This is a genomic window from Paraburkholderia tagetis, from assembly GCF_022213065.1.
GTDB classification, from domain to species: Bacteria; Pseudomonadota; Gammaproteobacteria; order Burkholderiales; family Burkholderiaceae; genus Paraburkholderia; species Paraburkholderia tagetis.
On record NZ_JAKLJA010000011.1, the window covers coordinates 114,003 to 171,673 of the forward strand.

50 protein-coding genes, 1 tRNA gene and 1 pseudogene (2 of these 52 cut by a window edge) are annotated in these 57,671 nt (G+C 59.4%); 21 read left to right on the forward strand and 31 right to left on the reverse strand.

Going from position 1 to position 57,671, the window contains the following annotated elements; translation table 11 throughout:
* Positions 1-183: the beginning of a tRNA (adenosine(37)-N6)-threonylcarbamoyltransferase complex transferase subunit TsaD gene (gene tsaD / locus L5014_RS15780; protein ID WP_238464666.1), read on the reverse strand. Its footprint begins 846 nt before the window's first position; only the first 183 of its 1,029 coding nucleotides appear in the window; the start codon lies at positions 181-183; its stop codon lies off the left edge, out of view.
* A 241-nt stretch (positions 184-424) separates the two neighbouring features.
* Between tsaD and L5014_RS15785 the strand changes: the two genes are divergently transcribed.
* The 6 genes from L5014_RS15785 to L5014_RS15810 all read left to right on the forward strand — a co-directional run bounded on the left by L5014_RS15785 (position 425) and on the right by L5014_RS15810 (position 7,579).
* Positions 425-1,651: a BaiN/RdsA family NAD(P)/FAD-dependent oxidoreductase gene (locus L5014_RS15785; RefSeq protein WP_238464667.1), complete on the forward strand. Its 1,227-nt coding sequence runs from the start codon at positions 425-427 to the stop codon at positions 1,649-1,651.
* Between the two features lie 146 nt (positions 1,652-1,797).
* Positions 1,798-2,010 carry a 30S ribosomal protein S21 gene (gene rpsU / locus L5014_RS15790; protein WP_013434742.1) on the forward strand — a complete coding sequence of 71 codons (213 nt, stop codon included), beginning with the start codon at positions 1,798-1,800 and terminating at the stop codon, positions 2,008-2,010.
* A 298-nt stretch (positions 2,011-2,308) separates the two neighbouring features.
* A complete protein-coding gene (locus L5014_RS15795; RefSeq protein WP_238464668.1) occupies positions 2,309-2,755 on the forward strand; it encodes a GatB/YqeY domain-containing protein in 447 nt (148 codons plus the stop codon).
* Positions 2,756-2,867: 112 nt separating this feature from the next.
* Complete coding sequence (dnaG, locus tag L5014_RS15800) at positions 2,868-4,763, forward strand: DNA primase (protein ID WP_238464669.1); 1,896 nt, start codon at positions 2,868-2,870, stop codon at positions 4,761-4,763.
* 300 nt (positions 4,764-5,063) lie between these two features.
* Positions 5,064-7,319, forward strand: a complete 2,256-nt coding sequence (gene rpoD, locus L5014_RS15805; RefSeq protein WP_420800076.1) for an RNA polymerase sigma factor RpoD — start codon at positions 5,064-5,066, stop codon at positions 7,317-7,319.
* Between the two features lie 172 nt (positions 7,320-7,491).
* Positions 7,492-7,579 (forward strand) — tRNA-Ile (locus L5014_RS15810).
* 90 nt (positions 7,580-7,669) lie between these two features.
* On the opposite strand, the gene L5014_RS15815 is transcribed toward L5014_RS15810, so the two are convergent.
* Positions 7,670-7,984 (reverse strand): transposase, encoded by a 315-nt coding sequence (locus L5014_RS15815; protein ID WP_274389387.1) that lies wholly within the window; start codon positions 7,982-7,984, stop codon positions 7,670-7,672.
* Between the two features lie 66 nt (positions 7,985-8,050).
* The gene (locus tag L5014_RS15820; protein WP_238464670.1) at positions 8,051-9,022 is read right to left on the reverse strand and encodes a GntR family transcriptional regulator; all 972 of its coding nucleotides are present in this window, start codon (positions 9,020-9,022) and stop codon (positions 8,051-8,053) included.
* Positions 9,023-9,267: 245 nt separating this feature from the next.
* On the opposite strand from L5014_RS15820, the gene L5014_RS15825 reads away from it, so the two are divergent.
* The 5 genes and pseudogenes from L5014_RS15825 to L5014_RS15845 form a co-directional block, all read left to right on the forward strand.
* On the forward strand, positions 9,268-10,128 hold the full coding sequence (locus L5014_RS15825; RefSeq protein ID WP_238464671.1) for a fumarylacetoacetate hydrolase family protein: 861 nt from the start codon (positions 9,268-9,270) through the stop codon (positions 10,126-10,128).
* 1 nt (position 10,129) lies between these two features.
* Entirely contained in the window at positions 10,130-11,380 is a 1,251-nt protein-coding gene (locus L5014_RS15830) for an alpha-hydroxy acid oxidase (protein ID WP_238464672.1), read from the forward strand.
* The gene (locus tag L5014_RS15835; protein ID WP_238464673.1) at positions 11,377-12,144 is read left to right on the forward strand and encodes an acetoacetate decarboxylase family protein; all 768 of its coding nucleotides are present in this window, start codon (positions 11,377-11,379) and stop codon (positions 12,142-12,144) included. The genes L5014_RS15830 and L5014_RS15835 overlap by 4 nt, the downstream gene beginning before the upstream one ends.
* 292 nt (positions 12,145-12,436) lie before the next feature.
* Positions 12,437-13,708 (forward strand): MFS transporter, encoded by a 1,272-nt coding sequence (locus tag L5014_RS15840; protein ID WP_238464674.1) that lies wholly within the window; start codon positions 12,437-12,439, stop codon positions 13,706-13,708.
* A 4-nt stretch (positions 13,709-13,712) separates the two neighbouring features.
* A pseudogene (locus tag L5014_RS15845) lies at positions 13,713-15,480 on the forward strand (chemotaxis protein CheB); the annotation flags it as partial.
* A 502-nt stretch (positions 15,481-15,982) separates the two neighbouring features.
* On the opposite strand, the gene L5014_RS15855 reads toward L5014_RS15845, so the two are convergent.
* The 6 genes from L5014_RS15855 to L5014_RS15880 all read right to left on the reverse strand — a co-directional run bounded on the left by L5014_RS15855 (position 15,983) and on the right by L5014_RS15880 (position 24,249).
* Positions 15,983-17,152: a DUF4268 domain-containing protein gene (locus L5014_RS15855; RefSeq protein ID WP_238464676.1), complete on the reverse strand. Its 1,170-nt coding sequence runs from the start codon at positions 17,150-17,152 to the stop codon at positions 15,983-15,985.
* Between the two features lie 493 nt (positions 17,153-17,645).
* Positions 17,646-18,830 carry a porin gene (locus L5014_RS15860; RefSeq protein ID WP_238464677.1) on the reverse strand — a complete coding sequence of 395 codons (1,185 nt, stop codon included), beginning with the start codon at positions 18,828-18,830 and terminating at the stop codon, positions 17,646-17,648.
* Positions 18,831-19,038: 208 nt separating this feature from the next.
* Complete coding sequence (locus L5014_RS15865; RefSeq protein WP_238464678.1) at positions 19,039-20,154, reverse strand: cupin domain-containing protein; 1,116 nt, start codon at positions 20,152-20,154, stop codon at positions 19,039-19,041.
* Positions 20,155-20,289: 135 nt separating this feature from the next.
* Positions 20,290-21,474 (reverse strand): aminotransferase class V-fold PLP-dependent enzyme, encoded by a 1,185-nt coding sequence (locus L5014_RS15870; protein ID WP_238464679.1) that lies wholly within the window; start codon positions 21,472-21,474, stop codon positions 20,290-20,292.
* Positions 21,475-21,503: 29 nt separating this feature from the next.
* Positions 21,504-22,802, reverse strand: coding sequence for an MFS transporter (locus tag L5014_RS15875; RefSeq protein ID WP_238464680.1), 1,299 nt, complete (start codon positions 22,800-22,802; stop codon positions 21,504-21,506).
* Positions 22,803-22,842: 40 nt separating this feature from the next.
* Positions 22,843-24,249, reverse strand: a complete 1,407-nt coding sequence (locus L5014_RS15880) for a M20 family metallopeptidase (RefSeq protein ID WP_238464681.1) — start codon at positions 24,247-24,249, stop codon at positions 22,843-22,845.
* Between the two features lie 121 nt (positions 24,250-24,370).
* Here L5014_RS15880 and L5014_RS15885 point away from each other — a divergent pair, with 121 nt between their 5' ends.
* Together L5014_RS15885 and L5014_RS15890 are read left to right on the forward strand one after the other, a co-directional pair.
* On the forward strand, positions 24,371-25,288 hold the full coding sequence (locus L5014_RS15885) for a LysR family transcriptional regulator (protein WP_238464682.1): 918 nt from the start codon (positions 24,371-24,373) through the stop codon (positions 25,286-25,288).
* A 249-nt stretch (positions 25,289-25,537) separates the two neighbouring features.
* A complete protein-coding gene (locus L5014_RS15890) occupies positions 25,538-25,810 on the forward strand; it encodes a DUF4148 domain-containing protein (protein ID WP_238464683.1) in 273 nt (90 codons plus the stop codon).
* 44 nt (positions 25,811-25,854) lie between these two features.
* Here L5014_RS15890 and L5014_RS15895 read toward each other — a convergent pair whose 3' ends face one another.
* Positions 25,855-26,913: an ABC transporter substrate-binding protein gene (locus tag L5014_RS15895; RefSeq protein WP_238464684.1), complete on the reverse strand. Its 1,059-nt coding sequence runs from the start codon at positions 26,911-26,913 to the stop codon at positions 25,855-25,857.
* A 286-nt stretch (positions 26,914-27,199) separates the two neighbouring features.
* On the opposite strand from L5014_RS15895, the gene L5014_RS15900 reads away from it, so the two are divergent.
* Positions 27,200-27,391, forward strand: coding sequence for a DUF4148 domain-containing protein (locus L5014_RS15900; RefSeq protein ID WP_238464685.1), 192 nt, complete (start codon positions 27,200-27,202; stop codon positions 27,389-27,391).
* A gap of 51 nt (positions 27,392-27,442) precedes the next feature.
* Here the strand turns inward: L5014_RS15900 and L5014_RS15905 are convergent, their stop codons facing one another.
* From L5014_RS15905 to L5014_RS15945, 9 genes are all read right to left on the reverse strand, one after another.
* Positions 27,443-28,696: an MFS transporter gene (locus L5014_RS15905; RefSeq protein WP_238464686.1), complete on the reverse strand. Its 1,254-nt coding sequence runs from the start codon at positions 28,694-28,696 to the stop codon at positions 27,443-27,445.
* Positions 28,680-29,165, reverse strand: a complete 486-nt coding sequence (locus L5014_RS15910) for a hypothetical protein (protein ID WP_238464687.1) — start codon at positions 29,163-29,165, stop codon at positions 28,680-28,682. The genes L5014_RS15905 and L5014_RS15910 overlap by 17 nt, the downstream gene beginning before the upstream one ends.
* Positions 29,166-29,245: 80 nt before the next feature.
* Positions 29,246-30,397, reverse strand: coding sequence for a porin (locus tag L5014_RS15915; protein WP_238464688.1), 1,152 nt, complete (start codon positions 30,395-30,397; stop codon positions 29,246-29,248).
* Positions 30,398-30,576: 179 nt separating this feature from the next.
* Positions 30,577-31,638 carry an ABC transporter substrate-binding protein gene (locus tag L5014_RS15920; RefSeq protein ID WP_238464689.1) on the reverse strand — a complete coding sequence of 354 codons (1,062 nt, stop codon included), beginning with the start codon at positions 31,636-31,638 and terminating at the stop codon, positions 30,577-30,579.
* A gap of 94 nt (positions 31,639-31,732) precedes the next feature.
* Entirely contained in the window at positions 31,733-32,851 is a 1,119-nt protein-coding gene (locus L5014_RS15925; RefSeq protein WP_238464690.1) for a cupin domain-containing protein, read from the reverse strand.
* 77 nt (positions 32,852-32,928) lie between these two features.
* The gene (locus tag L5014_RS15930; protein WP_238464691.1) at positions 32,929-33,537 is read right to left on the reverse strand and encodes a cupin domain-containing protein; all 609 of its coding nucleotides are present in this window, start codon (positions 33,535-33,537) and stop codon (positions 32,929-32,931) included.
* 2 nt (positions 33,538-33,539) lie between these two features.
* A complete protein-coding gene (locus tag L5014_RS15935; RefSeq protein WP_238464692.1) occupies positions 33,540-34,160 on the reverse strand; it encodes a cupin domain-containing protein in 621 nt (206 codons plus the stop codon).
* Between the two features lie 25 nt (positions 34,161-34,185).
* Complete coding sequence (locus L5014_RS15940) at positions 34,186-35,286, reverse strand: ABC transporter ATP-binding protein (RefSeq protein WP_238464693.1); 1,101 nt, start codon at positions 35,284-35,286, stop codon at positions 34,186-34,188.
* 30 nt (positions 35,287-35,316) lie between these two features.
* Positions 35,317-37,053: an ABC transporter permease gene (locus L5014_RS15945; protein WP_238464694.1), complete on the reverse strand. Its 1,737-nt coding sequence runs from the start codon at positions 37,051-37,053 to the stop codon at positions 35,317-35,319.
* Positions 37,054-37,365: 312 nt separating this feature from the next.
* Between L5014_RS15945 and L5014_RS15950 the strand changes: the two genes are divergently transcribed.
* On the forward strand, positions 37,366-39,111 hold the full coding sequence (locus L5014_RS15950; RefSeq protein ID WP_238464695.1) for an ethanolamine ammonia-lyase reactivating factor EutA: 1,746 nt from the start codon (positions 37,366-37,368) through the stop codon (positions 39,109-39,111).
* A gap of 36 nt (positions 39,112-39,147) precedes the next feature.
* Here the strand turns inward: L5014_RS15950 and nikR are convergent, their stop codons facing one another.
* Positions 39,148-39,582, reverse strand: a complete 435-nt coding sequence (gene nikR / locus L5014_RS15955) for a nickel-responsive transcriptional regulator NikR (RefSeq protein ID WP_238464696.1) — start codon at positions 39,580-39,582, stop codon at positions 39,148-39,150.
* A 198-nt stretch (positions 39,583-39,780) separates the two neighbouring features.
* On the opposite strand from nikR, the gene L5014_RS15960 reads away from it, so the two are divergent.
* Complete coding sequence (locus L5014_RS15960) at positions 39,781-40,830, forward strand: HoxN/HupN/NixA family nickel/cobalt transporter (RefSeq protein WP_238464697.1); 1,050 nt, start codon at positions 39,781-39,783, stop codon at positions 40,828-40,830.
* A 107-nt stretch (positions 40,831-40,937) separates the two neighbouring features.
* Here L5014_RS15960 and L5014_RS15965 read toward each other — a convergent pair whose 3' ends face one another.
* From L5014_RS15965 to L5014_RS15980, 4 genes are all read right to left on the reverse strand, one after another.
* Positions 40,938-41,471, reverse strand: a complete 534-nt coding sequence (locus tag L5014_RS15965; protein ID WP_238464698.1) for a chromate transporter — start codon at positions 41,469-41,471, stop codon at positions 40,938-40,940.
* The gene (locus tag L5014_RS15970; RefSeq protein ID WP_238464699.1) at positions 41,472-42,041 is read right to left on the reverse strand and encodes a chromate transporter; all 570 of its coding nucleotides are present in this window, start codon (positions 42,039-42,041) and stop codon (positions 41,472-41,474) included.
* Between the two features lie 288 nt (positions 42,042-42,329).
* Positions 42,330-43,139 (reverse strand): IclR family transcriptional regulator, encoded by an 810-nt coding sequence (locus L5014_RS15975; RefSeq protein WP_238464700.1) that lies wholly within the window; start codon positions 43,137-43,139, stop codon positions 42,330-42,332.
* Between the two features lie 523 nt (positions 43,140-43,662).
* Positions 43,663-43,989: a non-heme iron oxygenase ferredoxin subunit gene (locus L5014_RS15980; protein WP_238464701.1), complete on the reverse strand. Its 327-nt coding sequence runs from the start codon at positions 43,987-43,989 to the stop codon at positions 43,663-43,665.
* A 150-nt stretch (positions 43,990-44,139) separates the two neighbouring features.
* Between L5014_RS15980 and L5014_RS15985 the strand changes: the two genes are divergently transcribed.
* From L5014_RS15985 to L5014_RS16005, 5 genes are all read left to right on the forward strand, one after another.
* Entirely contained in the window at positions 44,140-45,429 is a 1,290-nt protein-coding gene (locus tag L5014_RS15985; protein WP_238464702.1) for an aromatic ring-hydroxylating dioxygenase subunit alpha, read from the forward strand.
* A gap of 193 nt (positions 45,430-45,622) precedes the next feature.
* A complete protein-coding gene (locus tag L5014_RS15990; RefSeq protein ID WP_238464703.1) occupies positions 45,623-46,663 on the forward strand; it encodes a 2Fe-2S iron-sulfur cluster-binding protein in 1,041 nt (346 codons plus the stop codon).
* A gap of 28 nt (positions 46,664-46,691) precedes the next feature.
* Positions 46,692-47,684 (forward strand): substrate-binding domain-containing protein, encoded by a 993-nt coding sequence (locus L5014_RS15995; protein ID WP_238464744.1) that lies wholly within the window; start codon positions 46,692-46,694, stop codon positions 47,682-47,684.
* A 62-nt stretch (positions 47,685-47,746) separates the two neighbouring features.
* Complete coding sequence (locus L5014_RS16000; protein WP_238464704.1) at positions 47,747-49,129, forward strand: MFS transporter; 1,383 nt, start codon at positions 47,747-47,749, stop codon at positions 49,127-49,129.
* A 75-nt stretch (positions 49,130-49,204) separates the two neighbouring features.
* A complete protein-coding gene (locus tag L5014_RS16005) occupies positions 49,205-49,762 on the forward strand; it encodes a bacteriohemerythrin (protein ID WP_238464705.1) in 558 nt (185 codons plus the stop codon).
* Positions 49,763-49,769: 7 nt separating this feature from the next.
* On the opposite strand, the gene L5014_RS16010 is transcribed toward L5014_RS16005, so the two are convergent.
* The 7 genes from L5014_RS16010 to L5014_RS16040 form a co-directional block, all read right to left on the reverse strand.
* On the reverse strand, positions 49,770-51,104 hold the full coding sequence (locus L5014_RS16010) for an MFS transporter (protein ID WP_238464706.1): 1,335 nt from the start codon (positions 51,102-51,104) through the stop codon (positions 49,770-49,772).
* 83 nt (positions 51,105-51,187) lie between these two features.
* Positions 51,188-52,138 carry an alpha/beta fold hydrolase gene (locus L5014_RS16015; RefSeq protein ID WP_238464707.1) on the reverse strand — a complete coding sequence of 317 codons (951 nt, stop codon included), beginning with the start codon at positions 52,136-52,138 and terminating at the stop codon, positions 51,188-51,190.
* A 10-nt stretch (positions 52,139-52,148) separates the two neighbouring features.
* Positions 52,149-53,690 (reverse strand): ethanolamine ammonia-lyase reactivating factor EutA, encoded by a 1,542-nt coding sequence (locus L5014_RS16020; RefSeq protein ID WP_238464708.1) that lies wholly within the window; start codon positions 53,688-53,690, stop codon positions 52,149-52,151.
* 91 nt (positions 53,691-53,781) lie between these two features.
* The gene (locus tag L5014_RS16025) at positions 53,782-55,002 is read right to left on the reverse strand and encodes a cupin domain-containing protein (RefSeq protein WP_238464709.1); all 1,221 of its coding nucleotides are present in this window, start codon (positions 55,000-55,002) and stop codon (positions 53,782-53,784) included.
* Positions 55,003-55,253: 251 nt separating this feature from the next.
* The gene (locus tag L5014_RS16030) at positions 55,254-55,937 is read right to left on the reverse strand and encodes a 2,3-bisphosphoglycerate-dependent phosphoglycerate mutase (protein WP_238464710.1); all 684 of its coding nucleotides are present in this window, start codon (positions 55,935-55,937) and stop codon (positions 55,254-55,256) included.
* Positions 55,938-55,977: 40 nt separating this feature from the next.
* Positions 55,978-57,060, reverse strand: coding sequence for a CobW family GTP-binding protein (locus L5014_RS16035; RefSeq protein ID WP_238464711.1), 1,083 nt, complete (start codon positions 57,058-57,060; stop codon positions 55,978-55,980).
* A gap of 89 nt (positions 57,061-57,149) precedes the next feature.
* A protein-coding gene (locus L5014_RS16040; protein WP_238464712.1) for a zinc-dependent alcohol dehydrogenase crosses the window boundary here: on the reverse strand, positions 57,150-57,671 show its final stretch. The gene runs 621 nt beyond the window's last position; only the last 522 of its 1,143 coding nucleotides appear in the window; its start codon lies beyond the right edge, outside the window — the gene reads right to left on this strand; its stop codon occupies positions 57,150-57,152.

The window sequence follows — 57,671 nt, forward strand, 5'->3', positions numbered from 1 at the left end:
TTCCTCGAGCAGCGGCAGCGCGCGGCGGATATGGTCGCGCGAGGCGAGCTCGGGCACGACGCCGCCGTACTCGCGGTGCATGGCGATCTGCGAGTGCAGTGCGTGGGCGAGCAGGCCGCGCTCGCTGTCGTAGAGCGCGAGGCCGGTTTCGTCGCAGGAGCTTTCGATGCCGAGAACGAGCATGGTGTGGCGTGCTGCGGCGACCCTGCCGGGACCAAACGGTCGGGGCAAAAATCGCCGCTAAATCAAAGTGAAAGGCGAACTTGAAAGTATAGCAGCGCGGGCGAAACCCGTTTGACGGCGTCTGGGGCGGAGGAGCGCCGCCCGAGGCGCCACGTTGGCACGACCGTGGCACCGTCGCGGCGCCATCGCGGCATCACATCGCGCGCCCACCCCGGCGGTAGGCGCAGGTAGAATGCGCGCCATGGAATCATTCGACATCGCCGTGATCGGCGCAGGCGCGGCCGGCATGATGTGCGCGGCGGTGGCCGGCCAGCAGGGCCGCCGTGTGGCGCTGATCGATCATGCGCCGCGCCTCGCGGAAAAAATCCGCATCTCGGGCGGCGGCCGCTGCAACTTCACGAATTTGCAGGCGAGCCCCGCCAACTATCTCTCGAACAACCCGCATTTCTGCCGCTCGGCGCTCGCGCGCTACACGCCGCGCGACTTCCTCGCGCTGCTGCGTCAGCATCGCGTGACCTGGCACGAGAAGCACAAGGGCCAGCTCTTTTGCGACCAGTCGAGCGAGGCGATCATCGACGTCCTGCGCGCCGAATGCGACGCAGGCGGCGTGGCATGGCGGCGCCCGCTGCCCGTCGAGGCGGTGAATCATGCCGACGGAGCGGGCTTCACGCTCGGCACGCCGCAGGGCGAGATTCGCGCCAAGGCGCTGGTGATCGCCACGGGCGGTCTCTCGATACCGAAGATCGGCGCCACCGATTTCGCCTACCGCGTCGCGAAGCAGTTCGGCCACAAGCTCGTCGACACGCGTCCCGCGCTGGTGCCGCTCACGTTCGCACAGCAGGACTGGGCGCCTTACGTGCCGCTGGCGGGCGTCTCGCTCGAAGTGCACGTTGCGACCGGCGAGCGCAAGACCGGCGGAGCCTTCGACGAGGACCTGCTGTTCACGCATCGCGGCCTCTCCGGGCCCGGAGTACTGCAGATTTCGAGCTACTGGCAGCCGGGTCAGCCAATTCGCGTGAATCTGCTGCCTGAGCGAGCCGTCGGCGATGCGTTGATCGAGGCGAAGGGCGCGACGAAGCGCCAGATCGGCAACCTGTTAGCCGAGTGGGTGCCGACGCGCCTTGCGCACGCCTGGCTCGAGGCGCATCAGGTGCCGCTGGAGGCGCGTCTTGCCGATCTGCCCGACAAGACGCTGCGTCGGATCGGCGAGGGGCTCGCGCAATGGACGCTGACGCCGACTGGCACCGAAGGCTACAAGAAGGCCGAAGTGACGCGTGGCGGCGTGGATACGCGCGAGCTCTCCTCCGCGACGTTGATGAGCCAGCGCGTGCCGGGACTGTATTTCGTGGGCGAGGCGGTGGACGTGACGGGCTGGCTCGGCGGCTACAACTTCCAGTGGGCGTGGGCGTCGGGCGTGGCCGCTGGCGAGGCTGCCGCGCAATTCTCGGCGGCAGCGGGCAACGCCTGACGTTTGCTGGACGGCCAACAAACGAAGCAGTGAATGCGGGCGAACGGGCCGCCAGGGTTCGGGTTTTTCCTCCAGGTGGCCCCACGGTGCCCTGACATGGAACTGCTATACTTGATTTTCTTTACCTCCTGATCCGTTATTGGAAAATGACGACCATCCGCGTAAAAGAAAACGAACCCTTTGAAGTTGCCATGCGCCGCTTCAAGCGCACGATCGAGAAGAATGGTCTCCTGACCGAGCTTCGTGCGCGAGAGTTTTACGAAAAACCCACGGCTGAACGTAAGCGCAAGAAGGCAGCGGCGGTGAAGCGCCACTTCAAGCGCCTGCGCAGCCAGATGCTGCCGAAGAAGCTGTACTGATTGTGACGCCGCCATGGCTTCCGTTGGTTTTGGAAATTCATGGCGACGCAAGCAGCCGGCATTGCCGCTGGCCAGTCCCGGGAAACCCGGGCCGGGCCGGCAACAAGGCCTGCGCTTTTTTCTGGTGTGGCCGCAGCCGTGTCGAATCCGCACCGACCCGCCTGGAAACGCTTCCAGGCGGGTTTTTGCATTCCTGTGATGTTTCGGTGCGCGGGTTTGGCTGGTGGTTTGGCGCGGTGGCCGCGCTGCCCGGGATTCTCCCGGGGATTGTGCAACCCCAACGCATTTCAGGTGAGTGATGAGTCTCAAGGACCAGATCAACGACGACATGAAGGCCGCGATGCGCGCGCGCGAAAGCGAGCGCCTCGCCACGATTCGTCTGCTGCTCGCCGCCATCAAGCAACGTGAAGTCGACGAGCGCGTGACGCTCGACGACGCCGGCATCACGGCGGTCATCGACAAGATGATCAAGCAGCGCAAGGACTCGATCAGCCAGTTCGAAGCGGCGGGCCGCACGGACCTCGTCGAGAAGGAAAACGCCGAGTTGCAAGTCCTGTCCGCCTATATGCCCGAGCAGCTTTCGGAGGCCGAAATCGCCGCCGAAGTGCAGGCAGCAGTCGCCCAGGTGGGTGCGAGCGGCCCGCAGGACATGGGCAAGGTCATGGGCGTGCTCAAGCCCAAGCTGGCAGGCCGCGCCGACATGACGGCGGTCTCCGGGCTCGTCAAGGCCGCGCTCGCGAAGTGAGGGCCGCGTCTCGCGCGGCGCCGGCTTTTCTCGCCGTGCACCGTCGCGAGGCCTGTCAAGGGCCGTGCGAACGTGCGTGCCCAACCCCTGTTACCCGAGCTCCCGTGCCCTGATGATTCCGCATTCGTTCCTGCAGGATCTGCTCAACCGCGTCGATATTGTTGACGTGGTGGGGCGTTACGTGCAGCTCAAGAAGGGCGGCGCGAATTTCATGGGCCTCTGCCCGTTTCACAACGAAAAGAGCCCTTCGTTTACCGTTAGTCCAACGAAGCAGTTTTATCACTGCTTCGGTTGCGGCGCGCATGGCACCGCCATCGGCTTTCTGATGGAGCACGCGGGCCTCACGTTTCCCGAGGCCGTCAACGAGCTCGCGCAATCGGTCGGCCTCACCGTGCCTCAGGAGCCGTCGCCGATGCGTGGCGGCGCCTATGGTGGCGGCAGCGGCGGTGGCGCCGAGTCCGGCGGCTACGCGCCAGGTGTTTCGAAGGCCGTTACCAACGCGCTCTCGGACCTCATGCAGACGTCTTGTGACTACTACCGCAAGCAACTGCGCAGCGCGCCGAATGCCATCCAGTATCTGAAAAAGCGCGGCCTCACGGGCGAAGTCGCAGCCCGTTTCGGCCTGGGTTACGCACCCGATGGATGGCAGAACCTCGAATCCGCGTTTACCGATTATCGCGACGACGCGCTGGTCGAAGCCGGCCTCGTAATCGTCAGCGAAAAGCAGGATGCGCAGGGCCAGTCGCGTCGCTACGACCGCTTCCGCGACCGCGTGATGTTCCCCATCCGCAACGTGAAGGGGCAGGTGATCGGCTTTGGCGGGCGGGTGCTCGACGGCGGCGAGCCCAAATATTTGAATTCCCCGGAAACGCCACTATTTAACAAGGGTAGCGAACTGTACGGGCTGTTCGAGGCGCGACTGGCGATCCGCGAACAGCACTACGTGCTGGTAGTCGAAGGGTATATGGACGTGGTCGCGCTTGCGCAACTCGGATTCCAGAACGCGGTGGCGACACTGGGCACCGCGTGCACGCCCATTCACGTGCAGAAGCTGATGCGTCAGACCGATACGGTGATCTTCAGCTTCGACGGCGATGCGGCGGGCCGCCGCGCGGCGCGGCGTGCGCTAGACGCGTGCCTGCCGCATGCGGCGGATAACCGTACGATCCGCTTTCTGTTCCTGCCCTCGGAGCACGATCCGGACAGCTATGTGCGCGAATTCGGCGCCGAGGCATTCAAGGAGCAGGTCGACCGGGCCATGCCGCTCTCGCAGTTCATGCTGAACGAAGTCCTGGCGGGCAAGGAACTCGATCAGCCCGAAGGGCGTGCCCGCGCGCTGTTCGATGCGAAGCCGCTGTTGCAGGCGCTGCCGGCGAACGCGCTGCGCGCGCAGATCATGCACATGTTCGCGGACCGCCTCGACGTGCCGTTCGAGGAAGTCGCGGCGCTTTGCGAGGTCGATGCCCGCATTGCCCAGGCGGCGCGCCAGGCGCCCGCGCGCAAGGACCGGCACCTCGTGACCGGGATCGAGCGCAAGGCGCTGCGAAACCTGGTGATGCATCCGCGCATCGTGGCGCAGCTCGACGAGGAGGCCGAACAGGCGCTCATCACGCTCACGCGGCACGGCGAACTGTTCGAGGAAGTGACCACGCACGCACGCGCGCTGGGCGACGCGGCCGAGTTTCAGCTCCTCTCGGATCTGTTGCGAAACGGTGCAAACGCCCCCACCTTCGAGGAGATTTTTCGCGAAATTCTGGACTATGATGAAAACGTTCGGGATTTGCTGATGAAAAATCCAGAAGACGGCGCCGTCGTGGAGGAGCGCCGCGAGCAGGAGCGGCTCGTGGGCGAGGAAATGACGGCGGCAATCCTGAAAATGCGCTTCGACGCCTGCAGCGAGCGGCTGGACGTGCTTTCGCGGCAGTCGCGTCATACGCCCGAGGAGCTTGCCGAATATGTGAAACTGAATCAGACGCGAGCTGACATGAAACGCCAGCTCGGGCTGTAGGGGGGAGCGTGCGCAGGCGATTATTACCCTGCGTGCTACAATAAAAGGTTCTCAGCGGTTTGTTTTTGTTGTTTGTTTTTGTTTTTTCCGGGCGGACAGCTCAAGGATCACTCGGAGGTCATTCGCCGGGTGGTACCAAAAGGTGTCCAGTTTCCAGCAAGGGCGGAATGGCAATGGCAAAGACTACAGGCGGAAAAAAGGCGACAGGCAAAGGCTCGACGGAGCCGACCAGCAAGGTCACGAAGGCCCAGGACGCACCATCATCCGCCAGTTCCCGCCGCAAGGCGGCGACCGCCAGTCATGAAGTCCCCGCAGTCCGGAAGAAAGCCATGGCTGCTTCGGCCGCGCGAGCGGCGCCCGGCAACGAAGCGGTCCGGTGGTCCGAGTAGTGCAAGGCAAGTGCCTGCCGTTGCGGACGATGCGGCAGAGCGCGAGGCTCCAGTATCCACGGTTCAAGAGGCTGATGTCCAACAGCCGCGAGTCGAGACTACAGCCGGTACGGCGAACTCCATGACGAAAAAGCTGAATGAAGTGTCCGTCGATGACGACGCAAACCAGAGCGAAGAAAGCACGCCCACCGCGGGCAAGGGTGAGAAAACCACCCGTGCGCGCGACCGGCGAGCGAAGGAAAAGGCGCTGCTGAAAGACGCATTCGCGTCATCGCAGCCCGGGACCGTCGAGGAACTCGAAGAACGCCGCAACAAGCTGCGCGCGCTCATCAAGCTTGGCAAGGAGCGTGGCTACCTCACGTACGCGGAAATCAACGATCACCTTCCGGACAACTTCACCGAGACCGAGGCGATCGAAGGCATCATCAGCACGTTCAACGACATGGGCGTGGCCGTCTACGAACAGGCGCCCGATGCCGAAACGCTGCTCCTGAACGACAACGCGCCCAACGCTTCTTCGGACGACGAAGTAGAAGAGGAAGCGGAAGTCGCACTCTCCACCGTCGACTCCGAATTCGGCCGCACGACCGACCCGGTGCGTATGTACATGCGCGAAATGGGTACGGTCGAGCTGCTCACGCGCGAAGGCGAAATCGAAATCGCCAAGCGTATCGAAGACGGCCTCATGCACATGGTCATGGCAATCTCCGCTTGCCCGACCACCATTGCCGACATCCTCTCGATGGCCGAACGCGTCGCGAACGACGAGAGTCGCGTGGACGAGCTCGTCGACGGCTTGATCGATCCGAACGCCGAAGACACCGACGGCTTCAATGCGAAGGAAGCCGAAGAGATCGAGAACGAGGCAGAAGAAGAGGAAGAGGAAGAGGAAGAAGAGGAGCAAGAAGAGGACGACGGCACGGCCCAGGCGACGGCCAACGCGGCGCAGCTCGAAGCCCTCAAGCGCACTTCGCTCGAAAAATTCGCGCTCATCAGCGAATGGTTCGACAAGATGCGTCGCGCGTTCGAGAAGGAGGGCTACAAGTCGAAGTCCTACCTCAAGGCGCAGGAAACGATCCAGACCGAACTGATGTCGATCCGCTTCACGGCGCGTACCGTCGAGCGTCTGTGCGACACGTTGCGCGCGCAAGTAGATGAAGTGCGCCAGGTCGAACGCCAGATCCTGCACACGGTCGTGGACAAGTGCGGCATGCCGCGCTCGGAGTTCATCGCGCGCTTCCCGGGCAATGAAACCGACCTCGACTGGTCCGACAAGATCGTTGCCGAGAATCACTCGTACAGCGCAATCCTCTCACGCAACATTCCGGCGATCCGCGAGCAGCAGCAGCGCCTGCTGGACTTGCAGGCGCGCGTGGTGCTGCCGCTGAAGGACCTCAAGGAAACCAACCGCCAGATGGCGGCCGGCGAACTGAAGGCGCGCCAGGCCAAGCGCGAGATGACCGAGGCGAACCTGCGTCTCGTGATCTCGATTGCGAAGAAGTACACGAATCGCGGTTTGCAGTTCCTCGACCTCATCCAGGAAGGCAACATCGGCCTGATGAAGGCGGTGGACAAGTTCGAGTATCGTCGTGGTTACAAGTTCTCGACCTACGCGACGTGGTGGATCCGTCAGGCCATCACGCGCTCGATTGCGGACCAGGCGCGCACGATCCGCATTCCGGTTCACATGATCGAGACGATCAACAAGATGAACCGCATCTCGCGGCAGATCCTGCAGGAAACCGGCCTCGAGCCGGATCCGGCAACGCTCGCCGAGAAGATGGAAATGCCGGAGGACAAGATCCGCAAGATCATGAAGATCGCGAAGGAGCCGATCTCCATGGAAACGCCGATCGGCGACGACGACGATTCGCATCTGGGCGACTTCATCGAGGACAACAACACGGTGGCGCCCGCCGACGCCGCGCTGCACGCATCGATGCGCGATGTGGTGAAGGACGTGCTCGACTCGCTTACGCCGCGCGAGGCAAAGGTGCTGCGCATGCGCTTCGGTATCGAGATGAGCACGGACCACACGCTCGAAGAGGTCGGCAAGCAGTTCGATGTCACGCGCGAGCGGATTCGCCAGATCGAAGCAAAGGCACTGCGCAAGCTGCGTCACCCGAGCCGCTCGGACAAGCTCAAATCATTCCTCGAAGGGAACTGATGTTCGTTTGAGATACGACCGAAACACATGTATTGCGCTTATTTTCTGCTCAATCGCGTGCGTCGGATAGGCAGGTTGGAGCGGTTCGTGTAGTATGTCGGCCTGCCGTCGAAAAGCCCGGCCTCCGTGTAGACCGGGCTTTTTTGTTGACTTCCCCTCGTAGTAGCTTCGTGGGCCGGACGCCGTGTTGGTTGCAGGCAGCGGACTCATAATCCGCCGGAGAAATCCCGTCGTCGGTTCGAACCCGACCCGGCCCACCATTCCATAGCGTTCCAGGGTGTTCCTGGACGTTCCGTTTTTCTCACCCCTCAGTCCAGATTGGATAGGGGCGCCGGTCTTCCTGGACGTTGTTAACAGAATGACTTTTGCAGGTGTCGCCAGCATATGATGCAGCAGGCGATTCTGAGGAAAACCTCGTGGATGGAAGCAAGCTGTTCGAAGCGGATGCGCAGTCGGCGGAAGGTGTGAAGCCACGAGATGGTCCGCTCAGCAACCCAGCGTGTTTTGCCTAGCCCACTACCATGAAGCTGACCACGTCGAGCGATTTCGGTTGCAATGCCAGCGTCATGCAGTGGACGTCGATATTTGTCGTGGTCGTAGCCTCTGTCGCAGACATTGGCAGGGTGCTTAAGCGACTGCGATGCGAAAGAGTCGACGGAAATCAGGGCAGTTTTCCTTCACCTGCGGAAAGCTAAATCGATCTGCTGAGTAATGGTCGCGCGCGTCACCCATCACAAGCCAGTCAAATACGGCGGCAATGCCGCGAGCGTCGTGTTCGCGGCGCCTTCGAAGCGTTGCAGCCAGCGCGCGTCCGCCTGCTTCAGATGGTCGTGCAGGGCAGCGGCCGCCTTCGCCGGCTTCTTCGCGAGCAACAGGTCGTAAATGGTCCGGTGTTCCTTCAACGCATTCTCGATCGACGTAAGCGGAATGCGCAGCACAGGATCGAACAGGTAGCGGGTCGGCACGAACAGCATGCGCGTACGCGCCAGCACCTGCAGGATCTCGGCATTGGGACAATGCGACAGCAAGTGGATGTGCAGATCATGCTCGACGACGTCGGTGTCGAACCCTTCGCGCGGAAAGCCGTCTAGCGCCTCGACCACCGTTGCGCGCAATTGCTCGACGTAGTCTCGGCTCACGTGCGCTGCAGCCTGTTGAAGCGCCTCCGGCTCAAGCAGCCAGCGCAGTTCATACAAATTATGGGTCTTGTCTGGCGTGACGCGCGTCGCGATCCAGCGGCCCATCGAATCCTTCGTCACGAGCCCGACGCTATGCATGCGCGCAAGCACATCGCGCGCCACCGTGCGGCTCACACCGAAGTGTTCGGCCAGTCTCTCCTCGATGATTCGCACCGAGACGAACATCACCCGCGCGCACAGTTCGCGCTCGAGTTCGACATAAATGCGCTCCCACTGCTGCACGGAGGCGATCTTGACTTCGTCGAGCACCGCGCGCTCGCCCGCGACGCCTGGCTTCACCTTGCCCGCCACTTCATAACCGCGTCCGCTTGCTTCCTTGACGAGCCGCTCGTTGCAGAGCGTCTGCAAGGCGTAGCGCGCCGGAGAACGGCTGATGCCAAACGACTTCGCGACCTGTGCTTCCAGCAGCTTTTGCCCGGGCGCGAGGCGACCGTCCTCGATCATGGCTTTGAGTAGCGCATAGGCGCGCTCCTGAACGGAATGCTTTTCGACGATTTCTGACATGGTCTTCACCTGGCGGCGGCGCCTCTACGCGGGACAGATGCCGCAGCTTTCGCAACGCTTTGATTCTGCCGCACGCGCTTCAGCGGACGGTTGCGAAATGTTAGCCGATTTGGGGCCGCATTTCCGGCGCCCCGCGAACCGCGGGTGAAAACACTCCTTGACACCGCGGTTTTGCGCCGATAGTCTTAAAACGTACATTGCACACGAAGTACATTATAGGGCGAAAATGGGAGGCAGGGATTCTTATGAAGCTGGTACGGTGGGGACAGCCGGGCGCTGAAAAGCCGGGCGTGCTGGATAGCGAAGGGCAGGTACGCAGCCTCGTCGGCGTCGTCGACGACTGGTACGGCAAGGCGTTGACGGATGGTTCGCTCGGGCGCGTCGCGGCGCTCGATTTGCGTGCGCTGCCGCTCGTGGCTCCTGGCGAGAGGCTTGGGCCATGCGTCGGCGCGGTAGGAAAGCTGGTCTGTGTCGGCCTGAATTACACGGACCATGCGGCGGAAGCCGGGATGGCGCTGCCGAAAGAGCCGATCCTCTTCCTGAAGGCGACAAGCGCGATCAATGGTCCATTCGATCCCGTCCAGATCCCGCGCGGCGCGCAGAAGGTGGACTGGGAAGTCGAGCTCGGGATTGTGATCGGCAAGGCCGCACGCTATTTGTCGGAAGAAAACGCGCTGTCACACGTTGCCGGCTACTGCGTCGTGAACGACGTGTCGGAGCGCGCGTATCAACTCGAGCGCGGTGGGCAGTGGGACAAGGGCAAGGCAGCGGACACGTTCGGTCCGCTGGGACCGTGGCTTGTCACCGCGGATGAGGTGCCGGATCCGCAGGCGTTGTCGCTGTGGCTCGACGTGGACGGCGTGCGGCGTCAGGACGGCAATACGCGTGACATGATCTTTGGCGTCGCGGAACTGGTCTCTTACATCAGCGGCTTCATGAGCCTGCAGCCCGGCGACGTGATCGCAACGGGCACGCCAGCCGGTGTCGGCATGGGCCTGAAACCGCCTGTTTATCTGCAAGCCGGACAAACGGTATGCGCCGGTATCGTCGGCCTCGGCGAGCAACACTCGTCCTTCGTTGCGTTCGACGCTTCATTGCAGGCGTGACATGGCCGATACCGTCACATGTGTCGACGATCTGCAGCGGCTCGCGCGCCGGCGCGTGCCGAAGATCTTCTACGACTACGTGGACAGCGGTTCGTGGACGGAATCCACCTATCGCGCGAACGAGGTCGATCTCGGCCAGCTAAAGTTCCGCCAGCGTGTCGGTTGCAACGTCGATATGATCCGCACCGCTGCCACGCTGCTCGGCCGTCCGTGCAGCCTGCCCGTGGCGCTCGCGCCGACCGGCCTCGCCGGCATGATTCACGCCGACGGCGAGATCCTCGCGGCCCGCGCGGCTGCCAGATTCGGCGTGCCCTTCACGCTATCGACGGTCAGCATCTGCTCGATCGAGGACGTCGCCGAGCATGTCGCAGAGCCGTTCTGGTTCCAGCTGTACATGATGAAGGACCGCGATTTCATCGTCCGGCTGATCGAGCGCGCGCGTAACGCGGGCTGCTCCGCGCTCGTGCTGACGCTCGATCTGCCTCTCCAAGGCCAGCGTCACAAGGACGTGCGCAACGGCCTCTCGGTGCCGCCGAAGCTGAATCTGCGCACCCTGTCGACGATGATGGCACGTCCTGCGTGGTGCGCGCGGATGCTCGGCACGCGGCGGCGCACCTTCGGCAACATCGTTGGGCATGCCAAGGGTGTAACAGACACGTTCGCGTTCGCCGAGTGGGTGAGCCGCCAGTTCGACCGCACGGTGACGTGGGACGACATTGGCTGGATCAAGCGGCACTGGGGGGGACGGCTCATCGTCAAGGGCATACTCGACGCGGACGACGCGCGCCGTGCGGTTGCAGCAGGCGCCGATGCGATCATTGTGTCGAATCACGGCGGGAGGCAACTTGACGGCGCCCCGTCGTCGATCAGTGCGTTGCCCGCCATTGCCGCAGCCGTCGGTCAGCAGACGGAAGTGCTGATGGACGGCGGCATCCGCAGCGGCCAGGACGTGCTGCGTGCGCTCGCGTGGGGCGCGCACGGCGTGATGATCGGCCGTGCGTTCCTGTACGGCCTCGGCGCGCTCGGCGAGGCGGGCGTTACCCGCACGCTCGAACTCATTCATAAGGAACTCGAATCAACGATGGCGTTGTGCGGCATCACCGACGTCGCCGACGTCGGCCGCGACGCCATCGTGACAACCGCACCCGTCGCCGCGTCCGCACGGCCGGAGAACGCATGCCGGCTTGCCGGAGAAAGTGGTCTATCTGTTATTGCCTGGTTTGAACAGCTCATTCGCCAAGGAGACATATGATGTTCGGTAACTACAAGATGCACGAAAACAGCGGCGTCAATCCGCCTTATTCGCCCGCGTATCCGGTCGAGTGGGAGTGCCCGCTGCGCACGCTCGAAGTCGTCACGCGCGTGGATCAGGCGAAGGTCCGCGAGTTGCTGAAGGACACGCCTTTCGAACTGGTCAACGACCGCGTCGCGTTCCGTTTCATGCTGTCGCCGGGGCATACGCTCGCGGTGCACTCGGGGGCGATGTTCGACCTGATGGTAACGGTGCCCGTGCGTTACGAAGACCTGTTCACCCAGACGCACATCTTCATGTATTGCAGCGACCCGATGGGGATTGCGGCGGGCCGCGAGCTGTTCGGCTACACGAAGAAGGACACCGACTACGCGTTCGACGAAACGGCGGACGGCAAGGTGAGCGGCTGGGTCCGCCGCCGCAAGGTGCCGCTCGCGGACTTTAGCTTCACGCCTGATCCGGACGCGCCGCTTGTTCTGCTCACGGACGAAGCCGAGCAGCCGGCGGGCGAGATTCACGTGCGCCGGCTGCCCGACCCGTCGAAGCTGGGCATTGCCTATGCCGACGTCGTCTATCGTCGCACGCCGCTGCGCTACACCGAGCCGGTGCGCGGCCGGATCGACTGGAAGCTGCACCCGAGCACGTTCGATCCGATCGCGGACCTGGAGCCTGAAGTGCTGAGCGCGCACTTCATGACGTCGGACGTGTACGGCGGCGGCTTTGCTGTCGAGGATCGCCGACTGTTGAAGAGGCTCTATCCCTGAACAGCCTGAACTGGACGAGGCAGCGATAAGCACGACCGCCACTTGAGTCGCACGCTCTCCGGCGCCAGCGGCTGGGCGGTTGTGCTCGCGGATGCGCTCGCCGTCGGCACGACGGACGACGGCTTCGTACGCAAACTCGTTGCGTTCGCATGAAAGCAGGCTGTCGCAATGAAGCAGTTGTCCTAATTAAATAAGGGCTCGCATTCCCTGGCCTGACGAACGAAAGTTAGCCGATGGCGACAATCCACGGTTATGAGATGAGACACCAGATTCTCAAAATGGAGGAAGACAAATGAGCACGACACGTTCGCGCTGGATGCTGATTAGCCTGCTATTTCTAGGAGGGGTCATCAGCTACCTGGACCGGGCCGCACTTTCAATCACGGCGCCGCTCATTTCGAAGGAGCTGAAGCTTGACCCTGCCCAACTTGGGATTGTGTTCAGCAGCTTCTTCGTTGGCTACGCGTTGTTCTGCTTCGTGGGCGGCTACTGCTCCGACCGCTTCGGGCCAAAGCGCGTTCTCGCCGTGTCCATGTTGGTGTGGTCGCTGTTCTGCGGAATGACTGCATTGACCGTCGGAATAGTGAGCCTTCTTGTCGTGCGTATCATCTTTGGCATGGGAGAAGGACCCCTTTGTTCAAACATCAACAAGATGGTGTCCAACTGGTTCCCGCATTCAGAGCAGGCCAGCGCCATAGGCATTGCGAACTCGGGCACTTCGCTTGGTGCGGCACTTGCCGGACCCGCCGTCGGCTTCGTGGCCGTGAGTATGGGTTGGCGATTGTCCTTTGTCCTTATTGCCATAGTTGGTGTTCTGTGGGTCGTCATGTGGGTTGCACTTGCCAAAGACAAGCCCGCGGTGCCGCCTGACGCACCTGCAGACCTTGCCGATAGTGACGAATCGGCTGCCGTTTCGGTCAGTCAGCCAGTAACTCCGCTGTACGAACTTCTTGTTCGCCCCTCCATTCTCGCGACGGCTTTTGCATTCTTCGGTTACTCGTACATCCTGTATTTCTTCCTGTCGTGGTTTCCGAGCTATCTCACGATGGCGCATCACCTCAGCATTCAAAAAATGGCTGTGGTCAGCGTGATTCCCTGGGCAGTTGGTGCCACGGGCCTGATTGCCGGTGGGTTCTTGTCGGACTTTATCTTCCGCAAGACGGGCCGGGCCATCTTTTCGCGCAAGGTGGTGCTGATCACCTGCCTGAGCGCAGGTGCAATCTGTGTTGGCATCACTGGGACCGTGAAGGACATGACGAGCGCAGTTTCGCTAATGGCCATCGGCGTATTCTTCATGTACGCGTCCTACAACACCTACTTCGCCCTCGTGCTGGACACGGTTGAGAAGAATCGCGTTGGAGCGGTTGGCGGATTCGTCCACCTGGTGGCCAACTTGGCCGGCATTGTTGCCCCCACGGTGACGGGCTTCCTCGTACAGTGGTCCGGCAACTTCGAGAGTGCATTCCTGGTGACCGGAGCAATCGCCGTGTCGGGTGCAATGCTTGTCACGATTTTCGTACGTTCTCCAAGACGTCGCGCACTGAACCAACCTACAGTTGCATAAAATGGTCGTCGGGATCGGTGCGTCAGCCGGCGGGTTGAATGCGCTTCTGGAGTTTTTCGAGGCGCTGCCCGCCCAGATCTCGATGGCGTTCGTGGTGGTGGTGGGCCATCTGGCGTCTTACCCTGTCAGCAATCTGACCGATCTGTTGCAGAAGCAGACCGAGATGCCCGTGCTCCAGGTGACCCAGCCCACGGCCGTCGAGCCCGCTCACGTCTACCTCATTGCTCCGTCGCTCGACCTGACAATGGTCGGCGGCTATCTGCGCGTCGAGCCGAGCCAGCCTGAAGAAGGGCGCCGGGCCGCCATCGACGTGTTCTTCCGCACGCTGGCCGAGGCGCACCGCGAAAGAGCGATCGGCATCGTGCTGTCCGGCGCAGGCTCGGACGGCTCTGCGGGCATTTCGCGCGTCAAGGAAATGGGCGGCATCACGTTCGCGCAGGATCCCGCCGAAGCGGAATACGACAGCATGCCGCGCAGCGCGATTGCCACTGGCATGGCACGACTTCGTGCTCACCGCCGCGAAGATGCCGCAGCGGCTGCTCGATCTGTGGCTGACTGAGAAGGAGATTCACCTGCAGAATCGGGAGCAAAGCGAGCGCGAGGAGAATCTGGCCAGCGTGGCCGCCGACCGTGCGCTGCGCGAGATCATGGTCATCCTGCGCACACGCACGGCACACGATTTCCGCCATTACAAGCGCGCGACCATCATGCGCCGAATCGAGCGCCGCCTGCAGGTCAACAGCATCACCGATCTCCAGTCGTACCGCGACTACCTCCATCTGCATCCGGACGAAACCCAGGCGCTGCTGCAGGACATGCTGATCAGCGTGACGAACTTCTTCCGCGACAAGGAAGCGCTCGAGATGCTGGAGCGCGATGTGCTGCCGTCGATTTTCGAGGGGCGCCGTGAGGAGGACCGCATCCGCGTGTGGTCGGTCGGCTGCGCGACCGGCGAAGAGGCCTATTCGCTGGCGATGCTGTTGCAGGGCTACCAGGCCTTGCACACGAACCGCAGCGTCGAGGCGCGGCGCGTGCGGATCGAGCGCGATGGGCGCTCGTATATCGTGAACATGACTACGCGTTCTGTGCATGATCACGAAGCCAATGCTGATTTCGTGCTCGTGCTGTTCGACGAAGTGGAAACCAGCATGGACGGCGTGGAGGCGGCGACCCGCGACGCTTGGAACGACCCCATCGTCAACCAGCTCGAAAACGAGCTGCAACGCACTAGAAAACTGCTGGAGTCGACCATTGAGCAGTCGAGGACTTCGACCGAAGAATTGAAGGCTTTCAACGAGGAGCTTCAGGCGATTAACGATGAATTGCGCTCGGCCAACGAGGAGCTCAGGTCTCGGGCCGGAGCAGCGGCCCGAGACAACGACGAGTTGCAGAACCTGATTGCGGCGAACGATATCGGCACGATCTTCGTCGACCGTAACGTTTGCATCAAGCGCTATACGCCTCGGGCGACCGACGTCTTCAGCATCATCGAATCCGACATTGGACGCTCGCTGCTCGACATCTCGCACCGGCTTGAATACGACAAGCTCGCCGACGGCTCGGCCGAGGCATTGGATTCTCCGCGCCTCATCGAGCGCGAGTTGAAGAGCAACGACGGGCGCTGGTATCTAGTGCGCCTCGTGCCGCACCGCACGACGGAAGACCACATTGATGGCGCGGTGCTCTCGTTCATCGACATCACGGCCCGCCGTCAGGTCGTAGACGGCCTGCGCGATGCGAGCGGTGCATGTGCATCGGCCACCGGAATCTGACTGTGCCTCTGCGCGTGTTGGCAGGCGTCAAACAAGCCTCGTACCGGTGAATACAGGCAAGCCAGTTGTCGCGATCACGTCGTCGAGGCACCTTCCGCCCGTCGGCAATTCTCCGATACTGTCGTCGGCCATAGGCGTAAGCACCTGCATAGCGCGGATTGTTCAGCGTCCGAAGGGCCGTCGACGCGGTAAGGTGCTGGAGAGTGACGAACTTCTCATTGTGCGTGCGGGACCGGTTGCCGAGTTCGTCATATACAAAGCCAGTTGGTAGCAGACAGCGATACTCGCCGCGGTTGACCTTGTTCAGGATTCCGCCGCGTAGTCGTGCTTTGAGAACATGCAGTTCGGCTTCACTCATTGTTCCTTTGAGTCCAAGCAGGAGCCGATCGCCCGCGCGGCCCATGGCAGCCGCTGTACGCGCTATTCGCAGGTTTCGAACTGGGATCGAAGGTCATCGAAGACCAGTCGGCTCAGCTTGTAGAGCGCAACGCGAACTTCTGATTCAGTTTCCGGCTCCCGGCTCGATATCACTGGATCGGTCCTTCGATAGCAGTGTTCTCACCAAGGCGCGCAAATCCGATCTTTCGCCTTCGAACGCGTGCTCCATTTTTTTTACGTGCATGACCAGCCATTCGATCATTTCCGGCCAACACTCCTTGTTGTGGCCGTCGAATGACGCCGCGCATTCGATCATGGAGACCTTTTTGTCGTCCATTCTTCTCCAGTCAAGTTGGCAGCCATACAAGGCTTCGATATGTTCCCGGCGTGCGAACAAATGGTCGAAAAGCGCTTTGTTGACCTCCTTTGATCGCGTTTCCAACGCGAAATCGACACGCGCTTCATCGCGATTGAAAATCATCGAATAGTGGATGCCGCTGACGCCATAGCCAGAATTAAGCCAATGGTCCTTGCTCGGACTTATGTTCTGGTAGAGGCCGACGTCTGCGCCCTTAAGCGCTTCGAGCGTGGCATGCCAAAACTCGGCCCGGAGCTGATGGCGCGTTGCTTGGCCACGCTCGGCCGATTGCTCCTCGTTCTCTTTTTCGGAGATGCCGATCATTAGTTCTTCGGCCTCAGGCAGTGGAATCACCTGTTCTACGGTCAGAAAGAGGTTCTCTCCGTCCTTGAACGGCGTCGCCCGAAAACATTTGACGAAAACGCGGTGCTTGAGCAGCCATAACACGGTCGACGTCACTTCCTTGCGGAACTGCGCGGCGACGAGGATGAGACGTTGATCATTCCCGGGGTTCAGGACAACTTCGGCGAAATCTTCTTCGCCGAGAAAATCGCAGATCAACGCTTTGGCATCTTGCCCGCTGGCGTGCTTGTCGAGATAGCGCTGAAAAATATCTGCGATTTGCGATTTGGAAAGCGTTGAGCAATAGGATGCATATTTGAGTGCCTGCCACACCACATCTTTGCCGGAGTCGTCCAGCTTGTTCTCGATTACGACGAGATTGCCGGCTTTATCGATAGCGAGCAGGTCGAGCCGCTCTCGTGTATCGTCGAATCCGTCAAACTCTTTCTGGATGATCAACAGGTCCTCGTCAAGGGCGTCAGGCTTGTTTGCCAGCCATTCCTGTAGATGGTGCCGCTCTGTAAATCCCAACTCAGAGAAGCTTACCTGTTTGATTTCGATTATCCGGTTTGATTCGTGGTCTATCTTGAACATGTGCGAACGGGTGGTCAGAGGTGCAAGGAGCAGTAGCCGCAGTGCGTCAACTCACTGAACCTCTCGTTCGGGAGCAGACTTGGCGGCGAACGGGTAGGTCCTCGCAAATTTGGCAGCGGATGAGAATTCTCGAACGAAAACACCTCGGCGGTTGCAACCCGCCGCCGCCTCAAGCGCGGCGTCATACGGTTCTCTTTGCTTGTGTGCGACTACTTCTCCGTATTTTTGCACACATTCATCCCAATTCAACTGCCTGTCGGCGACCTGCTTCTATCCGGTCAGCGCGAAGCCGCTGCCGATTTCATGAAGCTGCATCTGCACGGCGCAGTACGGGAAAAAACCTCGGATTAAGTTGCGCTCCCCACGACGGTCCGGCTTCCGGGAAGTGGCCAGGTGCTCGACCAGCGTGAAAGCCGGGCCGGGCCTGGGATCAGCAGGAGCCTTGGCGCCGCTCGTGTTACTGGCACGCCTCCTGCATTCCCATGCACCATACTCAAAACTTGTGCCGCACGCCCACCTGCACGAACGTCTGCCGGTCGTTCGACGATGCCGTAAGTGCATTGAGCGTCGCACGCGCCTTGCGGCCCGTGGAGTCGGTACCGCTCGCGAACTCCGTACTGCCGATGATATAGACATCCGTGCGCTTGGAGAGGTAGTAGTCGAGTGAGAGCGAGATGTTGTTATAGCTGGAACTGTCGATGGATCCCGCGCCCGACCCGTGCGTATAGCTGTAGACGAACTGTGAGAGCAGGAACGGCGTCCAGTAGTGCGTCATATTGAATTCGGCCGTATCGAACTTCGCGGTACCGGAGAGACGCAGCGGATTCGCGCCGGAGGACGTATCGCCGAGATTCCTGAACTGCACGTTGCTGTAGACGATCCCGAACGTCGTGCTCTGCAGCGTGTAGCGCGCGGCGAATGCGACAGCCTGATAAGTGTGTGCCGAAGCGTACCCGCTATAGACAGGACTGGCCGTCATGTTGTTGACGTTCGTGCCGTTGATGTTTGTGGGCGAACTCGTGAAGAAGGACTGGTTCGGATTGCGGGCATTCATGTAGGCCACGCCAGCGGAAAGGTTGCCGTAATCGTAGCCCGCGCCCACCGACCAGATCTGGTTGCGTGAATAATCACCAGCCTGGCCGCCGAAGCCGTACACGCCGCCGAAGGTGAAGCCGCCCAGGCTCGGGCTCATGTACTTGATCGAGTTGTTGACGCGCTTGCTGTTGTTCAGGTTGTCGAGGTCGCCGGGGTGCGCCGTCGTGCCGCCGCCGTAATTGGCGGAATTCATGCGGCCTTCAACGAACGTCACGAGCGAATCGTACTGGCGCCCGAACGTGACGGCCCCATATTGCTTGCTGGAAAGTCCCACAAATGCCTGGCGTCCGAACAGCAGACCGCCTTGAAGCGCGGAACCCTTGCCGAGGTCGAAGCCGTTTTCTAGCTGGAAGATCGCACTGAGTCCTCCGCCCAGGTCTTCGACACCCTTGAAGCCCCAGCGCGAGCCTTGCATGATGCCGCTTGCGCCGCCTATGACGCGCCCACCTCCGCTGTTGCTCTGATAATTGACGCCGTAGTCGATCAGGCCATACAGCGTGACCGCGCTCGTGTCTGCATGGGCCAGCCCCGATGCTGCTGCGAGCAAAAAAGTGCAGGGAAGCGATTTTTTAATGGTAAGCATGGCGAAATAAAATGAATGTTTGAGGTTCACGAGAAGTCAGCACGCGGTCAGGCTGCCAATCGATCCGATGCGCACTGGTAAAACAGTAACGCCACCGCCCGTTTCCTGTATTCGCAATCTATCAAGCGTGGTTTGCGTTACACGCAAGCCTCACGTGGCGGCCCTGTGATGGCGCAGCGCGACCTTGGAGACCGCGCTGCACCCGACGTCATGCGAGGTCGAATACCGCCGGCAAAGTCACTTCGAGCAGTTCGAGGTCGGCGCTGCCGTTGGCGAGCGAGTAGGGCAACTGGCCCGGAATCGCCACGCTGTCGTCGGCGCCAAGGCGCCATTGCTGCTCGCCTTGCACGACGTCGACCGTGCCGGCGAGCACGAAGAAAAAGCAGAACTCGGTATCGTGCCGGCGCACCGCCGCGCACGGCCCGCCGCTGGGACGCACGACGCGCACGCCCGCCACGCCGTTTGTCGCCGCGCCGATGCCGGTATCTGCCGCCACAAAACCCGGCGACGTCCAGGGCGTCCACGCAGCGCGAGCTTTCACATGGCGCACGAAGCGCTGTCCATTGAATTCGTGCTCCGGCGCATAGCGCTGCGTCGGCAGTGCCATTGCGTGGTCGGCCATGGTGATGTGATCGGCGGGGCTGCCAATCTCCACGACCTCCGCTCCTGCGGAGCTCTCCAGTACCCGATGACGGATCTCGGGCGGCTGGAGCACGCAGTCGCCGGCCTCGAGGACGAACGGTTCGCCCTGGCCTTCGTAGACGAGACGCACCCAGCCTTTTCGGCAAAAGATCATCTGGAAGCGCGTCTTGTGATAGTGCACGTAATCGGGCACGGGTCCGCCTTCGAGGATGCGGATGTGCGAGGCGATGAACGCGCCGCCGTGCCGCTCGGGCAACAGATCGCGGTAACGCATCCCTGCGCGGCCGACGCTCCAGTTTGCGTTCTTACGCGCGCTCGAGAGCACCAGCGCCTGACGCGTGGGGGGTGTCCTGAGCGGCGGATTGGCGTGCACGAGGCGCAGGCGCACGCCGTTTGGCGCGATCAGTTCGCGCGCGCCGCTGGCGACGGAGTCGGGATCGTCGCAGAGCACGTCGAGTTCGGTGACGCCGTCGCGTACCTGGGTGCCGAGGCGAATCGCGAAGCCGTCGCGTGAAAGCATCGCGGTGCGCGGTTGATCGGCGGGAAAGATGGCGTCGATGCGAAAGCCGAGTCGTTCGATGAAGAATGTCATCGTCGCGGTGAGGTCGGTGCAATGCATCGGTACATGAAAGCCGCGCACGCCAGGCGCGCGGACATCAGTGGAATCGGAGTTGGCGTTCATGGTGAGGATCGCTTGGTCGTTATGCAGGGGTATCGCTGGTTCAGGCATCAGGAGTTGTTCAAACCGGCGGACCCGTCAGCACGCACGCGATCCCCGCGCGCCGCGGCGAACGCGAACGGTCGCAGCCGCCGTGCTTTAGCGCGGCAAACATGGCGCGAGCCGCTCAATTCCCGCTGCGCTCGTGCAGATGCCGGGCGAGAATCTGATCGTGCGGCCGCGCGCATCTACGAACAGGCGTGCCTTACTGAGTTCGTGCACGATCTGCGCCGGGTCGAGATGTTCGGGTGCGCGCGCCATGATGCTCGCGCCGCGTTCGTCGTCGGCGCGCGGCGAAAGCACGGTGTAGCCCTTTTCGTCGAGCAGGTCGATGAGCACGTGGCAGAGCGCGAGGTTGTGCGCGCGCAGGCTGTCGACAGGTTGCGCGCGCACCCACCGCATGCCGGGCTGCGAGGCGATGAAGGGCAGCACGGAAGGCGTGCCGGTGTCGAAGCGGCGCGCGTCGGGTGCGTAGGCGAAGCGTTCGAGATCCCAGTTGAACGGATCGTCCTGGCTAAACCAGCCGCGCACGGACGGTTCCATGCCCTGTGCCATGAGATGGGGCGCGACATAGCCAAGGCCAGTGCCCGGTGCACCGCACAGCCATTTCAGCGTCGAGCCGCAGACGAAATCGAATGGCGTCTCGCGCACGTCGAACGGTAGGATGCCGATGCCCTGGGTGACGTCGAGCGCGACGAGACTGCCGGTGCGCAGCGCGTGTGCGCGAATGGCGCGAAGATCGACGCGCTTCGAGGTGAGCGACGAGACCCACGTGACGAGCGCGAGCGCGACGTCGTCGCGCCATGCACCGATGAAGTCCTCGTCGAGCACGCAGGACTCGCCTTCGCGCACGGGCACGGTGCGCACCGCAAAGCCGCGGCGCTGCGCCTCGCCGCGCAACAGGAAATGCAGGCTCGGGAAGCAGTCGGCGGCGACCAGCACGGTCTTGCCGCGCAGTATCGCGTCGCCGAGCCCGTCCAGAAAGCGTGCGAATGCCTCGGTCACGTTCTGCGCGCCGAATACGTCCTGCGCACGCGCACCGACCAATTCGGCCCAGTCTGCCAGCAGGCACGCGCGCGCGGCCAGAGCCAGGTCCCAGCGGCGCTCGTTAGCTGCGCACCAGTAGTCCGTGAAGGTCGCGAGTGCTTCGGTCATCGCCTGCTGATGGCCGGGGTAGACCCCCACGGAGTGATACATGAGCCAGCCGCTGCGATCGTCGTCGTGCGCGGCAGCCAGTGGGGCAACCAGCGGGGCGGCAAGCGTGTCGGTAGAGAAGTCGTTCATGTCGTCGGAAACCTGAATGCGTAAATCGGTTAGAGATGCTTGACGATGCAGCGGTGATAGATCGCGATGCAGACGAGGCTCAGCACCGCGCAAGCCATCAGGTAGAAGGCCGGCGAAAGCGGGTCGTGGGTCCAGCCGATCATCGCGGTGACGAGCCAGGGCGTGAAGCCGCCGAACACCATCACACCGATGTTGTAGCTGAAGCCGAGGCCGGTGCTGCGCACGTCGGTGGGAAACAGCGACGAGAGTACGGCGGCAAGCGGGCCGAAGTAGATGGCCTTGAGCACCCCGGCAAGCGTCATGATCGTCATCAGAATACCGAACGATCGGCTCGCGAACAGCCACGCAAAGCACGGATAGATAGTGAGGAGCGTGGCGATGGCCGAGACGGTCATCATGCGGCTGCGCCCGTAGCGGTCGGCCAAGTGGCCCATCAGGGGCGTGCACAGCATCAGGATCGCGCCGGTCACCACGGTGGCGGCAAAGCCGGTCGATGCGGGCAAATGCAACTGGCGGATCGCATAGGTCGGCATGTAGAGGATCATCAGATAGCTCGCCGCGGTCGAGACGGCCATGATGCCCGCAGCCAGCAGCACGCGCCCCTTGCAGCGAGTGAGCAGTTCACGGACCGGCGCTGGGCGGCTCGTGGGCGCGGCCTCGCGTTGCGCGGGCAGTGTGTCGTCGATATGGCGGCGGATGTAGAGCCCGACCGGCGCGACCAGCAGGCCGAACACGAAGGGCGCGCGCCAGCCCCACGACTCGATCTGCGCCTGCGAGAGCTGTGTGCTGAGCACGAGCCCGGCACACGAGGCAAGCACGGTGCTCATGCCCTGGCTCGAGAACTGCCAGCTCGCGAGAAACGCCTTGCGCGTCGACTTCTGCTCGACCATCAGCGCGGTGCCGCTGCCGAACTCGCCGCCCGTGGAGAAAGCGATGACGATGCGCGCCATCATCAGCCCGAGTGGCGCGGCGAGGCCGATACTCGCGTAGGTCGGAATGGTCGCGCAGACCAGGGTGCCGAGCGTCGTAAGCGCAAGCGCGGCGAGCAGGGCGGCCTTGCGTCCGCGCCGGTCGGCATAGCGTCCCAGCACGAGCGCGCCGAGCGGTCGGAACACGTACGAAAGCCCGAACGTGCCGAACGTCATGAGCAGCGATACGGTCTGGTCGTGCGCGGGAAAGAAGAGCTTCGAGAGCGTGACGGCAAAGAAGCCGTATGCCGCGAAGTCGAACCATTCGAGCGCGTTGCCGATGCTTGTGGCCACGATCAGGCGCCTGAGCGGTTTGCGGTCCGGCCGCACGCTGCTGTCTCCGATGACGGTTGAATCCATGACGTGTCTTGTGTCCAGAAGGTAAGCAAGGGATACGGTTTCAGCGCGCGTGCGCCACGTGCTTCGCTTGAGGTGTGTCGCCACTGCCGAGATCCCAGAAGAGGCCCGCCATCAGCCCGAGCCCCTCGCGCAGCACCGGCGCAAGGCCGTGCTCGTTCGGCGCGTGCTGCCGGCATCCCGGGTAGGAGTGCGGCACCCAGATCGTCGGCAGTCCTAGCGTGTGCGCAAAGCATTCGTTGGGAATGGTGCCGCCCAGGTTCGGCAGGATGGTCGTCGGCTTGCCCGTGGACGTTGCAATCGAGCGCTCTGCCCAGGCCACCCAGGGGTGGTCCGGATCGAGGCGCGTGGCGGCGCCCGAGGCCTCGATTTCCACGTCGATATCGGCGAAACCCTCGCGTGCGAGATGCGCGCGGATCAGCTCGCGTGCGTTGCGCCAGTCGGTGCCCACCACGAAGCGCAACTGGCAGACGGCTTGCGCGAGTTCGGGAATGGCGCTCACCGGCTGGCGCACGTCGCCGGCCTCCATCGCCAGCACTTCGAGCGTGTTCCAGGCGTAGACGCGCTCGGCCGGCGTGAGACCCGGCTCGCCCCAGCCCGGCGAGAGGTCCGGATCGCCTTCGTCGACACCGATTTCGAGGTCCGCGATGCGCGTGCGCACCTGCGGCGCGATGGGCGGGGGCAGCAGCCCATTGATGCGGATGCGGCCGTGGCCATCGACTAGCGAAGCGAGCGCGTTGGCAAGCACGGTCGCGGGATTGGCGAGCACGCCGCCCCAGTTGCCCGAATGGCGCGCGCCGGCGGAGCTGCGCGCGCGCAGCCGGAAGTGCAGCGCGCCGCGCGAGCCGAGAAACAGCGTGGGTGCGTCGGCGCGCTGCCGGGGGCCGTCTGAGGCAATCAGCAGATCCGCAGCGAGACGTTCGCGCAGGCTTTCGCAGAGTGCAGCGAGGCCCGGCGAGCCGACTTCCTCGCCCATTTCGAACAGCACCTTGGCATTGAAGCCGAGCCGGCCGCGCGCCCCGAATACGGCCGCAAGTGCGGCGAGGTTGACCGTGTGCTGGCCCTTGTTGTCGGCCATGCCGCGCCCGTACCAGCGATCACCTTCCACGCGCAACTGCCACGGCGAGCGGCCTTCGCTCCAGCGTTCGGCGTCGCCGCCGACCACGTCGCCGTGGCCGTAAAGCAGCACCGTCGGCAACTCGGGCGCTTCGATGCGTTCGGCGAGGAGAAAAGGCGGCATCCCTTCAACGGGATTCTCGACGATCTCGCAGGCAAACCCGAGGGCGGCGAGGGCGTTCGCAACCTCGTCGCTCAGGTAGGCATGCAGGACGGGTGCCGATTCGGGCCGCTGGCTTTCGGTGGCGAGCGCCACGCGGCGGGCGAGATCGGTGCGCAGGGCGCCGGAGTCAAAGGCGTGGAAGGCGAGGTTCAGTGCGGTTTCACGGGACATAGGGGCGATGCGAGCTGGGTTCGGTGTGGTTTGTGGACCCAGATTAGCCCTGCGGGAGTTTTTTTGTATTCGCAATCAAACAAGGTACATTTGCGTTTTACGCAAACCTTCGAGGCGTCCCATGCGCAAGCTGCTCGAACCCTCGCTCTACTACTTCTCGGTCGTGGCGCAATCGGGCTCGCTGAGCGCGGCTACAGAAAGCCTCGGCCTGACCGTGTCGGCGCTCAGCCGTCATATCGCCAAACTCGAAGGCGACATCGGCGTGCCGCTGTTCGAGCGTCACGCGCGCGGCATGGTGCTCTCGCACGCCGGCCGGCTGCTCCTGCGCCACGCGCAGCGCACGCTGTCCGATGCGCAAGCCGTGGTCGAGGAGATTCAGGGCGAGGAGCGGCGCCGCGCGCGCAAGCTCGTGATCGCCTGCACCGAAGGATTCGCGTTCGACTTTCTGCCCGTGGCGCTGGGCGCGTTTACCGCCCGGCATCCTGACGTCACGCTGGAGATCGAGGTCGTGACGAGCGAGCGCGCGAACCAGATGCTGCTCGCGGGCGAGGCGGCCATCGCGCTGGCATTCAGCTTCAAGCCCGAGGCGGGCGTGGCGGTGCAGCTCACGCAGCCCGCGCCGGTCATGGCGTTGATGCGCAACGATCATCCGCTCGCGGTACAGCGTCGGATTGCACTCAAGGACCTCACGCAGTGGCCCGTGCTGTTACAGGACAAGGGGACGACGAACCGGCAGTTGTTCGACATCGCGTGCGGAGTCGAAGGCGTCGAAATCGTGCCGCTCATGAGCAGCCGCTATGTGGCGGCGCTCTACCGCTTTGCGCAGGTGGTGCCGCGCGCGATCATGCCGTCCGGCTATGTTTCGGTGGCGAACCGGCTTGAGCCGGACGGGCTTGTCGCGCTGCCGTTCGACAATCCGCTGCTGACGCAGCGCCGCCTGCAGGTCAAGACGCTGGCCGGGCGAGCTTTGGATGGCATTGCGAAGGAATGCCTGGACTGGATCATCGAGCAACTAAAGCGCGCGACGCCGTCACGGTAAGTATCAAGCGAGGCTGAGGAATACCGGACATATCGAGGTGTAGGAGTAGCTGTAGGTCGCCCAGGTGCTACAGACGGAGCGCGACAACAGCCGGATCGGTAAAGCATCCTTGGCAAAGACATTTGCCACTGTTCCGCATACGGGAACGTTATTCTCATATAGGTAACACTAATGTAAGTAAAAACCCGTATAATGGTTTCCACGGATTGGCTTGGCGCGCCCGCCCACGAACCACTACAGGAATCTCACATGAAATCGCTCATCAATATTGCCTTCGCGGTTGCCCTTGTCGCCCCGTCACTATCGCACGCTGCTGTGCCGCTTACGCGCGCACAGGTACGCGCGGAATTGATTGATCTGGAAGACGCGGGCTATAACCCGATCGACGACGACAACTACCCGCAGAACCTGGAGCACGCGCAGGCTATCGTGGCGCAACAGAACAAAGCCAATAACGCATACGGTTCGGATACCGCTGGTGCGTCGCAATCCAGTGGTATGGCGCAAACCGGCGAAAAGTGAAAAAGCTGCGCTTTAGGAAAGGCAGCTTTTTTCAGGAATGTGAACTAACCCAGAAACAGGTGGTTAAAGCGTTCGTTCCATTTATTGCGCTCGGCCGCTGGCATCGCCGGATCGACTGGCGTGATCTGGCTATTCTGGAAAGGTGATGGGATATTCCGATGCGTCGGAACGTAGTCCATGTTCGCCAGAATTTTCTGCGCGTCCGAAGAGAGCATGTAATCGTATAGCAACATGCCAGCGGCCGGATGCGGCGCATGTTTGAACAGAGCAATGCCATTCGCTCGCGCCACTGCGGGTTGCAACAGGAACCAGTCTATAGGTGCATTGTTGCGCTTTGCCTGCATTGGCATATAGTTATACGTCTCCAGCGCAAGCGGCACTTCACCCGAGGCAACCATATTGTTCAGCAATGAGTTGCCGTTACGGACAGATATGCCATTGGTGGCAATCAATTCCCTGAAGAATGCAACGCCTTTTTCGGTTCCCATCTGCTGGCAAATGGTCGCAAACCAGTCAGAGCTCTTCGACTCGATGCCGAGTTTGCCTTTCCATTTCGGCAGCAGCAGATCACCAAATGAAGCAGGCAGGTCTTCTTTCTTGATGGTATTCGTATTGTAAGACTGAACCCATACAGACAGCAGCGTAGACGCCCACATGCGATGTTCCGGCACCGATCCTGGAATCAGGTCTGCGAACATGGGCGATACGACAGGCTGTAACAGGTTCTCCTGCCGCAAATTATCGAGGAATGAGGAGCCGACATGCACGTTGTCTGGCATATAACGGCCGGCTCGTGCTTCTGAAACGGCACGTTGCACGACTTGCTCATCTCCTGCGCGCCACGTATTGATCTTGACACCGTATTTCTTCTCAAACGGCTTTAACAACGGCTCGAGGTCCGATTTGGCGATCGTGGTGTAAAAATTGACTTGCCCTTCTTTTTTTGCCGCTGCGAGAATTTGGGCTTCACGATCCGTTCCGGTGTAGTTCGCCAGTGCGAGATGCGGCGAAATTGCCTCGGCCGATCTGGCATGGAACGGCACGAATGCGGCGCTCGATGCGAGCCCCACACCGGCTTTCAATAGGGTACGTCGGGTAATCATCCTGTCTCCATGCTTGAAATAACGCCCCGAATGCAGCCGCTTTCAGAGCAGTCGTTAACACGCGCTTGTGCATTACCGGGTCGCGCACATCAGGTTCAATAGCTCTTACGCGTGTATGGTTCAGGCGCTCGTGCATGCTGCCAGACAATTGATGGCGGCAGTCTCCGTCAATCGGTTCGGCGGAGAATTTCACTATGTGTGTAAATCGGTAATTTCCCTATGAAGCGTCCATGGTGGGTGTATACTTCACTTTCAAGTCCGACGTTCACACCCCAGAGGTGAGACCATGAAACTCCTGATCAATGTTGTTTGCGCAGCTATCGCCCTGGTTCCGTTGATGTCGCATGCGTCCGAGTCCATCACGCGCGCCCAGGTAATCAAGGATCTTGAACAGCTGGAAACGGCGGGTTACAACCCCGGTGTGGCTGACGACAGCTATCCGGAGAATCTGGAGCAAGTTCTCCAAACAATCAGATGAAGATCATCCCGAGCGTGTCCTCCGTTCTGGAAAACAGGGGAGTGACTGGAATCAGGCCGGGGCGCCCGCATCGAGAGCGGCACGCTTAGGATCATGTTGTTCCGGATACACGTATGGCCCGAGCCGTACGATCGACACCACGGCGATCAAAACAAAGGCGGAGAGCGTCCAGAGGGCGATCTTGTAGGAGTGTGTGAGGTCAAACGATAGTCCCGATGCGAAGATCATGATGCCGGCACCCCATCCCCACGCCATCCACATCGCACCGCTTACCCGGCCAAACAGGCGCAGATCGAAGTAGCGGCTTACGATGAACGTAATGATGTCCGCTTCCGCGCCGATCGAAACACCTATCATTGCAGCAGCGATCATGGGTGCGTGACCTGTTGCGCCCGTTGCGAGAATGAGCACGCCAACGAGGGTCAACGCGAACGACATCGCAGCACAATAGGGTGCATGAACCCGATCCATCAACCACCCCGCGAATAATCGGCCGACTGCCGATGTCAAGCCGGCGATCGACAGCATCGTTGCAGCAGTCGCCACCGTTTCGCCGCGATCGGTCATCATGGGCACAAGTTGCGAAAGCAACGCGAGCAGTACACCGGACACACAGAAGATCGAAAGGCCCAGCAGACGGAATGTACGATCCTTCAGGAATAGCGACCAGAGCGACGGTAGTTCCCGTTTTGCTTTAAGTGCTTTACACACCAGATCTTCATCTACGCCTGGCGGCATCTTGACGAGAAAGTAAAGCGCGGGAACCGAAAATACCGCCATCAACGCAGCGACGCCGAAATAACCAGCACGCCAGCCGAAGTGCTTCAGCAGATAACCCGCGTAGTGCGGCATGAACATCGCGCCGATTGCGGTGCCGCCAACCATCAAACCCAGTGCCAGGCCACGCTGACGGTCGAAGCGGGCGCAAATGACTTTCGCATAAGGCAGCGCATTCGTGCTGGGCGCGAAGAGACCGACCGCAACGAATGCCAGTGCGAATATCCAGGGAGACGCCGGCAACAGGCCCACGAGCGCTGTGGACGCTGCAAACAGGATCAGAAATAGCAGGGTAGGGCGACGCACGCCCATTTTGTCGATAAGAGATCCTAGAAGGATGGTTCCCGGCCCCATCGAAAACTCGAAGATGGTCAAGCCGAGTGAAACCTGCGCGCGGCTCCAGTGATTCTCCGCAGCGATTGCCTTGATGAACATGCCGAACATGAATGCGGACAACACACCGGCACCGACAGAAAGGCAGACCGCGCCGCCGAGTACCGTCCACCATCGATTAATATCGCGTTTCAAAATATTCTCCTTGCTGCGCGCCGAGTGCGGAAAGCAGGTCGTTCAGATAACCGGACTTCGCCGGAAGAACCATCATCGTGCTATAGGGGCGCAGCACATCGGCAGTGCTGTTCGATTTCTTCCCGGAAGGGCTGATCACGACGGACACGGTAACGCCATTCATGCGATACGTCTTCGCTGCGACAGCAATCGCTTTGGCATCCTCACCTTCACGGCCCGAAATCACGACGGTATCAGGCATACCAAGCCATTCGTCTAACGCATCGGGGTTCAGGCCAGCGCCGGCATCCGGGCATTGCAGAAGCTCTGCGAAATCACTCGCCTTCGAAAACTCAACGTCGGCATAGGTGCGGCAGTTTGCGACTTCTGCATCGTTATCCGACAATGCGATCACGCGAATGCGACGAGGGGAGGAATTCGGAGTCTTGATTCTATAACGCACTTCGGATGGAGTCTGGTAATCAGGCATAGCTTACTTCCGCGGATCGATCGTCAGATTTCGTTTAAAAAGGCGCGGAGGAGCGCTTCTTATGCCCCCCGCGCCGCTGCTTAGAAGCGATGTCGCAGCACGAGCTTCACAGCGATCTGCGTCGGCGTGGTCGAGGCACCGAGTGATCCGATTGTTGCGACCGCCGTCTTGCCAGTCGAATCGATACCAGTAGCGTGTTGCCAGACCCCGCTAAGCTGAATATCCGTGGCCTTGGAGAGGAAGTAGTCCGGACCAAAAATGACCTGATTATAGTGTGCCGTCCTGCCGGGCGCATGCACTGTCGTATAGTCGTAGGCAGCCGCGACCATCAACGTTGGCACGATGCGATAACGGACATTGCCTTCATAGCTGCTGAGCGTAGCCGAGCCGGTATTAGGCGTCGTGGAGGTTTTCAGCATGTCGCTGAAGACCGTGCGCGTATAGACAAAACTGATTTGGCCCCCAGTGCCGAATCGGTAGCCAATACCTGCTCCGAAGATCGCCTGCGTATTCGCGGACAGAAACCCGCTGAATGAGGGCGATTTCCCCGGGGACTTGAAAGCCGCGACAGCGGGCTCCACTGAACTGTCGTAGACCGAGACAGCAGGGTTGTTGATATTCTCGTACGCAATTGCAGCGAGAACAGGACCTGAATCGTAGGTCATCGCCAGTTGATACCGGCGACTCGTAGCAAAGTTGCCCGGCGTCCCGCCCGGCGCAAATTCCCCATCGAACTTGAAGCCCGCGAACGTGGGCGAGATGTAGCGAATCGAACTGTCGAACCGGAAATTCGCGTTCAGGTTATCGAAATCGCCCTGATGGCTCCCGATCCACGCCCAGATGCCCGTTGCTGCCAGGCGCTCGCCCAAATCATCATGCATCGCGTCGTATTGCCGGCCCATCGTGAGTCGGCCATAAGGCGTTTGCAGACCCATCCACGCCGAGCGGCCAAAAAGGCGACCACCTTGTGAGAGCGTGCCAGCAGAAGCGTCGAAACCGTTCTCCAGATCAAAGATCGCCTTCATGCCGCCGCCAAGATCTTCGGCGCCGCGCAGACCCCAGCGGCTGCCGTTGGTTTGACCTTTGACCATACCGACGACCGAGCCGCCACCCTGATTGCTGACGTAGTTGATACCCTCGTTGATGATGCCGTACAGTGTCACCGAGCTTTGAGCGTGTGCAACGCTGACGAGGGCAGGGAAAGCTATCAGCGGAAGTAACTTTGTTCTCATATGTCTCCAATCATGATTTTAAACGACAACCGATCTATATCCGGCTGTTCCTTTCACGCAAACATGCCGCAGTATGAAAAAGCGTATCGCATAACTAATTAAACAAGTTCGCTCAAAAATCCAGGTATTCCAGGTGGGCGACCTCAAAAAATCGGGGTACTTTCCCGACCCGGCATCGACTACGTGCCGCTGAACACACTATTGAACAACGCCTGATTCTTCGCCTGGTTGTCGATGATGTCCTTATTCGAAATAATCTGCATCGACACGTCTGGAAGCTTGCGCTTCACCGTCGTATTCGTCACAGCCATATCGTGTGCCGCATACATCGCCTGACCGTCGGTAAGCAGGAAGTCATAAAACAAGACCGCTGCATTCGGATGTCTGAGCATGTGAGCGACACCGACGCCGTTAGGCTGGGTGATAGCGGGCCCGATCGAAAACCAGTCGATAGGTGCCCCGGCCTCTTTCATGGACTGGACCTTGTAGTTGTAGACACCGAAAGCCATCGGCACATCTCCCGAGGCGACCAGATTCGCCACGAGCGTATGGCCACGCCGCACGGACACGCCGTTTTTCGCGACGATCTGCTTAAAAAGGGCGATTCCCGGTTGGCCGCCGAGATTGTGAACCGTTTCCGCGAACCACGGCAACGAATCCTGGCCTTCCACGCCGAGCTTGCCCTTCCACCTCGGATCGAGAAGATCCTTGTACGACGTCGGAAGATCAGCCTTTTTTATCAGGTTGGTGTTGTACGCGACGGTGAACACGTTCAGGCGCGTAGCCGTCCATGCGTTGCTATCCTGAATCGCCGCGGGAATCAGCAATTTCAGAACCGGCGAATTGATCGGCTGCAACAGTTTTTCCCGATACATCGCCTCAAGCTGCGGACCGTTGGTTTCGAACACGTCAGCTTCGTAGCGACCGGCGCGGCCTTCGGAAATGGCGCGTTGCAGAATACCGGAAGCGCTCGAGCGCCAAACAGTCACGTGCACACCGTACTTCTGCTCAAACGCCTTTACGATCGGATCGAAATCAGCAGGCGGCAGGGACGAATACACCGTCAGCTTGTTTTCCTGCTTCGCCCCGTCAACCAGTTTCTGCGTGCGATCTGCACCGTTGTATTGCGCAACAGATTCACTCGATACATAACCGGCCGAGAAAGCGGGGCTGGCGCCGAATAACGTCAGCGCGGCGCCAAGAAGCCCAGCCATCGCTGCGAGGCGGAAATTCCTCTTCATCAAGAGTCTCCGGGATGATTACTTTGGCAGGGCACATCGGCATGATGTACCCCACACCTTCAGCTGTAGCGGATTAACGGCTCAGCGGCCAAATTCAAGCTGCGAGCGACGGCAGCGTTTCCAGTTCCTTCGCGTACGCGCCATCCATTTGCATCGAAAGGCCGATCTTTTCCAGCTCCGACGAGAACGTCGAACGGATGACCGGATTTTCGTCCGCGTAGTCGATTTGGCATCCGCCGATGCGCCGCGAAATCCACGCCTTCGGCACGCCTTGCGAATTGCGCTGCGATACGACTTCGTGCTTGAGCGCGAGGTAACGCGACGGATTCGGATTCGTGTTGAAGTGCTGGTGGAACTCGCCGTTGGCCGGAGTGATTAGCGAGCCGGCTTGCCAGTCGTAACGCTTCGGCTCTTCACCTTCACGCCACATCATCGAGTAGCCCGAACCACTCATGATGATGACGTGCGCACCGGGGCCGTGCGAGTGCGCTTTCTTGTACGTCGAGGTCGGGAATTGCGAAATATGGCTGTTCTGCGAACCGCGCGCCATGTTGAAACGGATGTGACCGCCGCCGGCACCCCGTTCGGCTGCACTGATCAGCGGCAGGTTCACCGCGTCGGCGACGAAATTCGTGTCCATCAGCAAACCCTTCTGTTCGCCGCCATTCGCGAAGTAGTCGGGCTCGCCGTTGAAGCGGTCCTTGAAATCGTACGCTGTGCCGAAGATGAAATCGATGTCTTCGAGCGCGTTGATCGTGGGGGGGGCGTTCGTGACCGCGACAAAACGCGCGGCGTCCTTGCCAGACGTGTTGTAGTGCGTGTGCCAGCAGTTCAGGGGGATGGCGAAGAGGGCGCCGGCTTGCCATTCGAACGTGACTTCCGCGCCCGCTTCGTTGCGAACGGTAGTCGATCCCCGGCCGCTCAGGACGTAAATCATTTCTTCGAACAACTGGCGCTGCGGCGCGAGCGATTTGCCCGGCGGAATTTCGCAGACATAGCAGTCGTTCGACGTGCGCGACGCTTCGTGGTTGATATAGACGCCTTTGCCTCCACGCCGCGCCCAATCCTTCAGATCAACCGTGCGCAGGTCCTGGATATAGTGACCGTCGATGATGTCCAGGCCTTGCTGGGCAATCCAGCGCGTATACGCCGTTTCCTTCTCGGTGGCGAATTTCTTCGCCATGTCCTCGGAAACAACTGCGTTCTTGCTCATTGACTTCTCCATTTAATGCGGGTTGCGTACACAACAAGATAGCTCGCGCAGCCGCAAGCTAACCGATTCAGCGTGGCTTAGACGGTGGCCGTCTTTTTCAGGTACTCGCGGATCTTCTCGGCTGTGAGCGTCACGGCCGGATCGTATTCCGGCGCGTCTTCCAGTTGTTGCAGATCGTTGAGGCCGCTCTTCCAGAAAATGCGGTTGATCGCGGAAATCAGGCGCACGGGGCGATCCGGGTCTGCGTTGAAATGCTGATGAGCCGTGCCAGGCGGGATATAGATTACGTCGCCGGCTTCCCATTCGAAGCGCTTGACTTCACCGACCGGTTTCCACGCGTACTGATCGATAATTTCCACGTCGTAGTCCTGGTGCAGGTCATAGCCGCGTCCTTCGAGCACGTAGAGGCATTCTTCAGCCAGGTGACGGTGCTTGCCCGAATTGCTGCCCGGCGGAATGATCTGCATGTATGCGTCGACCGTCTCCATGCGCGTGTTCATGCCTTCATTCAGCAGGTGCTTGAGCAGGCCCTGGCGCGACATCTCCCACGGCATGTTCTCAGGCCGCACGATCTTTGCGCGCCTGGCGTTACGCTCCGGGGTTTGTTCTGCGTTGTCCAGCAGACCCTTGTAAAGCGCACGATTTTCTTCGCCAGCCAGCCATTTTCCCGATTCGGTCCATGCCATGATCAGTAGCCCCCTTCCGGATGATTGAAATCAGTCTCTTCCATGCGTGCGACGAAACCGACGCCGGTCGGCGACGGCTCGTCGGGGCGAGGTTCGACAGTCTTCTGAAACAGCATGTTCATGAACATGAACATCGGCTTCGTCTTGATGACGAGCGCACGCGCCGGCTTGTCGAGGCTGCGGTTGAAGTGCTGGTGCACGCAGTTGTTGTGCACGATCGCGATGTCGCCAGCTTCCCAGTCGTAGCGGATGCCGTCGTGCACTTCGTAACCGATGCCGTCGAGAATGTAGAACGCTGCTTCGTTCACGTGGCCGTGCTTCTGCGAGTGACCGCCCGGCGAGTATTCTTCAAGGTGGATGTGGAAGGTCTGCGTGATGCCGTCCTTCGGTTGCACATAGTGACGGCTGAAGGTCTGCGGTCCCTTGCTGAACTTGATTTCATTGCCTTTGCGCACGCGCGGAACGGAGCGCAGGCGCTCCAGTTCCACGTTCAGGTTGTATGCGCCTTCAATGCCACGCACGAATACGCGATTCTTCACATTGCCAGCAGTGCTGTGATGCGATTCTTCAGCGCGCTGATCTTCCTCATACATCGAGTTCGTGTCGATGTTTGCTTCAGACATAGTGCCTCCTTGTTGTACAACGAATTTACTGCGGATTCAACGCGACACAGCGGGTCGGATCGACGGAGACCCAGATCTTCGCGCCAACCGGCTCGCGATGCGACGGGTGCGCACGCGCGAGCAAAATTTGTTCACCGACCTTGATCTGCAAATCAAGCGTTTCGCCAAGAAATACTTTGGAGTACACCGTACCTTCAAACACATTGCCATGCTCGATTGCTGGCTTGCTATCGAAGATTTCCAGATTTTCGGGGCGCAACGAAACTACGGCTTTTTCGCCCACGTTCATGCCGCCACTGTGGGCCACCCTGATCGGACCAATAGTCGAATGAATGGTTAGCGCCTCTCCGTCCGTGTATCGGACCGTGCCATCGACAAAGCTCGTCGTGCCGATGAAATCGGCCACGAACCGATTGGCCGGCTGTTCGTAGATATCGCGAGGGCGCGCCTTCTGGACGATGCGGCCGTCCTTCATGATTGCGATTTCGTGCGACATCGCGAGCGCTTCTTCCTGGTCGTGCGTCACGTAAATCGTCGTGACGTTCAGCTCACGTTGCAGGCGCTTCAGTTCGAACCGCATCTTGTCGCGCAGCTTCGCGTCTAGATTCGACAGTGGCTCGTCGAGCAGCAGCAGTTTCGGCTCCATCACAATCGCGCGGGCGAGGGCCAAACGTTGCTGCTGGCCGCCGGACATCTTCGTTGCATCGCGATCTGCCGCATGATCGAGGCCGACTGCGGTGAGGGCGTGCATGACCTTTTCGGTGATCTGCTGTTTCGTGAATTTCTTCTTGCCGACCTCAAGCGGAAAGCTGCAATTCCTGAAAACGGTCATGTGTGGCCAGATCGCGTACGACTGAAACACCATTCCAAACTGACGTTTGTTTGGCGGTACAAAGATCTTGCGATCAGCATCAAACACGGTTACGCCGTTCGCTGCGATTTTTCCGCCATCGGGCTTTTCGAGGCCCGCGATTGAGCGCAAAGTAGTGGATTTACCGCAGCCGCTCGGGCCGAGAAGCGTGAACAATTTGCCTTCTGGGACTTCGAAACTCACATTTTCAATGCCTGCGACTTTGGTGCCGTGACTGTCGAGATATACCGTGTTCAGATTCTGAATATTCAGCATTGTCGTCTCAATAATTTCCGTTAGGCGAGTTCAGACCGATTTCACGCCGAATTTGCTGCCTACCCACTGCGCGATCGATACGAGTGTGAGCAGCCCAATCACAAACATCACACTCAACGCCGACAGTTCCACGTATTGCCCGTTTTGCCACAGTTCCCAAACCACCACGGAAATCGTTTCGCTACCGGGGCTGTAAAGCAGAATCGAAGCGGACAGTTCGCGGATCGACACAATGAACACGTAAATCCAGCCCCCCGTCAAACCAGGCTTGAGTAGCGGCAAAACGATACGAAAGAACGTCGTGCCCCAGCCAGAACCACACATTTCTGCCGATTCCTCCAATTCCTTTGACAACTGAAGCATCGAGATTTGCGTATAACGCATCCCATAGGGCATGAATCGTGTGATGTATGCGATCAGAAGAATCCACAGCGTGCCGTAGATGCCGATGTTCACGTTCAGGAAGAAGATCATGAAAGCCAGGCCCAATACCAGACCCGGAAACACCATCGGAAGCGATGCAAGGTTATCAAGCAGCCAACGGCCGCGAATCTTCGTCTTGACCACGATCCAGCACACGATTGCGGAAAGCAGCATCACACTCGTTGCACACGAAAAGCCGAGAAGCAAGCTGTTGCCTACGGCTTCCTTGAGTTCCGGATAGGTGAAGATATAGCGGTACGAATCGAGCGTCAGATGGCGCAGCGCTTCCATTGACGGCGGCACATAGAACTTCTGGAAGGACGACCACAGCAGCACGAGCAGAGGCATGACCACGATTACAAGCGCGTACAGCACAAAGATCGCTGCAGTGAGATAGCGCCACGGTCCAAGGTCGATTGCGCGTGCTCGGAACGCTTTTCCGCTGACCGTCGTGAATTTTCCGCCCTTGGCAAGCAAGCGGCTCTGGATGAAGATGCCGACCGAAGTGATGAGAAGCAGGATCGTTGAATAGGAAGCGGCCAGCCCGGTCGGCGTCGGATATTGCTGCAACGCTTCGTAAATCGATGACGTGAGAACCTGGATTTTTACCGGCAGGCCGATTAGCGCGGGCACTTCGAAAGATTCGACGGCTCGCACGAAGAGGATGAGAATCGTCGAAACGATTGCAGGTACGGCAAGGCGCAATGTGATGCTGAACGTCGTCTTGAGGAGGCCCGCACCGCTCATGATCGCGGACTCTTCCAATGACGGGTCCATGCCACGAAACGCTGCCGACATCAGCAGGAAAGCCATTGGGGAATATTGCAATCCGTCGATCCAGACCATCCCGCCCATGCTGTAGATGTTGAACGGCGGGTGCGAAAGACCAAAACAGTGCATCAGTGCAACGTTCAAGACGCCGATCTTTGGGCTGGCAAGCAGAATCCAGGCGATCGTGAAGAGAATCGCCGGATTGATGAGCGGAACGACCGTCACCACCGAAAAGAAACGGCGCAAAGGCGTGTTAGTACGCTCGTTGATCCAGGCAAGACCCGAGCCGACGACGAACGATACAAGCGCCGCGCCAATTGCGAACTCCACCGAATTTGCGAAAGCCGACCAGGAGTCTGCGCTACCGAACGCAGTCCGGTAATTCCCGAAAGTAAATACCGATGGCGTATCTGCACCCTGCGGTGTCATGAAGCTCTGCCACAGCAGGAAGCAGAGTGGGATCAACGCCAGCACCGCGACGATAAGGATGGCGCTGCCTACCACCAGCCATTTTGGATCGAGCCGCCTCCAGAACCGGGGCGGCGTATTGGCGACATCAAGTTGAAGCTCCACCAACTGTCTCCTTGCGTGACTTCATTATGCGTGTTCCTTTATATGGAACAGCGTTTCCATTTTTAGGCGCGGTAGCGGTATTGGGCGCGTCTGCTTGATTTTTGTCAAGGTGCTGCGGGGAGGGGTTCGCCCTAGGGGGACGATTTTATTGGCCGCTACGCGGCCTTTTGAGGTGGTTCGCGAATGGCCGATCCCGTTACCTTAATGAGGGTCATTCTCGTATGTGGATGGCCGTTCCATTTTCTGGCTACTGCCGTTACGTAAGCTGCGGTATGATCGCGGCACATAGGCCATACAAACCGGAGACACCCTATGCCGAACGATGCAACCGTTCATTCGCTTGACGATCACCTGTACGGTTACGACCCCGACCACGAACATGGTGACGATGGCGATCATGATCACGACCATGATTTTCCAGAGTCCGAAACAAATCAGGAGGCCGTGTGGCTGCTTGATAACGTCGTTCTCAACAGCGTAGGTATCGACATCGGTTCGTCGGGTACGCAGCTCGTGTTCTCGCGCATCCACATGCGGCGCATTGCTGAAGAACTCTCGAGCCGTTACATCATCGTGGGGCGTGAACCGATTTACCAAAGCCCGATTTCGCTCACGCCGTATCTGAGCGAAACGCAGATGGATACACGGGCGCTCGAACGCATCGTTGCTGCTGCCTATGCGGAGGCCCACCTCGGCCCGAACGACATCGATACTGGCGCCGTGATCCTGACCGGCGAAGCGCTACGTCGTGAAAACAGCGAGGGCATCGCGGATATGCTCGCGGAACAGGGCGGCGAATTTGTCTGCGCGACGGCCGGGCATCACATGGAAGCCATGCTGGCCGTTTATGGCTCTGGAGCGGCAAAATACTCGCATGAGCACGGAAAACGCGTGCTCAATGTCGATATCGGTGGCGGCACGACCAAGCTGGGTCTGGTAGATTCCGGCAAGGTGATCGGCACGGCCGCGGTTCACCTCGGCGGACGACTGATCGTGACGGACCAGGAAGGGCGCATCACGCGCCTCGACCCGGCAGGCAAGGACCATGCGCGGGCAGCCGGATTCTCGTGGGAAGTTGGCAGCCAGACGACACGCGAACAGCTTGAGCTGGTTGCCGACTGGATGGCGCAGACGCTCGTGCGTGTGCTGACCGGGCGCTTCACCGCTGATGACCTGAATTCATTGTTCTTGACCGATCCGATTGCTGATTTGGGTGAGTTGGATGGTCTGATTTTCTCGGGTGGTGTCGGCGAATACGTGTACGAACGCGAAACACGCGACTTCCTCGACCTTGGGAAACTTTTCGGCTCTGCTGTGCGGCGGCGCCTGCTCGTGCAGGTGCCCTGGCCGCTGCTGCCTGCCATAGAATGCATTCGGGCGACCGTTCTCGGCGCCTCTGAATACAGCATTCAGTTGAGTGGTAACACGACTTTCATTTCGAATCCGCGCAATCTGCTCCCACGCAAAAATATGCAGGTCGTGCCCATCGAAGAACGCATGGCTGACATGATCGACCCGGCCGCGATCGCTGAATCGCTGCGCAGGAGCTTCCAGCGCTACGACCTGAAAGAGGGTGATCAGGATGTCGCGATCGTGGTGCGCTGGGCGGGGCCACCCGAGTACTCGCGTCTGGCTGCGCTCGCGCGCGGGCTGATCGATGGCAATCCATTGACCATCGCTGCCGGCAAACCCCTGTATGTCATCGCCGACGGCGACATTGCCTGGTCGCTCGGCAATTTGCTGCGCGAAACACTGGACCGAAATGACTTGTTCGTGATCGATGGCATTTCGCTGCGAGGGCTCGATTACGTCGATCTTGGGCGCATCCGTATGCCGTCACGCACGGTTCCTGTTACGGTCAAATCGCTGGTGTTCAGCGAAGACCCGAGCCTGCACGGTAAATCCGATGCAGCCGAATGGCATGCGCATGGGGATGGCACCGTACATCGTCACCACCACCACGTAACCGCAGGCAAGCACTCGCATCACGATCATGAACACAGTGACGGTGCGGATCACGGGCATCATCACCATGTAGAACACACGCATGACCACTGAAAGAGCCAGGACTTACCGCTAAAGCAGCGAATGCCGTCACACGTGCAAATGCTCGTGTGGCGGAGCACTCTCTTCCATCAACGGCATCAGATGCAGGTTGCTGTTGCGCACACCACGCTGTGACGCAAGTGACCATGCGAATTGCTGAATCGTACCCACTTCACCACGCAGCACGATCGTTTCCAGGCAATTGTCGTGATCGAGATAGATGCGACTGCTGCTAACGATCAGTGCGTGTTGCGCGTGATACGCATCCGCCAGGCGCTGTGCGAGCTCGCGCACGCCGTGTTCAAACACAATCGTCAATGTGCCGACACATTGCGCATGCACGTCATCCAACAATTCCTCTGAACGATGGGCGCGCAGGATGTCACGTAGCGCCTCCGAGCGGCTGTTGTACCCGTGCTGCCTCATCGTTTCGTCAAGCGTCGCGAGCAGGAAATCGTCAATCGTAATCGTGATGCGTTGCATGTCGGCTGTCCTTTTCACGGCAATTGCGTCTTGACATCACCATAGCACACGCTTCATTATTCTTGCACCGCGTTCCAAATACAGGTTATATGTTCTCATATATGGAACGCATGAATCGTGATTATCGGTATGAGGATTTTTGCGAGAAGTATGAGGGACGTGCGAGCCGTGCATGGCGATCTTTCGGTGGAGACGTGAATGATTCAATTCCTGCAATTCCTGTTCAACGATACCGACCCGAATATTCGAGGCCGTATCGGCGCAATGTATGCGCTCCTGGTCGCGTTCAACCTCGGAGCATGGGCATGGGCATTCATCGCGTTACACGGCCAACCGGCGCTGCTCGGTGCTGCCGTCCTTGCCTATAGCTTTGGGCTGCGGCACGCGGTCGACGCCGACCATATCGCCGCCATTGACAATGCGACGCGCAAACTCATGCAGGAGGGGCAGCAACCGGTGACGGTGGGTTTCATGTTCTCGCTGGGTCATTCGACCATCGTCATCGCCGCAACGGCGGCAATTGCAGCTACGGCCATGGCGTTGCAACATCGCTTCGAGGCATTTCAGGAGATCGGCGGCGTTATCGGGACGCTGGTATCGGCGAGCTTTCTATTCGTGATTGCCGCAATCAATCTCGTCGTGCTGAAATCCGTGGTCGCTACCTATATGCGCGTGCGTCGAGGCGAGCGCTACGATGAAGAAGATTTCAACCTGCTGCTCGCCAATCGAGGCCTGCTTGCGCGCATTTTCAAGCCGATGTTCCGCTTGATCACGCGTGGCTGGCATATGTATCCGCTCGGGATCCTCTTTGGACTTGGCTTTGATACGGCGTCCGAAATCGGTTTGCTCAGCGTTTCGGCTACGCAGGTGTCACATGGCGTGCCTATCTGGTCGATCATGGTATTTCCCGCACTGTTCACGGCGGGAATGTCTCTCGTTGATGCGACCGACAGCATCCTGATGCTGGGCGCGTACGGCTGGGCGTTCATGAAGCCGATCCGCAAGCTCTATTACAACATGACGATTACGTTGGTGTCGGCCGTTGTCGCAATCGGCGTTGGCGGAATAGAAGCGCTTGGGCTGATCGAAGATAAATTGCATCTTAACGGCGCGTTCTGGGATGGAATCGGTGCGATCGGAGATAACTTCGGGATGGTTGGCTATGCGATTATCGGTTTGTGCGCGTTCATCTGGCTGGCCTCTATAATCGTCTATAAATGGCGGCGTATCGACGAAATAGAAGTGTAATCGCGATGACGAGGCTGCCTGCCCGGACTGTCGTATTCGACAACTACGAGATTTTTCGCGGCGTGCATCCGCCATCACTTTGGATATCGCTGCCAGTTTCGTTGCTATCAAAGCGATATATAAAACGCGGCCACGTAAACTAGCGCTACGGCTGACATCAGGATGTACGGGTTGAGCTTGGTGAAGTAGACGACGCAAGCTGCAATAGCCGTTGTTGCCCACGCGAACGTACTCGCGTGCATGGATTGCATCACCGCAACAGCCCCGGCGAAAATCAGGCCAACCGCAACCGGTGCCAGCCCGCGTTCGATGGCGTCACGCCAACGCGTACCTTCACTCCTATGCCAGAACAGCGATACGGTCACGAATACCGTTGACGACGGGATATACATCGCGAGCGTCGCAGTGATCGCACCTGCAAAACCCTCCAGATGCCAGCCGATCAGCGCGGATATCAGGGTGGTCGGCCCAGGGGACACACGGGAGATCGCGAAGAGGTCGGCGAACTCCTGACCAGAAAGCCAGTGGTAGACCAACACACTTTGATGCTGGATATCGGCAATGATGGTCTGACCGCCGCCGAATGACAACGCGGAGAGCGGCGCGAATAGAAGGATAATTCTCAGCAGGACGCTATCCATTTAGTTTTCCATAGCAGAACAAAGGATACTGAGTGGTACGAGCACGAGCACGACTGGCACGGTAGGCCAGTGCAGCACACCGACCGCGACGAAGGCGATAACGGCAAACACGTAGCGGAGTAGCTTGCGCTCGATGCGCGCCGCAACCTTGGCACCCATCGAGAACGTTGCACCAACACCGGCAGCGGCAATGCCGAGGAGCAGAAAGTGGGTGAGCGGATAGGCCGAGAGATGCGCATAGAGCATCGCAAGGACGAGCACAACGACAAGGGCAGGCGAAATCATGCCGAGCGCGCCAACAAGCGCGCCGAGCGGCCCACGCAGAAGCTGGCCGATGTAAAGCGAGACATTGACCGGGTTTGCACCGGGCATGACTTGTGAGAGGGTCATGCCAGCGACGAAGGCATCGTTATCCAGCCATTTGCGTTCCTCCACGACGGCGCGATAGGACCATGCGGCAGTGCTGCCGCCAAACGACATCACACTGACGCGCACGAACGTTGTGAATATGTCCCATAACGCGACGTTTTTAGCCGCGGGCGCGGCAGAGGGTTCTTCGATGGTAGACATGGCACGAAGTCGAAAGAGGTTTAAATTCTGTTCCATATAAAGGAACCGCATTCCTGTCAAGACTTTATATGTAGCATGCGGTTCGTGTGCTGGGCAATCAGATTTTGCGCGACATCTATACCCGTTGTGTTACGCAAAATAAAAAAGCGCTGTGCCTGTCGGGCACAGCGCTTTGCGAGTTTCGTACCGAAGCCTTGCTGCAAGCGGCTCGTCACGCGATTACAGCCCGACTCCGTTCGGGGCGAACGAATATTCCATATTTCTGATGGGCTAGCTCAGGGGGTTAGCTCAGGGGTGATAGCCAAGCGTTGCAGAAATGCCTTCAGTGGCAGCAATCAGATGCGGCACCGCAGCCCGCAGCGCTTTCTTCGTGAGACGTTGCGCAGGTCCGCCGAAACCGATCGCTGCAACGACATTGCCCGTAGTGTCACGCACGGGCGCGGCAATGCCGCGCATGCCGATTTCAGATTCCTCATCGTCGATCGCATAACCGTCGCGACGGACTTCCTCGAGCGTTTTCAAAAACACCTGCGTATCCGTATTCGTCTTGGGTGTTTGCGCCACGAGTCCCTGCCTGATCGCGCGCGAGACGACATCCGGCGTGCTAAACGCAAGCAGTACATGTCCTTCTGCCGTATAGCAGGCAGATTTGCGCACACCGATATACGAGCGCATACGGATCGCCTGTTCGCTTTCGAGGTTGAACATGTAAACGACACTCGTATCGTCCAGAATCGCAAGGTGCACGGTCTCGTCCGTCTGTTTGCGCAACACATGCAAGAACGGCAGCGCTTGTTTCGTCACGTCGAAACGTCGGCGCACGAGACCGCCGAGCGTGAACAAAAGGATGCCGAGTCGATAGCGGCCGTTGTCCGGATTCTGTTCCAGCAATCCCTCGGCCAGCAACGCAGCGCACAGACGATGCACCGTGCTCTTTGCGAGGCTCATGCGTTTTGACAAAACGCTAATGCCCAGTTCGGGCTCCTCTTCCGAAAACATCTTGAGCAGTCGCAATGCCGCTGTTACCGATGACAGCCTGCGCGGCCCATCTTGTTCCGCTTCTACTTCCGCTTCTGTACCTGTTTCATTGTTCCGCATGATTTGTGCGTCCAACAATTTACCGATTCTTGTCAAATTTAGCGCCGCATCGTCACGGAACGCAATTCATAGGACGACCCGGCGTATCCCGGTGACTTTCCCTTCCAATGCATGCGGACTCACTCCAGATTCTCTTCCATTCACCTTGACTTTCGCATCGCCGCACAGGGAAACTCATTGGGTTCCATCATAACATACGTGGTTCCACATATAAGAACAATTTTCGCGTTCAGTGGCTAGGGTAGTGCTCCAGATGGCCGCGAATATCCAATCAAAGGGACAGGCAGTGAAGGCATGGGGATGATCGGCGCGGTGCTGACTGTGCCCGTGGAAACCGAATCTGCTGCAGAAAGTGTGGGACGATCACGCGCGGCAGCCTGGCGTCAATTCTGTGCGGAGTGACGTCAAGTATCGCTGGTGTGGAAAGCGGCCAGACTTGATCGTGAAGAGAAGATACAAGCTATCGAACACAGTGGGAAAGTATGCGCCAGGCATTGTTTGAAAACGCCTGGCGCATATGTTTTCATTCGCCATCCGTTTCGATCACGATCACGCCATCTTCAACGCGCGTCTTGTACGTCTTCAGCGGAATCATGCATGGCGGCGCGACGACCTCGCCGGTCTTGATATTGAACGAGCCGTTATGGAAATCGCATTCCACCGTGTCGCCATCAATATAGCCTTCTGACAACGAACCTGGACCGTGCGTGCAGGTGTCATCCGTTACGAAATATTCGCCCTGAATATTGAATACGGCGAGTGTCAGGCCGTTCTTCTCGACCTTAATCGCCTTACCTTCAGCTACGTCCCCTGCGTGGCAAAGGTGAGCAAATGCGCAAGCGTGACTCATAGGGAATCTCCATCGTTGACAGGTTGTGGGTCCGATGATAACTTTGTTCTTACGCATTGAACAGCGTTCCATATATAAGAACGAAAGACATGACGGATTACAACCGCGTCAAATGGCGTCGCGCAACAACAGCAACCTGAGGCACATACCATGTTGAGAAAAGAGCAGAACGATCTCGTCACACAAACCGGTCCCGGTACGCCGATGGGCGAACTGTTCCGTCGTTACTGGCTGCCGGCGTTTCTGTCGGAAGAACTCGCGGAACCTGGCGGCGAACCGGTTCGTCTGCAACTGCTCTCGGAACGCATGCTGGCGTTCCGGGATTCGGAAGGCAAATTGGGCCTGATCGATGAATTCTGCGCGCACCGTGGCGTGTCGCTATGGTTCGGCCGTAATGAGGAAGGCGGTATTCGCTGCCCTTACCACGGCTGGAAATACAACGTGACCGGTCAGTGCACCGAGGTACCGTCCGAAGCAAAGGAAAGCGGCTACGCGGAAAAGATCAAGCTGAAGTCGTATCCGCTCGTTGAGCAGGGCGGCGTCATCTGGGTCTACATGGGCCCGGCCGACCAGCAGCCGCCCCTGCCTGCATGGGAGTTTTCGACCGTGCCGGCAAGCCAGTCTTTCATGAGCAAGCGGATTCAGGAATGCAATTGGCTACAGGCACTCGAGGGTGGAATCGATTCGAGCCACGTTTCGTTCCTGCACAGCGGCAGCCTCAACTCTGATCCGCTGTTCAAGGGCGCGAAGGGTAACCAGTACAACCTGAACGACCTGGCTCCGGTCTTCGAAGTTGTCGAAGCGCCGGGCGGTCTGGCAATCGGTGTGCGACGCAATGCAGAGGACGATCAGTATTACTGGCGTATCACGCCGTGGGTCATGCCTTGCTTTACGATGGTTCCTCCGCGCGGCGATCACCCGGTACATGGCCACTTCTGGGTGCCGATTGATGACCACAATTGCTGGGCATGGAGCTTCGATTACCATCCGACGCGCGATTTGACGGAAGACGAAGTGCAAGCGATGCGCGACGGCAAGGGCATCCACGTGCGCTACGTGCCGGGCACCAACTACGTTCCCGAGCAGAACAAGACGAACAACTACCTGATGGACCGTGCAGCACAAAGGGCAGGCACCACGTACAGCGGTGTGGAGGGCATCGCCATGCAGGATGCCTCGCTTCAGGAGAGCATGGGGCCGATCCAGGATCGCACGAGAGAGAACCTCGTAGGCACCGACAACGGAATCATCATGATGCGCAGCCGGATCATGAAATCTGCGCGCGCACTCGCTGAGAACGGCACGCTACCGCCGGGCCGTGATCCGGAGTCGCAGAAGGTTCGTTCAGTAGCGATTCTGCTCAAGCGTGATACGCCATTCAGCGAAGGCGCTCGCGATGCAATGAACGCGGAAGAAGGCAAGAATCACCAATCGATCTGAGCCACTGTCGGTTGTCCAAAGGGGTATTCGTTCGATCCGGGCAGTATCTGCCAGCAGCGGCGCAAGAAGTCTTTATAGCAAGGCTTGGCGGCCTCGGCAGACTTTGGTGACTTAATGGATTTCAACTCATTGAACTCAATGTGCCTTTGGTACGAGCCGACGAAACACGGACGAGAAGTACGAATACCCCGATATGAACGAAACTCTTGTGAATAACCAGAACCATCGCATCACGCTCGCGGACACCGGTCAGTCTTTCGAATGCGGTAACGATGACGTGCTGTTGCGATCGGCCCTTCGGAATAACGTCGCGTTTCCATACGAGTGCAATGTAGGTGCATGCGGAAATTGCAAATTCGAACTCATCGAAGGCGAAGTTGATGCCAAATGGCCCGAAGCCCCCGGCTGGACCGCGAAGGATCGCGAGCGCCGTCGCTATCTCGGTTGTCAAAGCGTGCCGAGAGGCGATTGCACGATCAAGTTGCGTCCGAATCCGCACTACGCGCCGATACATCAACCGAAACGTGTGACAGGTACATTCATGTCGCGTCGGCCGGTCACCCACGATATCGCGGAATTCCGTTTCGAGCTTTCGGATGACATGTGGTTCGAGCCCGGACAATACGCGTTGCTGACGCTACCTGGCGTTAGCGGTCAGCGGGCCTATTCGATGAGCAACATCGTGCAAGGCTCGCATGCAAAGGTGCTCGACTTCCAGGTGCGTCGCGTACCGGATGGTCAGGGTAGCAACGCGCTGTTCGGCACCCTGGCGGCGGGCCAGCAGATCGAGATCGATGGCCCCTACGGTATGGCCTATCTGCGTCGGAACGTGAAGCGCGACATTCTCTGTCTCGCCGGCGGGTCAGGCCTTGCCCCGATGATTTCGATCGCGCGCGGTGTGGCGGCAGACCCGGGAATGCAGGGCGTCAAGCTGAATTTCCTGTACGGCGGTCGTACGCCACGCGACGTGTGCGGACGTGACATGCTCGAAGTGCTCGAGAATTTCGGCAAGCATCTTCATTTTGACGCGGCCGTTTCCCACGCGGGTGATGGTGAGCAGTGGGGCGGTCACACTGGCTTTGTGCATGAACTGGCTGAGTCGATGTTCGGCGACCGCCTGCGCGATATGGAAATCTATTTTGCCGGGCCGCCTGCGATGGGGCAGGCGATCCAGAAGATGCTGCTGGCGCGTAACGTGTCGTTCGGACAGGTGCACTTCGACCAGTTCTATTGATTTTTCTTCGCACTCTAAAGGAGGCAGTGTGAGCAAACTGCAGCTTTCAGTTGCGGTCGGCCCCTACGACCGTATGCGCCCCCTGGTCGATGGCGAGGTGCAGATCGAGGGCGTCGAACCGACGTTCATGTTGCAGGAACCGGAAGAAATCTTCTTTCGCGCGCTGCGTCACGCGGACTACGACATCTGTGAATTGTCGTTGAGCAGCTATTCTGTCCAGACGGCAGCGGGGACGTCGGCTTACGTTGCCATTCCGGTATTTCCTTCGCGCGCGTTCCGTCACACATCGGTGTATGTGAACGCGAACGCGGGTATCAAAAAACCGGAAGATCTGCAGGGCAAGCGCATCGGCGTGCCCGAATATCAGCTCACCGCAAACGTGTGGGTACGCCTGTTCCTCGAGGAGGAGTACCGCATCAAGGCATCGGATGTCACGTGGGTGCGTGGCGGTTACGAAGACCCGACGCGCGTCGAAAAGATCAACCTCAATCTGCCCAAAGATGTGGAACTGGTGAACGCCCCCGAAGGCAAAACGATTTCCGGCATGCTCGACGACGGTGAAATCGATGCGCTGATCGGCCCGCGCGCGCCGTCGTGTTTCGATAGCGGCTCCCCGAACGTGAAGTATCTGTTCGACGATCCGCAGGCAGAAGCGGCGGCCTGGTATCGCAAAACGAGGCTGTTCCCGATCATGCACACGCTCGGCATCCGGCGCACGCTCGTTGAACAGCATCCGTGGCTACCGATGTCGGTGATGAAGTCCTTCGAGAAATCGAAGGCGATCGCACTGCGCCGCTTGACCGATACATCGGCTACGAAAGTGACGTTGCCATTCATCGAGACTCAGCTTCGCGCCGCGCGTGAATTGATGGGTGACGACTTCTGGCCGTACGGTTTCGCCGCGAACGAACATACGCTCAACCGGTTCCTGGCGCAGCATTACGCAGAAGGGCTGTCGAGCCGCCTGCTGGAAGCGAAGGATCTCTTCCATCCGGCCAGCCTCGAAAGCTTCAGCATTTAAGCGGACACAAGAGACGCTCGGCAAATCCCGGGCGTCTTTATTCGAGATCCCGTAAAGATATCATGACGCAACAGGTCGCAATCGAGCAAAGTGGATTTGGTGCGAAGGAAGATGGACTGGCAGGCAGCAAGCTCATATTTGGTGTAATGGCAATATCCCTTGCGACTGCGCTCAGTAGCCTCGATAGCGTGATTGCCAATATAGCGTTGCCCACCATCACAGCGATATTGAATATCAGCCGTTCGGATTCGGTGTGGATTGTCAACGCGTACCAGCTTTCGATCATCATGATGTTGTTGCCGCTGTCGTCGCTGGGCGATCGTGTCGGTTATGCGCGCATCTACGTCGGTGGTCTCGCGCTCTTCACGTTTGCATCACTGATGTGCGCGATGTCGAAATCGCTCGACATGCTGATTGTTGCACGTGTCTTGCAGGGCCTCGGTGCAGCCGGCATTGGCAGCGTCAATACCGCCATCCTCAAAATGATTTATCCGTCCCGGCTGCTCGGGCGTGGCGTCAGCATTCATGCGTCGGTCGTTTCCGTTTCGACCGCTGCGGGGCCGACGATTGCGGCGGCGATTCTCTCCGTTGCGCCATGGCCCTGGCTGTTTGCGGTCAACGTGCCGCTGGGCATTATTACGTTCTTCGTCGGGTTCAAGGCGCTGCCTCGCCCACCTGTCTCGATAGCACCCTATGACTACTTCAGTGCGTTTCTGAATGCAGCGACGTTCGGGCTGCTCGTGACCGGTGTCGATCGAATGGGGCACAGCGATGGCATTAGCGCAAGCGTGGTAGTCGAGCTCTCCGCCGCAGCTATCTGCGCGTGGCTATTGGTGCGTCGCGAGCGAAATCGAACAAAGCCGCTATTGCCGGTAGACCTGCTGCTTCAACCGGCATTTTTGCTGGCTGTCATGACATCCATCTGTTCGTTTACCGCACAGATGCTCGCGTTCGTATCGCTGCCGTTCATGCTGCAGGGTGCGCTAGGACGCAGTGCAATGGAAACCGGCGCGCTCATCACCGCCTGGCCGATTGCGGTCCTTTGCATCGCACCTCTGGCAGGTTCATTGTCGAACCGCTTTAAAGCGGGGGCGCTCGGCGGCGTCGGACTGGCTATCCTTGCAACAGGGCTGGCATCACTCGCGCTGTTGCCGATGCATCCCACTTCGTTCGATATCAGCTGGCGCATGGCCGCCTGCGGAATCGGCTTTGGGCTGTTCCAGCCGCCTAATAACCGATCACTTCTCGCGCTTGCACCGCGTGGGCGAACCGGCAACGCGAGCGGCATGATTAGCGTAGCGCGCGTGCTAGGGCAGACGTTCGGTGCTGTGCTCACGGCGTTTATATTGCGCATTGCGCCTCATCACGCTGGCGTTGTCGCGTTGATCACAGGCGCGAGTTTCGCTGCTGTTGCGGCGTGTGTCAGCCTGACTCGTTTGTTGTAAGTCGTTTGTCGTGGCCGGAAAGCCCCCCCCCCTATTTTTGGTCTATTGTCGACGGCCTTGCCTTGAGAGAAATGGATGAACGCGAGAGATTTTACGCACGTATCCGCAACGGCGGACGTCGAAGCGCCGACGCGTCAAAGCGACGCCAGCATGGTCTGGTCAGATGCACGGCTGCTAGGCTTCACGCTGATGGATGACGTGCACGAGGAATTCTACGAGGTCGTGCTGCGCCTCGTGACCTGTACCGATGCCCATGCGCTGGCCGCGATCGAGGAATTTGAAAAACACGCGATCAGCCATTTCAATCAGGAAGACGAATGGATGCGTGCGACGAATTTCCCGCCGCGCGATTGCCACGTCGAAGAGCATGCGGCCGTGTTGAAATCTGTGTGCGAAGTCAAGGCGGCACTCGATGCAGGGCAGATCAACGCGGGCGTTGTGCGTGATTTCGGTATGCATCTGTTTGGCTGGTTTCCCGGGCATGCAGACTATCTGGATTCTGCGTTAGCAGCGTGGATGACGAAGCAGACCATGGGTGGAAAGCCAGTTGTGCTGCGACGGACTCTATATGCCAGCCGCAGAGTTCGCCCGAATCAGCCGGGGCTTCCGGACAAAGCCCCGGAGAACGACTGAAGTTCGGCTACGTCTTCGGGAAGCGATCCCGGGCCGCGCGTGAGAGCCAAATCGTGGCCACGCAACCGATAGTCGACATGATTGCCGGCGCCCAGAAGATCTGCGCCATGGGCATGTGCATGCGGATCAGTTCGCCGCCCGTGATGGGGCCAGCAATCGCGCCAAAGCGCCCCAGACCGTGTGCCCACCCCGTACCCGAGGCGCGGATCTGAGTGGGATAGCAAATGGCCATCAAGGCATTCGTACCCGACTGCGTACCCAGGATGAAGACGCCGGCGCCGAACACGCCAAGGGCAAGCATCATGGAGTGCGTTTGCTGCCCCAGGAACAGCGCCGCCACGGCTCCGAGCGCCATATACAGAGGCACGATCCACAGACGCCCCCGATCCAGCATCAACGACATCAGAAGGCCCCCGAGCACGCCACCCAGGTAGTACATGGAGGCATCGTGTTCGGCCTGGTGCGGGTTCAGACCCAACGAATGCAGAAGGGTCGGCATCCAGCTGTTCATGAAGAAGTTCGCGAACAGGGTCATGATCGACATCACCCAAATGAGCGGGGTAATGATGCGTAGATTGCCTTCAAAAAGCTGAGTGACGTGGAACTTCTTTTCCGCAAGGTGAAGGATCTGAAACCTCGCATCGACTGGGATGTTCAATTCCGGACGGATTCGGCGCGCAAGCTTCACGATCTGCGGATCGTGCTGGTTACGCACGGCCAGGAACTTGATCGACTCAGGCAGGAAGAAGTACGCCAGGGCTACAGTCACGAGCGGAGCCAGGCCACCGATGGTGAAAATCAGGCGCCATTGCGTGGGGTGGATGATGCTTCCGAGCTGGCCAGGCAGCGCACCGCCAAACGTCAAGCCCACGAACATCATCGTGGTCAACAATGCGCGTTTGTGCTTCGGTGCGTATTCGGCTGTCAAAGCCACTGTATTCGCAGGCAGGCCTCCGAGAGCAATCCCGGTAAAGAAACGGAAGACCATTAGAACAAGAAATGATCCGGCAGTCGCGCTCAGCAGTGTGAACACACTACAAAGCAGTGCCGCGGAGAGGACAGCTACACGCCGGCCCCAGCGGTCACCGATGTAGCCGAAACCCAGGGCACCAAACAGCATACCGAACAGGCCGACACTGAACAGCGGTGCCAAGGCGTGCCGCTCGATCCCGAACTCGCCGGCGATGCCAATTGACGCGAATGCGGCGGCCGAAAGATCATAGCCATCACAGAGTTGGCATAGAAAACCAATTAAAACGACTGCCCAGATGAATGGTCCAATCTTTTGCTCATCAACAAACTCTGTGATTCGAATCGTTTGTGAATTGACTTCGTAGCTCATTATCGCAAATCTCCAGATGCTGCCCGCAGTACATATAAAGGTGACGGATTATCCGATTGAAACGACACTCGAGAAATGGGGGTTTACAAGCTCATCAACCTGCATGAGTTGCGAATAATGCAATCGATCATTCGGGGATGGTCGATGCTTACATGGGTTCCACCTTCTATCGGGTGAAACACTGAATCTTTCCACGCATGAGTTAGCGGGTATACGCCCATAGGCGTAACCTCGTCACAGGTGCCGTGAATCAACACGCCATGAATTCCATGCAATTTATTTGCGTTACTGATTAGCTGATCGGGCGATAGAAATCCTTCATTCAGGAAGTAGTGGGCTGAAATGCGAGCCATCGCCAACTCTTGCTTCTTCGCGCCCGGGCCCGTATCGCGTTCCTGATCCCGGAATCCGGCCAGATGATTTTCCCAGGCGCACCACCTATATGCCGCTTCGTATTCCTCTTCGCGAATGCCGCAATTCAATGCCTTTGCGTAGGCCTGTAGAAGGCCTTGACGTCCGGCGGCCCCGGTCCATCCTGAGAATCGCGCCCATGCCTCAGGGTGCCGACGACCGGCCCCCCCTCCGTAAAGCCACTGCAGTTCGTCCGCGGTGCAAAGAAAAACGCCACGCAGGAGCAGGGCGCGGATTCTTTGCCGGTGGGTTTGCGCATAGGCCAGGGCCAGGGTGGTCCCCCAGGATGAGCCGGAAATAATCCAGCGCTCGATATTCAGCAGGGTGCGTAGTTGCTCGATATCGGAGATCTGATCGTCCATGGTGTTGTGTTCTACGCTGGCCGCGGGTGTAGAACGACCGGCCCCACGTGGGTGAATGAGCACAATTCGATAAGCCATGGGGTTAAAGAATCGGGGGTCCTGGCGGCCGGGAGCGCCACCCGGGCCCCCGCATAGATGCAGCAGGGGAATGCCCACCGGATTGCCATGCGCTTCCCAGAAGACGCGATGACCTCCACCGACCTCCATCCAACCGGATTCGCGGGCAGTGCTCGGGGGATAAAGATCGCGCAGATCGTTCATCGCGAGTCCCTTATTCGGTTGCGGCTTCGGTCTCGGGTTCAAATGCGCTTTGGCCCAGCCCGCTTGACGTCGGGAACACCAGCGATTTGATCACTACGGGTGCCGCTGATGCCGTGGGAAGCAGCTCACCGATGTCAACGAAATCGAATTCCTTGAGCGAGATTCCGTCAATGGAAACGATGGGCACCGGCAGACCGCGTTCGCGCTTGAAGTGGATGCCGATCAAGCCGCCGACATCGCCCTCGCCGATCAGGACGACAGGTTGCCCGGCTTCAATCCGCATGCGCATGGCGTTCACGACGCCGACAACAAACGCGTCCATGCGACGATAGAATGCGGTCCCGGCAAACCGGTAGAAGAGGGCAACGGCCTTCGTGTCATCGTGCAGATCCAGCCGCTTAAGTGCGGCTGTCACAGCCTTTTCGATGTCGTTGGGATCGAGTTGATCCGCTTCCAGATCGAGATCGAGGACCACCACCGGAAGATTGCGCAGCGGAAGAACCGACTGCGGTTCAACGTAGACCGTGCTGCCGCTGACTTGAACCGTGTATTGCGACGCACCGACGACCGTGGCCCGGATACCTTCGTCCGTTTCCTTGATTTCGGCTCCCGAAGCTTCGATGCGCTTGCGAACTGCGGCGGCCAACATCAAGCCCAGGTCGCCGAATCCCCGCGTTTCGCGGCCGTAAACATATTCCGAAACACCACCGGAGAACGTGACGATATCGGGAACCCCGGCGCCTTCCAGGGGCGCAAGACGCAGCAACGAAGCCGTTACCGGATCGAGTTCCGCACCGTTCTTCATCGACGCTTCACACAGCCGCCGGGCCATGCGCTCGACGATGGCCTCCAGCACACCGGGGAGCGGGGGGCGACCCACGGTCAGCGTAACGCCAGCTTCCTCGGCAAAGCGCTCGCCTGCGGCTTCGACACGGGCAACGCGGCCTTGCTCGTCGAGGGTAATGATTCGGGCGCCGATGTCGATAGCGGTAACGCTTTTGACCTCGCCTTCTGCGCAGATCGCAATTTTCGTGGTTCCACCGCCAATATCCAGGTGGAGGAGGCGGGTATCTTGACGCAGTGAACGCAAGACGGCGCCGGAACCGAATGCCGCCAGCATGGATTCGAGACCGTCACCGGCCGAGACGGAAACAAATTTTCCCGCCTGCGCGGCAAACAGATCCGCGATTGCGCGCGCGTTACGCCGCCGGACCGCCAACCCGGTGAGGATCAGGGCGCCGGTATCAATCTGTTCTGGCGTGACACCCGCCTTCTGGTATTGCTCATCGATAAATGCACCAAGCCGCACCTCGTCGATCGTCAGATCGTCGGTATAGGGCGTAAGCAAGATATCCGATTCGTGAAGGATCGTGCGTTCTGAAACGATGTAACGTGTGGTCGTTCGTTCGAGAACGATGCGTGAAACAACCATATGGGAAGTGGAGGACCCGACGTCGATTCCCACGCTGATTAGTCGGATTTCGTCTTCTTCCTCCAGACTCCGGCCGGTGTCGGTAAAGAAGATGCGACCCTCTTGCGGCTCACTGCTCATGCGTCTCTCCAGCACATAAAAGACGGGGCTGTGTCCCTGGTAGAACACAGCCCTATGGACTAACTCCCTGTGGGCCCACTACGCGAACGCATTAGACCACCGAGTCACCGACACTCTTTTCCGGCTTGATGTACCAGGACGGGTCCATACGACTTTGGACGCCGTTCTTCGCCAGACGTGCTTCGTACTCTTGACGGATGTACGGATCTTCCATCCAGTAGGGGATAGCAGTGCCACCAGAGCCGACGTCCTGAGCGGTGTAGTCGTTGTGCTTTGAACCCGGGGCGCCTGGATCACGGCCTGGATTGTGCGGCCCGAACCATGCCGTCAGACGGAATGGGTCCTTGGACGTGCTGAAGTGCTGGTGGTACCAACGTGCGCCGCCAGGCGCCGCGGTCACCATTCCGCCGTAGCCGTAGTCGAGGCGACGCACCTTGTCCGCGTGACCGTTGGCCCACGGGTTTTCGCCGCATTCTTCCGGCCACGTGTACGTATATCCTTCACCCTTCAGACAGATGAGAATCGCTGCCGACGTGTGAGCGTGGGCCTTCGAGTAGCGGCCTTGTTCGTGCTGGCCGATCCAGAAGTAGAAGCAGTTCTCCGTCATGAACGGCTCAACGCGGCGATAGCCCGGCGAACGACGGTTGTCCAGCGGGAGATCGCAGTTGACCGCGTCGGTGATCAGGTTGGTACGACGACGAGCAAGACCGCGGACCGGGTCCGTTTCGATCTCATCGCGCGGCTTGTAGAAGTCTTCGTCTGCACTGAAGCGATCACGGAACACGAAGGGGTTGTTGAACACCGCTTCAACGTTGTTGATCTGGTTCATCACGTTCGGCGCCGTGTTGCCTGCGAGGAGGATCGCTCCCGAGTTCGAACCGTCGACGATACGGAACCATGCGTTCATCGGAATCGAGAACATCGAACCGGCTTGCCATTCGAAGATGTGCTTGCGGCCTTCGCCTTCAAGCCAAACCTCGGTGGTGCCACGGCCTTCGACCACCCAGTATATTTCTTCGAACATGTGCTTTTCGGGATTCAGTGCGCCGCCTGCGGGCACTTCAACCACGTAGCAGCCCCACTTCGTTTCCGTTCCCAGCAGCTGGATGTAGTGGCCGCGACCGCCCTTGCGCTTCCATTCCACCATCGGCAGATCGCGCACGTCCTTGATGCCGATGTCACGAAAGACCGGAACGCCTTCGCTTTCCATGAAAAGGTCATAGGGCGTCGGTTGCTTCCTGAACTCGCCAAAACCGGCTTTCTTGTGGCCGGCGGGTTCGTGCCAGTGGGCAAGGTCTTTTTCATGCGGCATCGCTATCTCTCCTTGTATGGGGCGATCTTCAAGTAAAGAACTATCTCGTGGGTTCTTATATGAGGAACAATGTTTGATATTGCGGAACGCGATGATTGGACCACGATACCGCAACAGGTGTCAATGAAGATTGACCTTTACTGTGATTCGGCATGCGAAGTAAACCGCGAACAACCGGATTCGTATGAAATTTCGCACTCTGGAGGATCGCTGCGTGCCGGGTATCCCAGCCGCCTCGGGGTTTGCGAAACTCAGCAGTTGTAGGCCACGGGTTTGGCGTTGGGGACTTCCATTAGCGTCACCGCCTCATCCTGAGTGCCTTCAATGATCTGTATGAGAGACCGCACGGTTGTCCCGTGGGCGCATACCAATACGCGCTTGCCTGCCTGTATGCGCGGCAATATCAGGTCCGACCATGCCGCGCGCACACGGATCGCTGCATCGCCAATAGATTCGGCGCGGGGCAATGACCGGGGAGCGAAAGGCGAATACCGGGAATCCGATTCCGGACTGTAATGATGGTTTGGGGGCACGGGTTCCGGACGGGCATCCGTGTTAAAGCGGAAATTCGTCAACTGGCGAAGGCCGTACTGGGCAGAAACCTCCGCTTTGGTCATGCCGGTCAAAATGCCGTAATGCCGTTCATTGAGTCGCCAGTCGGCGACTGGCGGCCGTTCCTGGTCCGGATAGAGGTGCGTGGCCACTACCCAATAGGTGCGCAGGGCCCGCGTCAACATCGAGGAAAACGCATGATCGAAAGTCCAACCCGCGCTCCTTAGCATCTCAGCCGCCATCTGGGCCTGAATCACGCCCCGTGGCGTGAGACCGATATCCGCCCATCCGGTGAACCTGGAACTCGCATTCCATTCGGATTCGCCGTGTCGCAGTAGCACGAGTTTGGCCTCGGGTCCGAGTGGGGCGGGGGCGAGCATCATTGGATTTTCCTCTTCTCAAGCTGTTATCCATGGGCCGGGGTCAGTCGTGGATACAGGCCTCGAAACCGGCTCTCAAGGCGTCACGATCCAGATTTCGGCCAATTAATACGTACCGGCTATAGCGGGCCTGCGCTTCTGTCCACGGACCTTGAAAGTCGCCTTCCATGAGCATGTGGACCGACTGGAATACATACCGGCGCTCATATCCTGAGATGTGGAAAATCCCTTTGGTGCGCAGGATATCGGCGCCTTGCACTGTCACCAGGTTCCCAAGCCATTCTTCCAGCGTGGTCAGATCCAGCGCCTTGTCCGTTTCCAATGAGACGCTACGGATACCACGCGCCTGGATGTGGTTATCTTCGTCGTGAGCGTGATCGTGTTGGCCATGACCGTGACCGCAATGTTCGTCATGCACGTGTCCATGGTTGTGACCGTGGGCGCCGTGGCCACAATGCTCATCGTGGTCGTGCTCTGGAAGCGGTGCATGCGCCATCACGGCCACGGCTTCGACGCGGGACAGGTCGAACGATCCACGGCCGACCACTTCGTCGAGCGGTACCTGACAACGTGATGTCCTGTAAATCCGTGCAAACGGGTTAAGCGCCCGAAGTGCGGTCTCGGTGGCGTGCAACCGCTTTTCCTCTACATGTTCAACCTTGTTGATAATCAGTTGATCCGCGAACGCGACTTGTTCCACGGCTTCCGGACTATCCCCAAGTCTCTGATGGATGTGCACAGCATCCACCAGAGTGATAATTGAATCGAGTTTAAAGTGTGCCTGCAAATGGGGGTCGACCAGGAACGTTTGGATCACGGGGCCTGGGGCAGCCAAACCAGTAGTCTCGATGATCACCGCGTCAAAGATCTGAGCGCTGGCCACCAGCTTATAAAGCACCTGGATCAAATCGGCCCGTACCGTGCAGCAGATGCATCCGTTATTCATTTCGAATAACTCATCATCTGATGAAACGACCAGATCATTATCAATACCGATCTCACCGAACTCGTTGACGACCACGGCGTACTTTTTGCCATGATCTTCCGACAGAATACGGTTAAGCAGCGTCGTTTTACCCGCTCCCAAATAACCCGTGAGAACCGTTATCGGGATCGTCTTATTCATTCAGATCTCTCCAGCGACCCCGGGATCCAGTCCGCCCCGGGGTCTAAAGAATTGCTGCCGCAGGTCACTTGGGCCCGGACGCTTCTGATTTACATCCAGGGCATGATCGACACATGGATTGCGTCTTCTGCGCCGCCCACGGCCTTGATAGCCGCGTCTGCATCCTTAAGGGCAAAACGGTGCGTGGTGATCTTTTCGAGCGGGAAACGCTTCGAAGCCAATTGTTTCAAAGCGAGTTCGCAAGCCTTGTATGAGTGGCCGCGAGCCGACTTGATCGTGATGGCCTTGACGGTGACCTTGCCAATCGGGAAGTTCGGGAAGTCGGCCATCTCGCCTTGAATCAGCAGCGTGCCGCACTTGCGCTTCAGTGCCTCGATGCCGAGCAGGATGGCCTTCGTCCCCGCGCCTGCCGTGCAGTCCAGAGCGACGTCAACACCCTGGCCGTTCGTTGCTTCGAGGATCTTTGCGAGCGGGTCCTCCTTGGACACGTCGATAACGACGTCGGCGCCAAGTTCCTTCGCGATTTCGAGGCGCCTGGAGTCCTTTGCCGTGCCGGTGACGATGATCAGGGAGGCGCCCGCTTGCTTGCACGCGACGACTTGTGACAGACC

Excerpts from the sequence above, each read along its gene's own strand:
- L5014_RS15920 (WP_238464689.1), bottom strand. The coding sequence starts at position 31,638 with ATGAAGAGGAATTTCCGCCTCGCAGCGATGGCTGGGCTTCTTGGCGCC.
- L5014_RS15935 (WP_238464692.1), bottom strand. The coding sequence starts at position 34,160 with ATGTCTGAAGCAAACATCGACACGAACTCGATGTATGAGGAAGATCAG.
- L5014_RS15930 (WP_238464691.1), bottom strand. The coding sequence starts at position 33,537 with ATGGCATGGACCGAATCGGGAAAATGGCTGGCTGGCGAAGAAAATCGT.
- L5014_RS15860 (WP_238464677.1), bottom strand. The coding sequence starts at position 18,830 with ATGCTTACCATTAAAAAATCGCTTCCCTGCACTTTTTTGCTCGCAGCA.
- L5014_RS16000 (WP_238464704.1), top strand. The coding sequence starts at position 47,747 with ATGACGCAACAGGTCGCAATCGAGCAAAGTGGATTTGGTGCGAAGGAA.
- L5014_RS15885 (WP_238464682.1), top strand. The coding sequence starts at position 24,371 with ATGCGCAAGCTGCTCGAACCCTCGCTCTACTACTTCTCGGTCGTGGCG.
- L5014_RS15895 (WP_238464684.1), bottom strand. The coding sequence starts at position 26,913 with ATGATTACCCGACGTACCCTATTGAAAGCCGGTGTGGGGCTCGCATCG.
- L5014_RS15825 (WP_238464671.1), top strand. The coding sequence starts at position 9,268 with ATGAAGCTGGTACGGTGGGGACAGCCGGGCGCTGAAAAGCCGGGCGTG.
- L5014_RS15985 (WP_238464702.1), top strand. The coding sequence starts at position 44,140 with ATGTTGAGAAAAGAGCAGAACGATCTCGTCACACAAACCGGTCCCGGT.
- L5014_RS15980 (WP_238464701.1), bottom strand. The coding sequence starts at position 43,989 with ATGAGTCACGCTTGCGCATTTGCTCACCTTTGCCACGCAGGGGACGTA.
- L5014_RS15880 (WP_238464681.1), bottom strand. The coding sequence starts at position 24,249 with ATGTCCCGTGAAACCGCACTGAACCTCGCCTTCCACGCCTTTGACTCC.
- L5014_RS15875 (WP_238464680.1), bottom strand. The coding sequence starts at position 22,802 with ATGGATTCAACCGTCATCGGAGACAGCAGCGTGCGGCCGGACCGCAAA.
- L5014_RS15940 (WP_238464693.1), bottom strand. The coding sequence starts at position 35,286 with ATGCTGAATATTCAGAATCTGAACACGGTATATCTCGACAGTCACGGC.
- L5014_RS15890 (WP_238464683.1), top strand. The coding sequence starts at position 25,538 with ATGAAATCGCTCATCAATATTGCCTTCGCGGTTGCCCTTGTCGCCCCG.
- L5014_RS16025 (WP_238464709.1), bottom strand. The coding sequence starts at position 55,002 with ATGCCGCATGAAAAAGACCTTGCCCACTGGCACGAACCCGCCGGCCAC.
- rpoD (WP_420800076.1), top strand. The coding sequence starts at position 5,064 with ATGAAGTCCCCGCAGTCCGGAAGAAAGCCATGGCTGCTTCGGCCGCGC.
- L5014_RS15915 (WP_238464688.1), bottom strand. The coding sequence starts at position 30,397 with ATGAGAACAAAGTTACTTCCGCTGATAGCTTTCCCTGCCCTCGTCAGC.
- L5014_RS16030 (WP_238464710.1), bottom strand. The coding sequence starts at position 55,937 with ATGATGCTCGCCCCCGCCCCACTCGGACCCGAGGCCAAACTCGTGCTA.
- L5014_RS16005 (WP_238464705.1), top strand. The coding sequence starts at position 49,205 with ATGAACGCGAGAGATTTTACGCACGTATCCGCAACGGCGGACGTCGAA.
- L5014_RS15785 (WP_238464667.1), top strand. The coding sequence starts at position 425 with ATGGAATCATTCGACATCGCCGTGATCGGCGCAGGCGCGGCCGGCATG.
- L5014_RS16015 (WP_238464707.1), bottom strand. The coding sequence starts at position 52,138 with ATGAACGATCTGCGCGATCTTTATCCCCCGAGCACTGCCCGCGAATCC.
- rpsU (WP_013434742.1), top strand. The coding sequence starts at position 1,798 with ATGACGACCATCCGCGTAAAAGAAAACGAACCCTTTGAAGTTGCCATG.
- L5014_RS15925 (WP_238464690.1), bottom strand. The coding sequence starts at position 32,851 with ATGAGCAAGAACGCAGTTGTTTCCGAGGACATGGCGAAGAAATTCGCC.
- L5014_RS15990 (WP_238464703.1), top strand. The coding sequence starts at position 45,623 with ATGAACGAAACTCTTGTGAATAACCAGAACCATCGCATCACGCTCGCG.
- L5014_RS15950 (WP_238464695.1), top strand. The coding sequence starts at position 37,366 with ATGCCGAACGATGCAACCGTTCATTCGCTTGACGATCACCTGTACGGT.
- L5014_RS16020 (WP_238464708.1), bottom strand. The coding sequence starts at position 53,690 with ATGAGCAGTGAGCCGCAAGAGGGTCGCATCTTCTTTACCGACACCGGC.
- L5014_RS15965 (WP_238464698.1), bottom strand. The coding sequence starts at position 41,471 with ATGGATAGCGTCCTGCTGAGAATTATCCTTCTATTCGCGCCGCTCTCC.
- nikR (WP_238464696.1), bottom strand. The coding sequence starts at position 39,582 with ATGCAACGCATCACGATTACGATTGACGATTTCCTGCTCGCGACGCTT.
- L5014_RS15900 (WP_238464685.1), top strand. The coding sequence starts at position 27,200 with ATGAAACTCCTGATCAATGTTGTTTGCGCAGCTATCGCCCTGGTTCCG.
- L5014_RS15960 (WP_238464697.1), top strand. The coding sequence starts at position 39,781 with ATGATTCAATTCCTGCAATTCCTGTTCAACGATACCGACCCGAATATT.
- L5014_RS15910 (WP_238464687.1), bottom strand. The coding sequence starts at position 29,165 with ATGCCTGATTACCAGACTCCATCCGAAGTGCGTTATAGAATCAAGACT.
- L5014_RS15840 (WP_238464674.1), top strand. The coding sequence starts at position 12,437 with ATGAGCACGACACGTTCGCGCTGGATGCTGATTAGCCTGCTATTTCTA.
- L5014_RS15830 (WP_238464672.1), top strand. The coding sequence starts at position 10,130 with ATGGCCGATACCGTCACATGTGTCGACGATCTGCAGCGGCTCGCGCGC.
- L5014_RS15865 (WP_238464678.1), bottom strand. The coding sequence starts at position 20,154 with ATGAACGCCAACTCCGATTCCACTGATGTCCGCGCGCCTGGCGTGCGC.
- L5014_RS15835 (WP_238464673.1), top strand. The coding sequence starts at position 11,377 with ATGATGTTCGGTAACTACAAGATGCACGAAAACAGCGGCGTCAATCCG.
- L5014_RS15870 (WP_238464679.1), bottom strand. The coding sequence starts at position 21,474 with ATGAACGACTTCTCTACCGACACGCTTGCCGCCCCGCTGGTTGCCCCA.
- dnaG (WP_238464669.1), top strand. The coding sequence starts at position 2,868 with ATGATTCCGCATTCGTTCCTGCAGGATCTGCTCAACCGCGTCGATATT.
- L5014_RS15970 (WP_238464699.1), bottom strand. The coding sequence starts at position 42,041 with ATGTCTACCATCGAAGAACCCTCTGCCGCGCCCGCGGCTAAAAACGTC.
- L5014_RS15795 (WP_238464668.1), top strand. The coding sequence starts at position 2,309 with ATGAGTCTCAAGGACCAGATCAACGACGACATGAAGGCCGCGATGCGC.
- L5014_RS16035 (WP_238464711.1), bottom strand. The coding sequence starts at position 57,060 with ATGAATAAGACGATCCCGATAACGGTTCTCACGGGTTATTTGGGAGCG.
- L5014_RS16010 (WP_238464706.1), bottom strand. The coding sequence starts at position 51,104 with ATGAGCTACGAAGTCAATTCACAAACGATTCGAATCACAGAGTTTGTT.
- L5014_RS15820 (WP_238464670.1), bottom strand. The coding sequence starts at position 9,022 with ATGTCAGAAATCGTCGAAAAGCATTCCGTTCAGGAGCGCGCCTATGCG.
- L5014_RS15975 (WP_238464700.1), bottom strand. The coding sequence starts at position 43,139 with ATGCGGAACAATGAAACAGGTACAGAAGCGGAAGTAGAAGCGGAACAA.
- L5014_RS15855 (WP_238464676.1), bottom strand. The coding sequence starts at position 17,152 with ATGTTCAAGATAGACCACGAATCAAACCGGATAATCGAAATCAAACAG.